This is a genomic window from Halorubrum pallidum (assembly GCF_055380345.1).
Genome location: NZ_AP043945.1, coordinates 2,276,594 through 2,331,575, shown reverse-complemented (window position 1 = coordinate 2,331,575; position 54,982 = coordinate 2,276,594). Strand labels below are relative to the sequence as shown.

The following is a 54,982-nucleotide window of genomic DNA, read 5'->3' as shown; positions in this document are numbered from 1 at the left end:
GTGACGAGTGTGCGCGACCCCTGCCGCGCATCTCCTCGTCCCCGGGACGGCGTTTTTAAGCCCGGCGCACGCCGACGGTCGGTATGCTCGTCGTCGTCTCTGACACGCACGCACGCGAGGAGTCGAAGCTCCGCGGCCGGACGCTCGAGGCGGTCCGCGAGGCCGACGTGGTGATCCACGGCGGCGACTTCTACCGCGAGCCCGTCCTCGACGCATTCGAATCGGCGGCGCGGACGCTTCGCGCGGTGTACGGGAATAACGACGGAGCGGCGATCCGCGACAAGCTCCCCGAGACGCGTACCGTCGAGTACGCCGGGGTCCGGTTCGCGGTCACCCACCGCCACCGCAGCGGCGACACCGGGCTCGTCATGCTCGGCCGCGGCCGCGACGCCCACGCCGTGATCTGCGGCCACAGTCACCGCCCGCGGTTCGACGACTCGGGCGGACTGCCGCTGTTGAATCCGGGGAGCCACGCGCAGCCGCGGGGGAACCGCCCGGCGCACGCGGAACTGGATCCGATCGAAGAGACGGACGGCGACGCTCGCCTCTCCGGGCGACTGGTCACGCCCGACGGCGAGGTGTTCGAGCGGTTCACGCTCTGACGGCCGGAAGGCGGCGACCGCGCCGTCAGGCCGCCGTCTCGGTCGGTAACGCACACAAGCGACCCCTGAACTGGAAACCGCCGGATACCACGGTCCCAGCGCGCCCCGGCGGACCGGATCCGCGTGAACACGAGAGAACGCCGCCGGCAGGCAGGGGAAGAGATACCGACAGCGAAGCGCACCGTCGGAGTCGGATCGGGGGAACGGACGACACTGATCGCCGAGCGTCCATCGGATCCGGGGTGGGGGGAGGGCCGAAGCGGGGGGTCGCGTCTCCGAGTTGGACCGCCGGTAGCTTATACGTGGTTTAAGGACAAACGACCCTTTTAGCATTCGCGTTGTCACGTGCCCTGCGGAGCGGATTCGGTCTCCGAATCGACGCATTCGCGTCGCCCGAAACGCCTAACCCCGTGCCGACGGATTCGAGGGTATGTTACCGGTCGAACCGCTGTTCGTCATCATCCTCGTCGGCCTGTTAGGGCTCTTCTTCTTCGGATTCCTCCTCGTCCGGCGCACCGTGACGGGACTCCGAGAGGGGTACGAGGACGGCCAGAACTGATGGTCGTCGTCACTGTCGCCACGCTCGCCGTCGCCGCCGCCGCCAGCCTCTTCATGGCGTGGTCGATCGGCGCGGGCTCGTCCGGCTCGACCCCGTTCGCCCCCGCCGTCGGCGCGAACGCCATCTCCGTGATGCGCGCGGGGCTCGTCGTCGGCGTCCTCGGGCTGCTCGGTGCGGTACTTCAGGGGGCGAACGTGACCGAGGCTGTCGGGACGGAACTGATCGGCGGCGTCACGCTCACGGCCGGCGCGGCCATCGTCGCGCTCGTCACCGCCGCCGTCCTCGTCGCGATCGGCGTGTTCGCGGGATACCCGATCGCGACCGCGTTCACCGTGACGGGCGCGGTCGTCGGCGTCGGGCTCGCGATGGGCGGCGACCCCGCGTGGCCGAAGTACGCGGAGATCCTCACGCTGTGGGTGCTCACGCCCTTCGTCGGCGGCGGCGTCGCGTACGGGGTCGCCCGCACGCTGATCGGCGACGCGCTTCCGGAGCGTCTGCTCACCGCGGGGCTCGCGGGCGTCGTCGGCGCGATCGTCGCCAACGTCGGCTTCGCAGTCCTCGGTCCCGAGGGAGAGCAGGCGTCGATCGCGTCGGCACTCGGACCTGGCCTCGGCGTCGGCGCGGGGGTCGGGATCGGGACGGTCACGCTCGCAGTGGCCGCGCTCGTCGCGCTCGCGGTGTACGCGGACCTCGGGCGCGACCGCGAGGGCGCACAGCGTCGCTTCCTACTGGCGATGGGCGGGCTCGTGGCGTTCTCTGCCGGCGGGTCGCAGGTCGGGCTCGCGATCGGGCCGCTCGTGCCGATCTTCAGCGACGTCGGTGTGCCGCTGTGGGCGCTCCTCGTCGGCGGCGGCGCGGGGCTGCTCGCGGGGTCGTGGACCGGCGCGCCGCGGATGATCAAGGCGCTCGCACAGGACTACGCGTCGATGGGGCCGCGTCGCTCGATCTCGGCGCTCATCCCGTCGTTCGCGATCGCACAGATCGCCGTCGCGTTCGGGATCCCCGTCTCGTTCAACGAGATCATCGTCTCGGCGATCGTCGGTGCCGGTTACGCGGCCGGCGACGCCGGCGTGAGCCGGGCGAAGATGGGGTACACGGTGTTCGCGTGGATCGCGTCGCTCGTCGGGTCGCTCGTGTTGGGGTTCGGCGTGTACTCCGCGGTGCAGTTCGTCCTGTAGGCGGACGTACGCCGCGACTGGGAAGTTAATGGTGTCCGTGGGTATCGACCTCTTGTACTCCCTTTGCCGCATCCGACAGAACGCTTATTCGAGCGGTCCGCGAAGAGAGGGTATGGCGAGTGCGACGCGCGACGCACCCAACGGGGAAGGCGTCGAGTTCATTCACGAAGATGACGGCTCGATCACCGCGAGAGACATCGAGACCGGTGTCGCCTCTTTCGGCGAGACGAAGGCGGAAGCGCTCCGAATGCTTGCTGAGGCGATCGAACTTCACGAAGGCGGCGGCGAGCCCGTCACCGACGAGGATCTCGAAGAGTGGGGCCTCGAAGAGGCGGAGCCCGGTGACAAGGAGCTTCCCGAATTCATGCGGTGAATGGTCCGGACGAACTTCTCCGGGCGCGAGATTGCGTCTGTCCTCCACGATTTCGGATACAAGCGTGTCGGTCGTGTCGGTAGTCACCTGAAAATGCGGTATGAATCACCAGACACGGACGAAGGCCGAATTGTGACTGTTCCGATGGCGTCAGAAGACGAAATCCCGACCGGAACACTGCAGTCGATTGCCGACCAGTGCGAAGCCGACGACTTCCACGCGTGGTGTGAGTGGATCGACGAGCATCGGTGACTGTCGACTAGATAGTGACTCGCTTGATTCCGAGTGAGGCCTGCCGAACTCCCGTCTGACCGCACCTCACGCCTCCCCAGCCTCGTCGGTCGCCCTCCGCTTCGCTCTGGACGACCGACTCCCTCGCGGGCTCCTCGCGCCCTCCGGGCGCTCGGAGGCGCGCCGACCGCAACAGCGACCGCGACGTTACTCGTCGCCCGGGTACGCCGGCAGCCGCGCGGAGCGCGCGCTCCCGTCGACGAACGGGAGGTCACTCCGAGCCGCCGCGACCTCGTCGCCGTCGACGCGCACGGTGGCACCGTCGAGGGCGGCGTCGAAGTCGACGAACGCTAACGCGATCGGATCGCCGGAGCCGGGACCGGCCGCGGCGCGCGTCACCTCGCCGACCGCCTCGTCGCCGGAGAAGACCGCCGCGCCGGGAGTCGGCAGGAGATCGTCGTACCCCGACGGGTTCGCGTCGCCGTCGATCTCGGCGACCGCGTCGGCGAGTCCGTCGAGCGTGAGGCCGACGAGGCGGCGGCTCGGCCTCCCCTGATTCTCGACGCGAGAGACGACCTCTTGGCCGACGTAACAGCCCTTCTCGAAGTCGAGCGCGTTCCGGAGGCCGAGCACGTTCGGGACGACGCCCGCTAGCTCGTACTCGAAGAGGGGGGTTCCGGCCTCCGCGGAGAGCGCGTCCCACGTCCGATAGCCGAACGGAGCGGCGTTGAGCCCGCGGGTGAGCAGGGTGTTGAACACCTCTTCTGCGTCGTCGGCCGCGCAGATGACCTCGTACCCCTCCTCACCGAGCGGCGAGTCGGTCGCGATCACGGTAACACCGGCGTCGACCATCGAGCCGCGGACGAAAGAGAGCGGCTCCTCGGGCGCGCCCGGCCCGCCGAGCACCGACGCGATCTTCTCCGTCGACTTGGGGCCGTGGACGCCGAACACGCCGAACTCCTCGGAGACGTCCTCGATCTCGACATCTTGGATGAACACCTTCTCTGACCAGTCCGTCGCGACCGACTCCGTTCGCTCCGGCGGGAGGAAGACGAGCAGCCGCTCGTTCGCGTTGTAGACGTACATGTCCGTCTCGATGCCGCCCTGCGGGTCGAGGAGGAGCGCATACACTCCCCGCCCGTCTTCGTCGGGGACGCGGTTCGAGACCGCGTTGTCGACGAACTCGACGCGGTCGGCACCGGTGACGGCGAGCACGCCGTACCCCATCTCGATCGCGCCGACGACCTTGCGGACCGCCTTGCCGACGCGCTCGGGCTTCCCGTAGTGGTCGACCACCTGCCGGCCGCCGCGGTCGCGGTACGTCGCGCCGTGGGCGCCGTGAGTTCCGGAGACGAGCGTCATACCAGTCCGGAGTCGTGGGAGCGCCAAAAGGCCGCCGTCTCGGGAGAGACCGGCCGTGACGGGACGAACGGGGGAGGGACAAAGCGGTCCGACGACGCGACCTACAGACCAAGGCGGTCGCGGAGTTGATCAACGATCGACGCGGTCTCGTCGGCGGCCGGCGCGTCGGGGTCGGGGACGACGCGGTCGTGCGGGTACACCCGCACCCGCTCCGCGCTCTCGACCGTGATGAGCGAGTCGGCTTTCAGTGACGAGAGCGCCTCCTCGACGGCGTCGATGTCGGCGTCGACGGCTGCGCGAAGTTCCAACACCGTCATCCCCTCGTCGCCGCGGTCGACGAGCGCGTCGAGCAGCGCAACCTCGACGTCCGGCCGGTCGCGGTATTCCGGCTTTGCGGCCATGCGCGTCGATTGGATAGGATGCGGTTTACGTCTACCGGCGAGGCCACGGTCGAACGTGCCGGCCGGCAAGCGACCACCGCTCGCGTCGGTCGGAGAGCGGTCGACCGGAGAAGGGCCTACCGGACGAGCCGGGAGCAGGTGCCACAGAGGTTCTCCTCTTTCACGTCGACCTCGCGGACCGTGGGCGAGAACGACATCACGCACTTGCTGTTGTCGCAGTGTTCCAGCCCGAGGGTGTGGCCGATCTCGTGGACGACTTCCTTGCGCACGCGGTCGGCGAACACGTCGATCGCGGGCTTGGTCGAGACGCCCCCGTCGGAGGAGGTACGCAGTCGATGGGTGGATATCACGGAGCCGCTGCCGTTGAGGTACGCCAGCCCGAACACGTAGTTCCGGCGGCGGTAGTACAGGTCCTGTGCCGTGATACCGATGTTCTTCTCGCCGCCGCCGACGCGACCGACTGTCTCGATGAGGTCTTCGGCGCGGTACTGGTCGCGTCCCGCGTCGTAGGCGGTCTCGGGGATCGGCTGGTCGTCGTGGACCGTGACGTCACAGTCGTACACCAATCGGAGCGCAGCGGAGGCCTCCCGTTTCACGCGCGGGGTGACCTCCCCGACAGGAACGATGTCCACGAGCATGGAACCGCTTTTGACCGCCGCGGTCATAAAACTCGCGCCGTGGTATCACCCTCACGTCGTGCGCTCGTCGAACCGCTCTCCCGCTACGAGGGCCTGCTCGAGGTCGGCGTCGGCGACCGGCCGGGACTCGCGCGCGCGCTCGCCGAGCGCGGCCGCGATGTGCTCGCTATCGACGTCGACGTCGGAGACCGCGTCCGCGCGGCCGCAGGCGAATCGCACGACGGAACGCTGCGCGCCGTGCGGGCCGACGTGCTCGCGCTATCGGGTGAACGTGATGAGAGCGACGATAGCAATGAGAGCAACAATAGCAATGAGAGTGATGAGCGAAGTCGATCGGAAGCCGCCTTCCCGCGATCGGAGCCGCTTCCGGACGCCGTCGACGCGGTGTACGCGTGTAACCTTCCCGCCGAACTCCAGCGCCCGACAGTCGCGCTCGCCGAGCGTCTCGACGCCGCCTGCTTGTTCACGACGCTCGGCTTCGAGGAGCCGACTGTCAGGGTCCGTCGCCGATCGATCGGCGGGACCACGTTGTACGTCGCGCGTGAGGAGACAGGTGTCGACAACGGTGAGACGTGCCGTCGATAGCGGCCGCACCGACAGCGGCCGCTCCGATAACGGCCGCACCGACCGCGAACCCGGAACGTTCTTTCCCGCCGCCGTCGGCTACGGGTGTATGCAGGTCGACGCAGTCGTGCTCGACATCGACGGTGTGTTGGTCGACGTCGCGGACTCGTATCGCCGGGCGATAATCGAGTCCGTCGATCGGGTGTACGGAACGACGATCGACCGCGACGCGGTCCAGTCGTTCAAGAACGCGGGCGGGTTCAACAACGACTGGGAACTGACGGACGCGGCCGCGCTGTACGTGTTGGCTCGACGCGATGGACTCGACATGAGCGTCGAGGCGTTCACCGATCTGATCGCCGACGGCGGCGGCGGACTCGACGCGGCGAAAGCCGTCGTGAGCGATCTCCCGGACGTCGCGCAGGCGCGAGTCACTGACCGGTTGGACTCAGAGCGACTCCGCGAGACGTTTCAGGCGCTGTACCTCGGCGAGGAGCTGTACCGCGAGCTGGAGGGTGGCGAACCCCCGCTTTCGGCACCGGGCTACATCCACGACGAGCCGACGCTCGTCGACCCGGCGACCATAGAGGATCTGACCGCTCGGTTCGACGTGGGCGTGGTGACCGGACGACCCGCCGCCGAAGCGGAGATCGCCCTGTCGCGCGTCGACCTCGACGTGCCCGAGGCACACCGGTTCACGATGGACGACTGGGAGGAGGGGAAGCCGCACCCGCGGGCGCTCGTCGAACTGGCGGCGCGGTTCGACGCCGAGCGTGTCGCATTCGCCGGCGATACCCTCGACGACGTGCGGACCGCGCGCAACGCCGACGCCGACGACGAGTCGCGAGTGTACTACGGCATCGGCGTGCTCACCGGCGGTTTGACCGGCGAGTCGGGACGGGAGACGTTCGCCGAGAACGGCGCTGACGCGGTCATCGACGACGTGAACGAACTGGTGGAATTACTGGAGTAGCACCGATCGATCCCACCCACTGCACTCCGAAGCCGTTCCACAACGACTCACTCGACTGAGCGCCACAAAACATGGGCCCTGCAGGATTTGAACCAGCGATCATTCCGTTATGAGCGGAACGCTTTGAGCCAGACTAAGCTAAGGGCCCGTACTCCGGAGTAAACGAGACCGACTCTTTAGCGTACCGAATCGGAACAACCGATGGCCAAGATACATCAACCTCGACGTGTTCAGCGACTGCTCAGAAATCAGAGCACAGAGAGGCGCCGAAGCCAGGACTCGAACCTGGGACCGCCTCGTTAACAGCGAGGCGCTCTACCAACTGAGCTACTTCGGCTCAATCTCCGATACTCGATTCGTTTTGATAGGGCTTTCGTTTCCACCCGACTCGGGGGAGGCGGGTTGACACACGGCGGATTTTTCCGGCGGGGAAATAGACGCGGACGGCGACTGACGGCTGTGCTGCTCCGGATTTGCGAAAACGCGCTCCGACCGTGACCGACACGTTTTCGGCCGGACCGCGAGATGTCGATCTATGAGCGACACCGAGGCGACCGACCTCGACGCGGTGCTGGCCCGCGTCCGCGAGCGGGTCGTCCCCGAGCGCGACGAGCGAGAGCGGCTTCGTGCGGTCGCCGCCGACCTCACCGCGCGAGCCCGCGAGGCGATCGCCGACCTGCCCGTCGACGCCGACGTGGTGCAGGTGGGGTCGACCGCTCGCGGGACGTGGGTCTCCGGCGACCGCGACATCGACCTGTTCGTCCGGTTCGACGCCGACCTCGGCCGCGAGCAGTTGGAGGAGTACGGGCTCGCCGTCGGCCACGCGGTGCTCCCGAACGGACACGAGGAGTACGCGGAACACCCCTACGTGAAAGGGACCCACGAGGGGTTCGACGTCGATCTGGTCCCGTGTCACGACGTGGCGAGCGCCGGCGACCTGGTCTCGGCCGTCGACCGAACGCCGTTTCACGACGCCTACCTCTCCGCCCGGCTGGACGACGACCTCGCCGACGACGTAGTGCTCGCGAAGGCGTTTCTGAAGGGGATCGGCGCGTACGGCAGCGACCTCCGCACCGAGGGGTTCTCCGGGTACCTCACCGAACTGCTCGTGTTGGAACTCGGGGGGTTCGTCCCGCTCGTCGAGTCCGCCCGGAGCTGGCACCCGCCGATGGAGTTCGACCCGGAGAGTCACGCCGAGCGAACGTTCGACGACCCCCTCGTGGTCGTCGACCCGACCGATCCGACGCGGAACGTCGCGGCGGTCCTCTCGCCGGCGAACCTCGCGCGGCTCCAGCACTACGCCCGCGCGCTGCTCGCGGCACCGCGGACGGAGCTGTTCGAGACGGAGGTTCCCGAGCCGCTCGACGCGGCGGGCGTCCGCGACCACGTGCACCGCCGGGAGACGACGCCGGTGGCGGTCACGTTCGACGCCCCCGATCTGGTCGACGATCAGCTGTGGCCGCAGCTCCGTCGGTCCCTCGACGGGATCGTGCGGGGACTCGACGCACACGGATTCGACGTGCTTCGGGCGCAGGCGATGGTGAGCGACGACGCCGACACAGCACCTCACGGACCCTCGCCACACGACATCTCCGAGAACGGGTCCGAGAGTGAGGACGCGAGCGCGAGCGGATGGAACGACCCGACCCGCCGCGCGGCACTGTACGCCGAACTGGAGGTGGCCGAACGCCCCGCGATCGAGCGCCACGAGGGGCCGCCCGTCGCCGTCAAAAACCACGCAGAGAGCTTTTACGAGTCGTACGCTGACGACGTCGACACGGACACCTACGGGCCGTTCATCGACGGGCACCGGTACGTCGTCGAGCGCGAGCGGACGTTCACGACGGTTCGCGACTACCTCGAAAGCGACGCCGCCACGGACGTCGCGCTCGGGGCGCAGGTGGACCGCGCCTTCGATGAGCGCGACGTATTGGTCGGTGACGCCGTCGCGACGCTCGCAGACGAATTCGGCGGCTCACTTCGGGAGTTCTACGAGCCCCACCCGTGACGCGGGGTCGAGACGGGCCCGCCTACTCGGCGATCCGATCGGAGACGAGGTAGACGAGCGCGACGAGCGCGACGAGGACGGCACCGACGACCGATGCCAGCGCCGCGATGCGCGGGAACACGAGCCAGAACGCGACGTAAAACGAGAACGCGAATGCGAGCAGTCCGACGATCGCGACGCCGCGGGTCGGGTTCTGGACGGCCGCGACGAAGACGCGCTGCGGAAGCGAGAGGTCGGCGAACGCGACGGCGTCGTCCTCAATACCCCCGCCGTCTGCGTGTCGGTCGCCCTCGCCGCCCGCCGCGGTGTCGCCCTCGGTTCCGGTCCGCGGGCCGGAGTCAGCGTCGTCGGTCACGACACCGGGTACGGAACGGAGCGGCCTGTACCTGTCGTTCGCTCGCGTCCGGGTTGGACCGCGGCGCGACCGGACCTGTGTCGAACCGAACTCAGGCGAGACCGTCGGCGAGCGCTCCGACGAACAGCGTTCCGGCGAGAAACGCGACCAGCGCGGCGGCGAGATTCGCGGCCGCGAACCGGGCTGCGCGGCGATCCTCCCCGTCGGCGACGGTCGAGACGGTCTCGACGGCGAACGAGGAGAACGTGGTGAACGCCCCGCAGAATCCGACGGCGACGAGGAGCGTCTCCGCGGATCCGATCGGCGCGGCGAGGGTTCCGCCGAGAGCGAGGCTCCCGAGAGCGTTGACGGCGGTGATAGATCGTCTCCCCTCGACCCGGAGTCCGACCGCGTGACGGGCCGCGGCCCCGAACGCGCCGCCGACTCCGACGAGGATGACTGCCGAAACCCCTCCGGTCACGGCCACGAGTGCCCTCCGGTCACAGTTGGCCTCCCGACCATCCTCACAGTCGACCTCCGATCACTAGCCCGACGGCCGCCGCCGCAAACCCGACCGCGTAGCTCGCTGCGACGTACCCGCTGCCGGCGAGGGTGCCGAGCGCCACCGCGTCGCCGACGAACGTGCTGTACGTCGTGAACGACGAGAGCGCGCCGGTCCCGACGAACAGTTGGATACGCGTCGTCGTCGCGCGCCCCACGAGAACGCCGAGCGCGAGCGAGCCGACGAGATTCACCGCGAGCGTCCCGAGGCCGGTCGTGTCCCCCGCGACCACGTCGACGCCGTACCGGGCGGCCGCGCCGACGAACCCGCCGACGGCGACGAGGAGGTACCCGAACCGCGTCCGTTCCATACGAGTGAGTTACTGCCGGTCATCTTTGCTCTTCGGGCTCGTGACCGCCGGCGTCCCCCTCGCTTCCGCCCACCCGCTCACCGCCCCTCACGTCGTCGGTCGCGGCCCTCGTCCGACTCGCACGGGGACTGCCGCCGCCGTGTGGGGTCCGCCGCTCGCGGACGCGGACGGTGTGTGCCGTTTCGGTCGCGTCGTCGACGACGAGCGCCTCGCCGGTTCCCGTCGGGAGCCGCGAGGCGAGCGATCCGGCGAGATACGTCGCCTCCGCCTCCGCGAGCCGGGCCACGTCGCCCTCGGCGGTCAGCCTGTGGGCGACGAGGAGATCCGACTGCGAGACCGCCACGCTCGGCAGCGCGCCGGGGCGCTGCGTCGCGCAGACGAGCGAGACGCCGGGTGCGCGACCGCGAGTGAGGAGCGTCCGCAGCGCCGGCTCGGCGACGCCACCGAAGAAGGCGTGCGCCTCGTCGACGAGCAGCCACGGGAGCCGGTCGAGCGCGCCGTCGACCCGGGCGTCGTAGAGCCCGCGAGCGACCGCACGGACGACCGCCGCCGCGGCCCGCTCCGGAACCCCGGAGAGATCGAGGACGGTCGGTGTTCCGTCGGCAGCGAAGCTCTCGATCGCAGGCGCGTCGGCATCGAAGACTCCCCACGACCGGGCGAGCCGGAGGTGGTTATCGGCGGCGCGGCGCGCGGCCTCCGGTGCGTTCGACGCCTCGATCCGTTCGCGAACGTCTCCGAGAGACGGCGACGCGGCTCCCGTCCGAGAGGCGGGCGACGGTTCGCTCGTCTGGCTTCCGGACGCTGTCGAGCCCGCGTCGGCGACGGCCCGCCAGAGCAGGCTCCCCGCGCCGCCCGTGGGGTCGAGTCCGACTAGGTCCGGCCACGCACTCGCCGGGATCGCTGCGGGACGGACGGTTGGAGCGGCGACGCGGCCGCCGGCGGCGCGGAGGCCGCCGAACACCCCCATGGGATCGACGACGACCGGTGCGACGCCGTCGACACTCGCGAGTCCCTCGGCGATGACACCAAGCGTGTACGACTTTCCGGTGCCGCGCTTCCCGAAGATCACGGCCGCGTGCGGGCCGTCCGCGTCGACGCCGACGGCGGCCCCGGTGCTCCCGTCGCGGGCGAGGAACGACCCGAGCCGAACGGTCGGCGTGGACGTCTCGACGTCGCCGGCCGTCGTCTCGCGAGGTGGAGACGCCGCCGCGTCGTCGCGTCCGATCACGTGCATACCCCCGCTGGTCGCGGTATCGCACAAAAACATCGGGGAGCGAGACGCGACCGCGACGACCGCCGCCGAATCGATCCGACTCCTTATCAGTGATACCGCGGCCAGCGGGGGTATGTTCGATTCGAAACGGGACGGACGCACCGCTAACCGCCGATCCTTCCACACGGACCGCCGCGCGATAGAGGGGCTTCCGGTCAGACTGGTGATCGCGCTCGTCGTCGGCGTCGCGAGCCTCAGCGTGATGATGGGGATGATCGGCGACATCGACGGACTGGCCGCGACGGAACTCGACGCCAAGCCGCAACCGGAAGTGACGACGCCGGGCGACCAGTCGCTCGCGGTCACGGTGCTCGATCCCGACGGCGCGAGCGTCGCCGACGCGACGGTGATCGTCCGGAGCGGCTCGGCGCGAATCGACGGAGTCGCCACCGGGAAGACGAACGCGGACGGTGTCGCGCGCGTCGACATCGACCCGGAACTCGGACCGAACCAGCCGGACGGAACGCTCACGATCGAAGTCAAACCGCCGGCGGAGGGCGATTACGTCGACGAGCGCGAGAACACGGACGTGCTGGTCATCGCCGAGTGAGCGGACCGGTCGCGGTCACGCTCGACCGCTCCCGGGCAGTTCCGATCGGCCGCGAACCGAGAGCGCTCCTCAGAGCCGGTCGTCCCAGTCGATCCACTCCTGCTCCCACCCGTGGGGAGCGAAGTGCCCCTGTTTCGCCCACTCAGCGTCCTCCCTGCGCGTCCGGTTCCGCTCGACGCCCCCCTGTTCGCCGTCGACGAGCATCGGATCGATCCGGACCGGGCCGGCGGTCTCGACGGTACGGAACCCCGGCGGGGCGGCGTCGTCCTCATCCGCCGGTCGGTCGGGCGTCTGCTCGGGAGCGGCGTCCGGATCGGGGTCGGCGTCGTGAGCCGTCCCGGCGTCGCGGTCGCCGTCCGGGTAGGCCTCGATCGCGGCGACGGTCTGAACCGCCGTGCCGCGCGGGTAGACGATCCGCCCGTCCGCGGCGAGCTGATCGCGGAGCGCGCGCGGCGGCTCGACGACGGCCGTTTCGAGGAGAATCCGGTCGTAGGGCGCGTACTCCGGGAGTCCGTTGACGCCGTCTCGGCGGTCGACGAGCACCGCGCCGTAGCCGGCCGCAGAGAGGTTCGACCGTGCGGTCCAGACGGCCTCGCGGTCGATGTCTACCGCATGCACGCGGCGCGCTCCGGCTATCTCGGCAAGCATCGCGACGGAGTACCCTGCGCCGGCACCGACCACGAGCACCTCGTCGCCCTCGTCGACATCCAACGCCGTGACCAGCCGAACGACGGTCTCGATCGAGAGGGACCCAGTCGGTTCGTCGCCGGTGTGACCGCTCTCGCTCGCTCGTGCAGTGTCGTCGACGAACGGCTCTCGGGAGACGCGCTGGAGCGCCGTCAGTACGGATGCGTCCAGCGGCTCGCCGAGCTGGTGTTCGATCCCCTCGATCGCGTCGGCGCGGATCGACGCCTCGTCCATGCGCCCGCTCGGTGCCCGGTCCTCTAAAACTGCTCGCTCGTTACCGCATCGGGACGAACCGGACGCCGCCGTGGTCCTCGGGCTCGATTCCGTCGTCGCGGACCGTGAGACGGACGAGCCGCTGACCGCCTCGGTCGGTCCCGACCGGCGCGACGACGCGACCGCCCGTCTGAACCCGGTCGACGATCGACTCTGGGACGCCGTCATCGGGCGCACACGTCACCGACGCGGCCGCGAACGGAGGTTCCTCCCGAAACGCCTCTCGGGCGTCTCCCGCGTAGACGGTGACGTCGTATCCGAGCCGATCGAGCCTGTCGCGAGCGGCCTCGGCCAGCTCGGGAACGTACTCGGCCGTGAAGACGTTTCTCGGGCCGACGACCCCGGCGAGGACGGCGGCGTGATACCCGCAGCCGGTCCCCACCTCGAAGACGCGGTCACCCCGTTCGAGATCGAGCAGGTCGGTCATGATCGCGACCATGTGGGGCGCGCTGATCGTCTGGTCGTGGCCGATCGGTAGCGGGCGGTCCTCGTACGCGTGCGCTCGCCGATCGTCGGGAACGAACGCGTGGCGTGGGACCGCCTCGATCGCAGAGAGAACGGTGTCGCTCACGTCGAGCCGCCGTCGGATGTCGGCGACTAAGTCCCGGCGAGCCTGCGCGTACTCGGGATCGTCCATGTATTTGTATCAGTCATCATCGTCGTCGCCATCGTCGCCGTCGTCGTCGTCATCGTCGCCGTCGTCATCGTCGCCGTCGCCGTCGTCGTTATCGTCATCGTCGTCGTCGCGAGCACCCTGCCCGTTGCCCACGTCATCGTAACCGGGGACATCGACCGTACCCTCAATTGCGTTCTCTTCGAGTTCGATGTCGATATCTGCCCCGCCGGCACCACGAATGTCGACGATGAGGTCGCCTCGGATCGTGGTGTCTTCGATCTCAATCTCGATCTCCGAGTTTCCGGCTCCGCGGATTTCAACGCGTACGCTACCTGTGACAATCACATCCGATAAGTCGATTGACACGTCCGTCTCGCGACCCTGAACGGTGATGTCTATACAAGAGATAGTCTCGTCTTCTCGCTCAATTTCAGTCTCCGTGAGACACGCCCCACCGTTCGTCTCGCAGGTGACTGTTGTTGAACGCGTGAGTTCGATCGACTCGTCGCGGTCGGTCGTGACCGCGCGGATCGAGAGTTCGACGTCGTCGGTCGCGCCCGAGGCGCACGACAGCTGGGCGTCGATGTCGGTCGATTCGCCCGGCTGGAGCGTCCACTGATCGATCCGGAGATCAGTGCGAGCGATTCCGAGCGAGCCGGCGTCGACGACGCCGACCTGTTCGAGCGTCAGCGCCTCCGAGAATCGGTTCGTCACGGTGAAAAGAGCCACCGCGTCGCCCGATGTGCCGGTCGGATCTCGCGGATCGATCCCGAGGAGGGCGTTGTCGTCGTCCGCAGTCCCGACGCTGAACTGTCGGTCGCCGGTAACCGTGGAGAACGCCCCCGTTCCTTGGACGCCGGCGGCAGCGGCACCCCCGGTGAGGAGGACGCCGAGGACGGCGCGGCGGCTCACGAGACCGCTCGAATCGCCGCGGCTGCGCTGTCGTTTCCGTCCCATGTCTCGTGTTTGGCGAACGGCCCCGCTCGAACTGGACCGGCTTCGCTCCGCGTTCGAGCGAACGCACGCGTCACTTCGTGTCTGAACTAGGAGACGTGGGCATATAGTATTGCGGTGCCTGAACGCGCGTCACGGCGGCTCTTCTCTCCCTCCGAGCCGGTAGCGGCGGTTCTGAATCACTTGGGCGATCGAGGAGACGAGAAACACCGCGAGGATCATCGCGGCCCACCCGATCTCCGGGACGGTCTCCGTCGGGACGAACCCGACCCACACGCCGGCGAGGACGAGGGCGGACAGAAGCGAGACGCCAAGGTAGTAGGCCCCCCACGAGATCGACCCCTCGGGGACGACGTCGAGGTAGACGTCGAGCGCCGCGGCCCCGTCGGTGAGTTCGATCTGGTTCCCGTCGTACTCGATCATGCCGGCGTCGGCAAGCCTGTCGAGGTGCGTCTGCTGGAGGGAGGTGTACACCCGCTTGCGCTCGGCCGAGGTGAGTTCCGCCACCGACTTGTCCTGCTCGCGGGCGGCCACCCGCTCTGCCAGATCCGAGAGCGTCAGCGGCTCGTCGGACTGCTTGCAAAAGTGGATCACGTACCGCCGGCGGTGGTTGCTCAACAGGTCGTAGAGTTCGTCTTTCTCCGGTCGGGTGTACTCCCGCTGGTCCGTGAGCGACACGCTCACGACGCCTCCGTTCGTGGGTGCGTCCAACGCGACGGCGACGCTCGAACCCGTAGAAGGACGCTGCTCCCACACATTTCACACAAAGGATTCGTTTCAGTCCGTATATACTATTCGGGTATCGGAGCGGAGAGCGAGGGACGGAGAGAGAGAGAGAGGAGAGAGGAACGGAGAGAGAGGAGAGAGGAACGGAGAGAGAGGAGAGAGGAACGGAGAGAGAGGAGAGAGGAACGGAGAGAGAGGAGAGAGGAACGGAGAGAGAGGAGAGAGGAACGAGGGTGAGGAACGGGCGAACGCGCGCGCTACCGCTCCAGGCCGAGCGCGCTCGCGACCGCGTCGGTGTCTTCGACGGTGAGCGCCGCGGCCTCGTCGCGGTGGGTTCGAAACGTCTCGATGTGGCCGTTGATCGTCTCGGCGTCCGCGCCCTCGTCGGCCGCTCTCGCGGCCGCGAGCGCCGCCTCCGTGGCGTCGGCCTGCAGATCCGTCTCCGTGGCGGCCGTCTCACAGAGCGCGGCGGCGGTGTCCTCGGTGAGTTCGTGGGCGACGTCGGCGGCCTCCGAGAACCCTTCGGTCGCGCTCTCGTAGTCCGCGAGCGCGCTCTCGATGGACTCGATTGCGGGGGAGTACGACTCCTCGTTGAACGCGGTGACCCCCTCGTCGCGGGCCGTCGTGGCGTCGTTGCGGGCGACGATCGCGTCGTCGTACGTTCGGACGATTTCCCGACGTTGGTCGTCGCCTTCGGTACCGTCGCTTCCGTCTCCGCCGCCGGTGACGCTGTCGAGACAGCCGGAGAGCGAGAAGAGTCCGAGGCACGCGGTCGCGGAGAGAACTCCTCGTCGATGTGTCATACGTTCACGGTACTCGGAGATCGTATATGTCTGTTTCCCACAACTACCGTCGAACCGATCGATCTTCTGGATCGACCGGACTTCGGATCAGATACGTCTGCTATCGCGAGGAGGATGTCACTCTTCTGCCGTACTGTCGCTCCCGACGCGTAGCGTCTCGACGAGTTGGACGGTGTCGTGCTCGCCTCCGTTGAACACGTCGTCGGTCCCCGGTGAGGCGGCCTCCGCGATCGCCGTCCGGATCGTGTCGTTCGTGAGGTTGATCACGAGTCCGATCTGTTCGGTGCCGCCCACCGGAACCGTCGTCGTATTATCGATCGTCTGGTTGCCGATGTTGCTCGCGTCCGGGTTTCCGTCTGTCGAGATCTTGCCGCCGTCACCACCGTCGCTGAGGAACTCGTAGGCCTGTATGAGGTCTTCGGGCGTCACCGGGCCGTTGTTGACATCCTCGCCATACTCTTCGAAGCGAATACCGACCTCCGCGTCTTCTGTCCCTTCGTTGCGTACCTGTAGGAAGTCGGGGAACTCGTAGGTTTCCGCGAGGTTCTCTACGGCGGTTTCGACCGCAAGGCCGTCGTTGTTTTCGTTGTTCGCCCACGCGGCCGGGAGTTCTTCGGGCGCAAGGTCGGCAAGGCTACTTTCATCGGTGAAGAGATCGTCGCCGCCACCATAGAACTTGTCGCCCGATGGGTTGGGCTGGTACTCGTTCCCATCGCCACGGAAACTCGCACCCGCCTCCACGACGAGGTTGTCCTCTGCGACGACCCGAAAGTCGGCCGATGACGCCGTCGAACTCGCGAACGCCGCCGACGAGAACACCGCCCCGCTCCCGGTCGCCAACGCGCCGAGACCGATCACCATACTGCGTCGTTTGATCATGTGGCTTCCACTTACTCGATACCTACACCGGTATCCACTTAGTATTGGGTTACTTGAAACGACCGAACGCCCGGCTTGAACGGGTCTGTAAAACCGAGGGTCGATTCAAGCGACGCTTGAATATGCACGATAACCGCGCTATACCGCCCGATCGGAGTGGAATCCGTTCGAAACATGACTATTCATGTCGTACGTTACCACGCATCTTCAATTCCCGTGTGTGGGACAAATATCAGAATCCGATCACTCCTCGTCGATGGCGACGATCTCCAGTCTGACGTTCGCGCCGTCGGGGATCGCGTCGAGGTCGCCGGGGTCGTCGTCGGCGATCAGGTTCGCGACCAGTCCGAACGACACCGCGTCGCCGGGGTCGAACGTCTCGTCGAGGGCCGCGAGCAGCGTCGTCCGTCCCTGGTCATCGGTCTCGGTCGGTTCGTCGCCGGAGACGACGCGGAGGGTCTCGGCGGCCGCCGCGCTCGTTCCGCCGGAGTCGGCGTCGTCATCGGCCGCGGCGAACGCGAAGGCGATCCGGTCGTAGGGGGTCTCGCCTTCGTTCGCGATCACGACGAGATCCTCGAACCGGGAGATCGACCGCCGGTTCAGCTTCTCGATCACGATCGCCTCGACGCGGCCGTCGCCGTCGGTTTGTACGTACTCCTCGCCCGCGCGCCCGGGACGGAGGGCGAGTTCCGAGGAGACGACGACGCGGAGGTCGGCCTCCGCCGCGGCGCTGCCGGAGAAGACGGACGCGGAGCTGACGACGGCGCTGCCGAGCGCCGCGGAGGCGAGGCCGATCGCGGTCTGTCGTCGGGTGATCATGCGATGTGCAGCGAGGTGCGCGCTGTGCCCTCGATACGTCACCCGAAGGCTTTGTATTGGTGGGCTTTCCGTCGCGTCCGCGGGGTGGGCACTTCGACACCGGCTGCGCCGGTCGATTCAAGGAGTGCGATACCGGGTTCACGCCGCGCTTGCGGCCGTTCAAGCGAGCCAATACAAAGTGGGTAGAGGGGCAAGGTGTAGATATGGCAAACAGACGCAGCGTTCTGATCGGACTCGGCGGACTGGTCGCGGGCGGCGGCGCGATCTTGAGCACGGGGGCGTTCGACACGGTGGAGGCTCAGCGGACGGTCTCCGTTCAGACCGCGGGCGACGCGGATGGCTTCCTCGGGTTAGAGGCAGCAGATCGAACCGACGACACAGATTCATCACCGGCCAACGCCTCGACGGGCGCAAACCAGAACGAGTACGTTGAGCAGACAGACGGGACGATTCAGATCAATCTCGACGGTGGGAATGACGGCGACGCCGACGACGGCGGGACGGGTCTGAATCAGGACGCGATTACGACATTCCGCAACTTGGTCACGATAACCAATAACGGAACACAGGACATAGGCTCTCTGACGCTGAGTATTTCGCCGGATACCGACGATAGCGTTCCTAGTGGCACATTCCAGTTTACCATCGACGACGGTTCGACTGAGGCCACCATCGACAACGGGAACGAGGCTCTCGGCAGCAACAGCGGTAACGGCGACGTCACGAGCACCCTCAGTCCCGGGACCTCGATCGACTTCGGGATGGTTATCGATCTGATCAACGGGGGGGTCGACGGGGACCTTCCAACCACGGACTACACTCTCACGATCACTGCAAATAGCCAATAGGAAGCCCGTACGCAGCGTTCAGCTGATCCTATCTGGTGGATGAACATCTGATTAGAGAGACGCAGCGGTGAGTTCGCGAGCCGACTCGTTCTGTTATTCGATTCGTTCTGTTATTCGTGTAGATTGTAGATCGTACACGTGCACGAGCAGACTCTCACTTCTATTCTTGCTCAACGCTCTCGCAGAACGGATCGGTCGGCATAGAGTTCACCATCGACGATGTCGACCTCGACCAACCGATTTCGAAAACGCCCATCTCGACGCCTCTCTCGCCGGTTGTGACGGTTTCACACACCACGAAATACACACAAAGTATTTATAAGAACCACTGTATGGTCGTAATGCCCCTATCCCCGAACGCGACAGGAGCGAGTAATCCGACACACGTCGTCCGTCTCGACGCGGATGGCGAATCGAGACGGAGTGTCGAGGACAAAACTGCTGGCGTACTCGGAATGCAGACAACAACGCAAACAATGACAAACGACAATAATACACGCTCGAAGGCCAACGCGGTCTTCTTCAGTGTCCTCATGGTACTCTCCATGGTGGCCGCCGGATTTGCTGTTGCACCTGCAGCAGCAACTCCTACCGGCGTCTCTGGAGTTAGTGCCGATGATGTGACAATCGATCCGAGTAGTACTGTCGACCAAGATGTTACCTATGAAGTAACATTCGACAACAGTAGTCCCACTGAAAACGCAACTGTCGACGCACCGAGTGAGGTAACGTCGATTCTTGACGATGCCTCCACAAGCATTAACGCTAATGGTGGTGCCAGCAGCCTTACTGTGGATGAGACGACAATTTCCAGTGGTACGATCACCGTGGATATCAGCGGTGCTGACACCGCATCCGGGTCGTACACTGCAAACTTCACGACTACCATCACTCACGACACGAGTGGCCTAGGCGCTTCTGATGCAGCAAGCAATCTGCAGTACACGATCAATGCTACCGGTAACACGGGATCCAGTGACACGGTTAGCTTCGATCTGCTCGCCCCTGACGAGCGTACGGCTGGTGCAGACGAGGTCTTCTACGGAAACACAGTCTATCAGGGTGAAGAAGGTCTGACCTTCTACAACGACGACGGTACGACCGTCTCGCCTGGTGCACTCCAGAAGACGGCCGGTGACGCGTCCGGTACGTCGCTCACCGTCCCGATTCCTGAAGATGCACCGACCGGCACCTACGCCGAGAATGCTGACGCGACTGACTCCAGCAACTACCGTGTTGTTGTTCAGCAGCCGCGCATCAGCACCGCAGAAGTTCAGTACAACGGGAACGACATCGACCAGATCGCAACGGCCAACGCGGACGAGCTGACGGCTAACGCGACCTGGAACTTCCCGGAAGCTGAAAACGTCGAGATCACCGTGGAAGATGCCAGCGGAACTGACATCACCAACACGGTTGTTGGCGACGCTATCCTCAACGCTGACGACGGCGTCGATAGTGCCGACCTCGACCTCTCCGGTGAGGACGCAGGCGAGTACACCGTGATCTTCGAGGGCGAGGGCGACCTCGACCACGACAGTGTTGTTCAGGAGTACACCATCGAGACGACGAACCAGGACTCGCTCTCGATTGACACGTCATCCGACTCTGCCGTTCAGGGTGACAATGTCGACTACACCGTGAGCGGTGGTCTCGACGCTGAGACCCACGTTGTCGCCATCGCCGAGGACGACCTCCGTGACGGCGCGAACATCACCAACGTCGTTCGCACTCTCCGGAACGTCGGAGACACCCAGCGTGTTGGCCTGTGGGCAAACGGTGACGACTTCAACGGAGAAGAAATCACTGCGAGCAACGTCCAGTCCAAGTTCTTGGGTAACCTCGAAGACGATTCCTACCGCTCGAGCAACGTCGAGTACGCGTTCGCCGTTGTCGAGATCGACGGTACGACCGCAGTTGGCTCCGTCGAGACGCAGTACGTCGATGACTCGACGATCGACGTTGAGCTGTACGGTGACTCGTCCCCGGCAAACCTGTCGACGATGGAGCCTTCTGAAGACGACGTCAGCATTGACGTTGAAGAAGGTGACGTCAGTCTCGACAGCCCCAGCGGAACGTACGTTGTTGGTCAAGAAGTTGACGTGAACGGTTCCGCGGCAAGCGCCGAGGACGTTGGTATCTACGTTCAGGACAACAACAACTGGGAGCCCGTCAACGTTGACGGCGACCAGTTCATCTCGGTTGACTCGGACGACACGTTCGAAGAAACTGATGTCGTCCTGTCGGATGCCGACAAAGACGGCGCTGACGCCGATGACTTCCCCGGAAGTACGACGCTCTCGTTCGCCGGGCGGTACGACATCGGTGTGATTGACCAGAGTGACGCGCAGTCTGTTGCGAACAACGACGGCACAATCTCCTCGTCGGACTTCAGCAGTGCCTCGAGTAACCGCTACTCGATCACCGTGACTGAGGGAGATCTGGGCGGCAGCTTCTCCACGGTCAACGGTCAGATAGCTGAAGAAGACGGTACCATCGATGTCGAAGGTACCGCTGAAGGCCAAGACAGCGTTGTTGTCGCCTTCGTCGACAACCGTGGTCAGACGATTGCTCGAACTGTCTCGGTCGACGGTGACGGGACCTTCGAGCGCGAAGACATCAGCATTGGCAACCTCAACCAGGGTACTGTCTCCGGACACATCTTCTCGCTCGGTCGCGACGGTGTGGTTGGCGACGGTACGCTCCCCAGCAACGATGACGCAAGCAGTGCCGATGATCTGCAGACGTACATTGCAGACAACATCGGCTCTGGCAGCGGTGACCAGATCCGCAGCCGGATCCTCTCGAACACTGTCGACGCTGACGGCAGCGACGATCTTGCGGTCTCCGAGACGTTCCGCCTGAACGATGCGACGCTCTCTGTCAGCAACGTCTACGCCGAAGGCGCTGAAGCCTCGGGCGTTAACCCGGTTGCGACCGGTGAGACTGTCGTCATCGAAGGATCGACCAACCGCCAGGCTGACGACAACTCGATCACGCTCGACATGCTGACCCAGGAAGACAACTCTGTTGCCTCTACGTCTACCGACGACTGGGGTAACAACGGTCAGTGGAGCGCCACGATCGACACGTCCGACCTTGAGACTGGTACGTACATCATCGAAGCCGACGACGGCGACAGTACGGACCGCGTTGAGGTCGAAATCGTCGAAGAGCGCGACACCAGCGATGGTGACGACGGCTCTGACGACGGCGAGGACGGTTCCTCCGACGGTGAGGACGGTTCCTCCGACGGTGAGGACGGTTCCTCCGACGGTGAGGACGGTTCCTCCGACGGTGAGGACGGTTCCTCCGACGGTGAGGACGGTGGCTCCGACGGCGGCTCCACGGACGACGGCACGCCCGGCTTCGGCGCGCTCGTCGCCCTCGTCGCCCTCATCGCGGCCGCGCTCCTCGCGACCCGTCGCGACAACTAACGACCACTAACCACCGAACGGACGCCCGTTCGGCCCACGCGGTTTGCGGTTCCATTTTTCGAACGCGCTCGCATTGACCAGCGACGACGCCGCGGCTCGCCGAAGGTTTATTTGTGATACAGATGTATCACAGCATATGAGCACCGACACAGACACCGGTGCGGACCGGATGGAGAAGATCAACGTTCGCGTACCAGAGAGCCTGCTCCAGCGCATCGACGAGGAGTGGGAGCGTCGCGGATACTCCAGTCGATCGGAGGCCATCCGCGATGCGCTTCGTGACTGGACGAACCCCTCCGCGACGCTTTCAGCGGAGACGCTCGACGACCTCGAACGGAGCCGAACGCAGGCGAAGGAGGGTGAGACGGTGTCGGCGGACGAAGCCCGCGAGCGGTTGGGCTTGGATGAGTAAACTACCCTACCCTACTCCCTCGGCGCTGTGCGCCTCGGTCCTTGAGGATAGGGCTTTGATGTGGACTCCCGGCAATCAGTCGCCAGCAATAGGCTGGTAACTCTCGCCGTTCAACATCCCACCATTCACACGCACGTCTACTGGTGCGTCTCCGCCCCCCGACGTGGGCGAGGAACGGAGGCTGTGTTGTCGCTTTCGAGCGTACCGCACGCCAATGTTCTTCGCAGCGTTATAATCTGCGTTCACTTCGTACCCACACTTCTGGCACTCAAACCGTTCTCCCTGACGGTTCGCTTCGTGCGTGAACCCACAATCCGCCCGAGAACACCGTTGAGACGTGTGGTTCGGCTCAACCTCTTCCACGGAGACACCCTGCTCTGGTGCCTTGTAGGAGACGTACTCGTAGAGGCGTCGGAACGCCCAAATGTGGTGCCACTTCGCGTATGGAAGTCGCTCACGGATGTCTGTTAGATCCTCAAACACGATCACGTCGCAGTCGTGTTCGACGGCTTCCGAAACGATCTCATTGGCAACCGTGTGGATGTATTGTTTTCGCCACGCTTCTTCACGCTTGCCGAGGCGAAGAAGCGCGTTGTGTGCGGCCTGCGTGCCGCGTTGTTGCATCTCACCACGCCGCTTCTCGAACTCGCGGCACCAGTGATCGTATTCGTCCCCTTGCCAGAACGTGCCGGTCGAAGCTACTGCGAGGCTGTTAACGCCGAGGTCGATGCCGAGGACTGTTTGGTGCCCGGTATCTGCCGAAACCTCGGACTCGTCGCCATCGTACTTCCGGGTTGTAATGTGAAAGTAGAACTCGTCGGTCGCCTTGTCGTATTGGAGTGTACTCGCCCGGAACTCGTACTCGTCCGAAAGAACGTACTGTTCGTAGGGTGTCGGGCTGTCCGTCGGGAGTTCAAACTCACACTCAACACGCCCGTTGACGGTTGAAAGCGAGACTTCGTTCCGGTAGAACGTCGCACTCCGCTTATCATAGAGCATACTCCACGACGTGAACTCCGGCTGGCTCACACGCTTACCTTGTTTCCACCGTTCGACACACCCTTTCGTCGCTTGGACGGCACGTCGGATGGCTTCTTGGACGAGGTTCGCAGTGAGATCAGTTTCCTCTCGCAGTTCCTCATAGAGCGCATCCCGTGCGGTCGTGTTCGCCGTAACGCAGTTGGTGTAGGAGCGATCGTCCCAACAGAACTCGGCGGCACGGTTCGCACAGTGAAGGAACTGGCGAGCTGACTCGTGGAGGTCGTCGCGTCGCTCATCGGGAACGACGAGCTTGACCGGCGCGGTTCGACGCACCTCCATACTTCAGATGAAGAGCTATCGGTTCTTAATTATGTGGGAATCCGGTGGCCACAGTATGCCGGTTGTGTCGTACCATGTCGGTTTCCTCTCCGACCTACTCGCTCGCTTCGCTCACTCCTTGAGGTCGGAGGCTCCACCTTGTATAATGCTGAGGTTGAGTACACCGAGCAGGCTCTCGACCACTTGGACGATCTCGATCCACAGGTCGCAGATCGCGTGTTGAACAAAGTCGAAGAAGCGACCGAGTGGACCGACCACCGACTCGAGTCGCTCTCTGGGTACCCGTACTACAAGCTCCGGGCTGGCGACTACCGTGCGATCATCGCGTGGGACCGCAACGCGGACCGGCTTCGCGTCGAGGATGTCGGCCACCGACGAAACGTGTACGACCGCCACCTCCCGCCATAGAACTCACCGGTCGCCATCTTCGTGCTCCGTTGATCGCGTTCGGTCCCGTTTATCCGGCACGTACAAGCCACTGGTGACTCGAACGTCTGGGTGGACGCCGACGACACCTCCCGTACTACCACCGACGAGCACGACGCGTGACCTCTGTGACCGACACATACAAGCCGCTGTGTAAGGAATTCTTACGCATAGCATGGCCGCCGACGATCCCGAAGTCACCACGGTAACCTCGAAAGGACAGATCACGATCCCGAGCAAGCTCCGGGACCAGTTCGGCCTCGAACAGGGCACGAAGCTCATGGTCGTTCCGACGGAGTACGGCCTCGTCTTGAAGAAAGTCGACCTCCCCTCCGTCGAGGAGTTTCAACGACGCGTCGACGCCCGGGCCGACACGGGTGCGCTCTCTCTCGACGAGGTCACCCGACTCGTCCACGAGGCGCGAGGCGCTGAGGAATGAGAGCTGTCTTGGATACGAACGTACTCATCTCCGGTGTCATCGCGACCGGCGTCCCACACGAACTCCTCGTCATGGGATTCGACCGCGAGTACCAGATCGTCGTTTCCGTGGAGACGCTCACGGAGTTCCGCGAGACCCTACTCAAGTATCCGGATCGGTTCCACATGACGGAAACGGAGGTACAACGAGAAGTCGAAACGGTCCGGTATTTTGCCGAGTTCGTCGATCCGACCGTGGATATCACGGCGGTCGAAGCAGACCCCGACGACGACAAGTTCCTCGAAGCGGCCGTCGCCGGTGACGTCGAGTACCTCGTTTCCGGTGACGGACATCTACTCGATCTCGACGTGTTTCGCGGGATCGAGATCGTCGAACCGAGAACCTTCTACGAGCGACTCGACGAGGAGTAGCATCTCGCTGTGGGCGGCCACTAGTTCGGTCTACGCAGTTCGCAGTTCCATGTTTCGAACGCGCTCACACCGACCAGCGACGGCGCTGTGAGTCGATCCCGTGGCCCCACCTCGCCGACGATATGCCGTGATCGATGACGATCGCATCGACCCGACACGGTACCCCACATCGCCGAGCCGGCCACGGCGATGGTCCGCGCTCTGGCGTGTGATCTTCACGACAGCTAATCTACAGAGAGAGGCGCCAGAACTGCCGATCACGGACACCCGGGACAGAAAGTATTTACCCGCCACGACGGTAGGGTGAATCACGTTCATGCACACACGTCTCGCCCTCGTCGCGGCAGTTCTCCTCGTCGGTCTCGCGGGGGTCGCCGCGCCGTTCGCCGCTCCCGCAGCGGCGCAGTCTGGCCCCGCCGTCGGCTTCGGCGACGGCCAGACGACGGTCGCACAGGGCGACGTCGCGACGGTCGACCTCCAGTTGCGCAACACCGATCAGGCCACCCTCCGAATTCGCTCGTCCGACCAGCGGTACCGGGCCACGCTCCGCGTGCGCGACGGCGACGACGACGGCACCGTCCGCGTCCGCGTCAACACCTTCCGCGGCGCCGACGGCGACGCCGCCGACCGCTTCACCGCCGAGGGCGACGCGGACACCGCCCGACTCCTCGCCGAGTCGAGCGGCACCGACGCGTCGACGTTCGACACCGGTCGCTACAACCTGATCGTCTCGACCGCTGAGACGAGCGTCGCGTCCGTTCTCAGGGTCGACGCGCCCGACGCCGGCGACAGCGACACCAGCGTCGTCGGCCCGGACGCGACGCCGCAGCCCGACAACCAGACCGGAGCGGAGGCGGATCCGGAAACGGATGCGGAGGAGACCGCCCGCGAGGACGGGAACGCCGCGACGGATGAGACCGCCGCGGCCGACGCGGCTGACACGGCCGCGTCGCCTGCCGTCTCTGCCGCCCGCGGCGACCGCGTCCGAACGCGGTTCTCGGTCGGCGGCCTCGGCGGCGTCCTCGAATCACCCGCCCCGGCGCGCAACCTCGTGTACCCCGCGGACAGCGCTCCGGGCGCGCAGACGACGCACACGATGCAGACGACGCCGACCGACTCTCTGTCGATGCGGTCGCTGACGATCGACTACGGCGTCGACGACAGCACGCCTCCCGCGAGCGTCCACCAGTTCTCCCGAAGCGACATCGAAGCGATCGGCGTCGACGAGACGGGCGACGGCTACGTCGACCGCTCCGTCGGGATCGCGATCCAGAACGTCCGGACGAGCACCGACGGTCGCGTGACGCTCACCTTCGACCGATCGATCACAGTCTCTGAGAACCACACGTTCCTGCTGGCGTCCGCGACGCAGAACCCCGACGTGACGGGTGCCGAGGACGTCTCGGTCACGCTCCACGGCGACCAGACGACCCACCGCGACCGGGGGACCGTGCTGTACGGTCCGGCCGGACAGGGGACGCTCGGGTACGGCGTGGATCTCCGTCCGACGGCGGCCGACGGCGACGCGCCGACCGCGCCGCTCGCGGCGGTCGAGACGACCTACGACCCCGACGACGGCGGCCTCGTCGCGACTGCCGACACGGACGCATTCGAAACGGGTGAGTACGCGATGACGCTCGCGGTCGGCGAGGCCGCACCCGAGCCCGTCCCGCGAGTGTCGCTACGGGAACGGTTCGCCGTCGTCGAGCCGTCCGTCGAGTTCACGGACTCGTCCGTCGGCGACGATCCGCTCCTGTCCGTGACCGCCGACACCAACCTCGCACCGGGCGGTTCGGTCATCGTCCGCGTCGAGGCCGAAGAGCCGAACGGCGGCATCAGTCAGGTTCTCAACTGCGTGGCGACTGTCGACGCCGACGGTACGATCACTTGTGCGTTCGATCTCCAGAATCCGGCGTCCGACTTCGACATCGAAGTCACCGCCCAGCGCGACGACGCCGTGATCGGCGGACCGGTCGAATATAACTGACGGCATCGCGACTGCGTCGTCACGCCGTTCGATTCCCCTCATCGTCTCGCCCTTCGTCTGAACTCTCACAGTAGCCGCCGAGCGTACTCTCTTCTGTACCGCACTCTCGAATGACGCTTTCGAGCCGGCGTCTGCTTGTTCGTCGACGAGAATCCACCGCGCGACCGGTGAGGCACGCGACCGGGTAGTTCACACCCGAACGCCCAAGAGGTACACCGAACCGACGACGACGATCCCCCCGAGCGTCTCCCGCGTACCGACGCCGAACGGAATCGGGAGGAATCCGTCGTCCCCGTCGGAGTCGTCGTCGCTCTCGTCGGTGTCTGGTGTCGAATCGTCCGTCGCGTCACCGTTCTCAGCGTCTCCGTCGCTCGGCTCGCTGTCGTCCGTCTCTGGGTTTTCTATCGTCGCCGTGGCGTCGCTATCGCTGTCCCCATCACCCTCGTCTCGGTCCTCACTCGCAGTCGACTCGTCCACGCGCGGCGTGATCGACTCCGTGTACTGTTTTCCGCCGTCGTAGGTCACGATCAGGTTTGCGACCGTCTGTCCCGGAGCGGCGGCAAGCGTCCGATTGAACGTGACGTTCTCTGCGGGGTCGGTCGTCTCGTGTACGCGCTCGATGTCGAGCCGCTCGCCGGAGTCGGTGTTGATCGTTTCGAGGGTGACGCGTGTCACATCGGCGCCCGTGATAGTGCCGGCGACGTGGGTGGTCTCTGCTGTGGCGTTCGTCTCATTCGCCGCGATCGCTACCTGCGGGTTCGGGTCGTGCTCAATCGAGAACTCCTGTTCGGCGGTGTTTCCGGCCGTATCCTCCGCGACGAACCGGAACTCGTTCGGCTCGTCGGTGTGATATAATTTCACTCGGGTGTCCACGCTCACGTTGAGCCGCTCCGTGTCGGGCTCCGGATTCGTCTCACTCAACAACACCTGTGATCCGTTGGTATCAACGCGCTCGATCGCGACCCGATCAAGCTTCGTCTCGTCGCTCACGGACGCACGGATGCGCGCCGAGTCACTGTAGGTCACGTTCGGTGCGTCGAGATCGATTGTGGGTGTGGTCTCGTCGTCGACGACGAGTGTGAACTCGTCCGTGTTCGACTTGCCGGCCGCGTCGACGTACTCCATCGTGATCTCGTTCTCGCCGACGCCGAGCCGGAGGTCCTGCGAGAACTCCTCGCCCGGATCGTCGATGCGATACAGATCTCGATCCGTTTCGTTGCTCTCGTCATCGACATCGTACGTGAACGTCCGTTCGATCGTGACTCGGTCGACGGTCGAGACCGTGTGGAGGCTGCCGGCGATCGTCACCTTCCCGGTCGGGACCGTGGTCTCGTCGGGGGGGCCGCCCTTCACCGTCGTGGTGAACGGCGACGCGTACTTCACTCGGGGTGCGCCCGTCCGTTTGGTCACCGTCGCCTCGAACGTCGAGACGCGGTCCCCGTCCGCGATGACTTCCACGGTGTTGTCGTTGAGACCTAGTTCGAGCGGCACAGCCCGCGAGAACGAGCGGTTCTCGGGCCGGTATGAGTGTCGTATCTCTCCGTCGACTCGGATCTCGACGAGGTCGATCGTCGCGTTCGATTCGGCCGTGACGTTCGCCGTCGGATCTGACTGGACGATACGATCGCCGCCGTCGGAGACCTGCTCTCCGTCGATGGCGACGTCGATCGATATCGTCGATTCCTCTTGGGCCGCCGCCGGGGCGACGATCGGGCCGGCACTCGCGAGCAGCAGCGAGACGACAAGGCATCCGACAACGACGCCGGTGAGACGACCCTGGAACCGGGATTCACCACCGGCATCACGGAGGACACGACGAAGCCAGACGAGGCCGACGATGACATCGTGGAGCTGCTCCGTCGGAGACGGTGGCACGCGGAAACCGCGGCGCAGCCGTGAGAGCGTGTTCGAGTTCATGTGGACGCTAGATGGGAGTCCCGATCGACGCTCGATCGGAACTCGAGATGCGTGTGACCTCGTTGCCGTATCGACACTTGACTGTAGTGGGCCAGCTATCACGAGAGATACTCGCGCTGTCTATGGTTTCGACTCGCACACGCAGCGCGTAGCGAAGCCGTTAAAAGCGATCCGCGGGTAGAACGACTAACTCGCTGGTGCGGACACAGCGGGCACTCGCCGCCGGCCGCGTCGACGGCTCGCCGCCGACGCGCCGGGACGAGACGACATGTGGCCGCCTCGCGGCTGAATCGCAACCGTCCGCGGACACACCAATGGCACGAAGTTTCTACTCGCACATCAAGGAGGCATGGCGGTCCCCCAAGGAGGGGAAGCTCGCGGAACTGCAGTGGCAGCGCAAACAGGAGTGGCGCGACGAGGGTGCCATCGAGCGTATCGAGCGCCCCACGCGACTCGATAAGGCCCGTGAACTCGGCTACAAGGCCAAGCAGGGCGTCATCGTCGCCCGCGTGAGCGTCCGCAAGGGCGGCTCGCGCAAACAGCGGTTCAAGGCCGGCCGGCGCTCGAAGCGGCAGGGCGTCAACCGCCTCTCGCGGCGAAAATCGATCCAGCGCATCGCCGAGGAGCGCGCCTCGCGGAAGTACCGCAACCTCCGCGTACTCAATTCCTACTGGGTCGGTGAGGACGGCTCCCAGAAGTGGCACGAAGTCATCCTCGTGGATCCCGCACACCCCGCGATCGAGAACGACGACGACCTGAGCTGGATCACGTCCGACGACCACAAGGGTCGGGCCTTCCGCGGGCTCACCTCCGCCGGCACCAAGGGCCGCGGGCAGCGCACGCGCGGGAAGGGCACGGAGAAGACCCGCCCGAGCGTCTCCGGCAACGACCGCCAGGGCAAGTAGCGCGGGTTCGATCTCGACGCGTCTGCAGTATCGATACGTCTTCGATTTTCGATCTGTCCCGCCGCTTTCACCCCTCGAACTGCTCGAACTCGTCCATCGTCATGTCGGCGTAGTTGACGAGCCAGTCCTCGGCGGGCGAGTCGGGACGGACGTACACGTACACGTAGTCGCCGTCGAGCACCGTGCTCACGCCGAGCTGTTCGTCTTTGATGACGCGTTTGTTGGTGTCGATGGCGACGTCGACGAGCCCCTCCAGATCGTCGACGAGGATCGTCGCCTCGTACTCCCGCTCCGAGGGGAACGTGCCGCGCGTGATCCACTCGGAGAACTCCTGTTCTTGTTGATGGATCTCGAGGATCTCGCCTTCGTCCGGCGAGAGGCCGATCAGGTCGCGACGACGGGCGATCAGCAGTCCGCCGGTTCCGACGAGTCCGACGACGAACACGAGCACCGAACCGGCGGCTTCGAGGCCGCTGGGCTCGACCACGCGCTCGATCGTGTCCGTTTGTTGGCTGCTTTCGTCGATCGTCTCGGTTTCGAGGACGCGGAGCGTCTGCTGGGTGACCGTGATCGGCATCGCGCTCTCGTAGGTGGCGCTCACGGACTGCCCGGACAGCGTGCCCTCGACGCTCGACGTGGCGACGACGCGGATCTCGATGGTGCCGGCAGCGCCGAGCTGCCGTTCGATCGTGTCGATGTTCGCGAAGACCTCGTCGATGTCGACGGTCGCGTCGACGGTGTGGTTCTCGTCCGCCGTGACGCCCTCGTCGCTCCCGCTCGCGAGCGGCTCGGCGTACTGCCAGAGGACGTCTTCGCCCTCGACGCCGCGGTACACGAGGCGAACGTCGGTCGTCACGTCGACCGATCCCTCGTCCGCCGTGTGTGCGTACGCGTACGTCACGTCGAGCTCCTCCGCGAGGTTCACGTAGTACACCGGCCGGTTTCGCACTCGTTCGCCCTCCTCGAACACCAGCGAGTCGTTGATGACGACAGAACTGTGGTCGAACGCGGTCGATTCGGACCACTGGCCGACGGTCACCGAGTCCCGTTCGACCTCGGGACTCGCGTGAACTTGGTAGCTCCACCAGCCGCCCACGGCTGCCAGCACGACCGCCGCGATCAACAGCACCGAGAGCCACTGTTCGAGGAACGCTCGGACGCGTATCGATCGGTCGACGTCGCTCACGAACGACCTCCACGAGTGTCAATCCCCTGTGACGGCGGCACTCTCCGCACCGACGGCCACCGCGGATGATTCCGACCGGTCATTCGGTGTGCACTCCAGTCGGTCATTCGGTGTGCACTCCGGTCGAGTCGATGGCGACGACCTCGTCGAAAAGCGGTTTGAGCGTGTTCAGATCCTGCGGGTTCCCGGCCATCGGATCGATGTGGAAATGCGAGACCGCCCCGCCGCCGTGGAGCGTGTTGAGAAGCACGTGGAGGAAGCGGAACGTGCTCTTCACGTCGCGGTAGTTCAACACGACGTTCAGCGAGTCGAAGCAGACGGCGATCGGTCGGCCCTCGTCCGCCCAGTCGTCTATCGTTCCGGACACGACGATCCCCAGGCGGGTGATGTCGTTGGGGTTCGTGATCTGGACGCTGTCAACGACGTCGTCGACCGACGCCGGCACCGACTGCGTGTATCCGATGGCGATCAGTTTCAGGTGGTCCGTGCCTGCCGCTATCTCCGCTAACCGATCGGGATCGAGCTTCTGATACCGGACGAGGAGTACCCGCGGTGTCACGTCCTCCCGACTAGGTCGGAGAAGGGTGTGACAGGCGTGTTCCGTGCGGTCGTCTCGCGTCTCGGACTGAACGAGCACGCTCATCCCGGGATCGAGGTCAGCGGGAAGCCCCTCATCGAGCCCGGCGTCTACGTCCCACCCGTGCGTGACTGGATCCTCGGAACTCGCTGTCGACGGTGAGCCCGCCTCGGAGACGGGACCACCACCCCCGCCCGTCGAGGTAGCAGGCGACGCTCCGTCGACGTCTGCGCCGCGGTCCCAGACTCGCTCACCCCGATCGGCGTTTCGGTCGTCGCTTCGGTTGTCCGTCCGGGTGCCAGCCTCGATCGGATCGGCGGGCCCGCGTGCGCCAGCGCCGCCGGCCGTGTAGCCATCGACCGTGTTTCCCTCGGCTGCGTCGTCGCTCCCGTCACTCGCGCCGCCAGCGGTCGCGGTGGCGTCCGTCCGGTTCGTGGCCTCCACACTGGTATCCGACTCAGACGCCTCCGGCTCCCCGCTGTCGTCACCGACGGCCGTCGACCACTCCCACTCGTCTGCTCCGGTCGCCGAGTCGCCCTCGTCGGCGACGGCCGACGCGACACCGTCGATCGAATCGGGACTCGCGATCGGATCGGAGGGCGGTTCGTCCTCCGACCCGGTCGCCGGCTCGGAATCGCGGTCGGCATCGTCCGATGACGCCGCCTCGGCGGTCCCCTCCAGCCGCGATCGGAGCGACTTGAACCGCGAGGGTCGCTTCGACTCCGATCCGGCGTCGGTGGAATCGACGCGGGCCGTGGCATCGGAGTCGACGGAGTCCGCCGACGGTGGCGTGGCGTCGCCCGACGAGTCCGGATCGTTCGATCTCGGGTCGCTCATCGACGACAGTGACGCGTACGCGCGGCGTGTCCCGTTCCTCTCTGTTCGACGGAACCCGCCGCCGACCGCTCCGTGCCGATCCGTCGATCTGTCCGTCGCTGCGACTGCTGCATTTCCTGTACGGTGGTCATTTCAGAGTAAAAAACTATCGCACAGCGTCGTCGCCGTCGTCCGCGACCCAACGATTAAGCTATTGGACACCCAACTGTGCGGCTGTGTCAGACTCTTGGAAACCCGACGAGTCCGATTCGGTCGACGTCGACACGTTCCAAGAGTGGCTTCACTACACGGCGGAGTCCCGCGATCTCGACGAGGGGGAACTGTTGGACCGACTCGTCTCCGCCTACTGGGTGCTCGATGAGATGAGCGATGTCGTTCCGGACGCGCCGGCGGGCGACGTCGACTCCGGATCTGGCGCGAGACCGGACAGCGACCGCCTGACCGAGTGGCGCTCGTCACCGTCGGACCGTCGTCCCCCCGTCGACGGTCCCGGGCGCGTGAGGACCGAGGACCAGTCGAGCGGTGAACGCGCGGGCGACGACGCGGTGGATCCCGGCGACGAATCCGATGACGTCGGTAACGCACCGGACGAGACGACCGCGCCGAACGAGACGAACGCGTCGGACGAGACGGATCCGACGGACGCCTCCACCGACGACGCCGTCACGGCCGAGATCCAAGCGCTTCGTGACTCGATTCACACACAGCTCGATCTTGCCACAACCGTCACGGAACTCCGGCGGCAGGTGTCGGACCTGTCTCTCGATGTCGAACAGCAGCGGTCGAGACAGGACGGCTTCACCGATCGCATCACCGACGATATCACGCGCCTCAACCAGCGGATCGAGCGAATCGACGCGCAGGTCGACGGTGATACCGACGCGCTCGATGAACGCGTCGACGCCCTCGAACGGAGCCTCGACGATCTCGAATCGACGTACGGCGAGTTCGAGGCGTGGGTAGACGGCGAGTTCGACGAAATCGAAGTCCTGTTCGAACGGCTGATCGAGACCGCAGACGGGCTCGACGACCGCCTCGATGACGCCGAGCGGTCGGCCGACGCCGTCGAGGAGATCGCGACCGCGCGCCGCGACCTCGGCGAGCTGCGACGAGACGCGATCGACCTCGGGATCGACGGGGGGACCTGCGAAAGCTGCGGGACGTCCGTCGATCTCTCGATGCTCACGGATCCCGCGTGTCCCGCCTGTGACCGCTCGTTTTCCGACATCACGCCGGACCGATGGTGGAACCCCCTCTCGAACCCGACGCTCCACACGGCCCCCGACTCGCGGAACGCGATGTCCGCGGACGAGGCGACACACCCCCGGGACATCGTCGACGGAAACTGAGCGACTTCACCGCGGCCGAGGTGTCGCGACCGGCGTCCCGCGCCTCGACCGATCACCAATTTCCTCGGATCAGTGCCTCTTTCGATGCTCCGAGCGAGTCACATCAGTTCGAGAGACCGCACCCCTGCGACGATGACCGTCGCGTTGTACACGGAGACGAGCGAGAACAACGACGACGGGAGTCCGTATCCCGCGAGTCGGACGAGCGGGGCGAGGTGTCCGTCTCGGCGCCGCATCGAGACGGCGATAGCGGCGATCTCCGTGATCGCGGTGATCGCGACGACGATGACGAGGGAACTGACGATCAACCCGGTCGCGACACCGACGCGGCTCAACATCGCGTCGACCGCGGGGTTCGCCTCGTACACCCCCGGAACGAACCGAAGACCGATCCCCGTCGTGAGCGCGTCGGCCGACTTCGTCGCTGTCAACAGCGCGACCCCGGAGAGACAGAGCGCGCTGCGCCCGAACTGACTCCGTCCCGTCGGACGGCTTGACTTGCGGGTCCGCGTCGCGGCCCGCGAACCGGCCAGACGGCCGGTCTCCGGACGCGGCCGACGCCTCTCGGGCCGCACGCGGCGATGGACGGCGTCGCCATTATCCGGTCGCCGATCGGTCGTCCGCCGAGACATGTCACCCGCCACATTTAATTTCAAATAACATAAGTGTGTGTGGTGTGAACAGGTGGGTACTCGCTCGAAGTCTGCGAAAAGTAACCTACTTGAGTGCGCACGGGCAATCCTCTCTCGCAGTCCCGTGGTGTAGTGGCCAATCATAATGGCCTTTGGAGGGAATCCGTCCGCGTCCGCGGTTGAGACCCGAGCGTGGTCCGTGTTCGGAGACGCTCGGCGGATACCCGAAGTCAGCCATTGACGGCGGTTCGAATCCGCCCGGGACTATCTTCTCACGAACGTCCGTGAGTCACGGCTTCGAGTGCGTTCGGCGGCGACCGCCGCCATGTATGTCATTTTCACAGAGTACAAGGAGAATGCCCCCAGGGCTCGATCCCGGAGTTGAATCCGACAACCCATAACACAAACCATTAACTCAACATATCTCTAATCAATAGACAGCGATGGAGTACAGTCACCGCTACCCTGCATACCCGACACAAGAGGTAGCGGCTGAACTGGACTACCACATCGACGTTCATCGCCAAGCGTACAACTACACCCTGTACGAGTACGAAAACGTGGACGCCGACGACATCGGCTCTGCGTACAACCACCACTCCCGGCTTTCCGACTGGAAAGACAACTATCCCGTCTTCTCAGAGGTCCACTCGAAAGCTCTGCAACGAACCGTCACTCGGTTCTACCAGAATCTCACTGGACTCTCCGAGCAGAAGCAAAACGGACGCAAGGTCGGGAAGCTCAACTGGAAGTCACCGCGGGAGTTCCAGAGTATGACGTATTCGCAGTCTGGCTTCGAACTCAAAAATACGAGTGGTCGACGTGCGACGCTCTGGCTCTCCAAAATCGGAGATATCAAACTTCGCTACCACCGCGAGATTCCCGACGAAGCAGCCATCAAAGAGGTCACCGTTAAGAAAGAGACGACCGGAGACTGGTTCGTCTCGTTCGGGCTTGAAACAGACGATGCTGATCTCCCCGAGAAACCCGACGTGGACTCACTCGACACGAGCAATAGCGTCGGGATTGACCTCGGCATCCTCAACTACATCCACACCAGCGATGGGAAGGCTGTGGATTGGCTCGACCTCGAAGACGAATACGAACGACTCCAGCACGAGCAACGCAAGCTATCTCGCAAGGAGATCGGGTCAAGCAACTACGAGAAACAACGCCGGGAAGTGGCAAAGATCAAGCGCCACATTCGTCGGAGAGTGCTGGACTACCAGCATAAACTCACGACGTGGCTCGTCCGCGAGTACGACGCAGTATTCGTCGAGGACTTGGACGTGAAGGGGATGCTCGAACAGCCACACAACACTCGCAACAAACAGGATGCGGCGTGGCGTCAGTTTATTACACTTCTCGAATACAAAGCGGAGTTGTACGGCTGTCACGTCGTTCAGGTGGAAGCAGCAGGAACGACGAAGGAATGCGCGTCATGTGGTGTCGAGACGGTGAAACCCATCTGGATCAGGGAACACTCGTGTCCAAGCTGTGGGTTCGAGTGTGATCGTGACGCGAACGCGGCGATGAATGTCTTGCAGAGAGGATTTTCGGAGTTAGGGCTGGGATGGCCCGAATCAACGCCTGTGGAGACTGCGCTCCCTACGGACACCACTCGCGTGTCTGCAAAGCGCGTCATCGAAACAGGAAGCCTCGGAGCTTGACCCCGAGGCTATTCACCATGCAGTTCGTGGTGCCGCTATGGATCCGAACCAGTACCGGGAGACGGTCGCTACGAACCGACGAAAACACGGCTTCGAGGCGATCGACGACGGGGCGGACGAATTCGATCCGGTGTGGGTGACGCGAGACGACGACGCGTCCGTGGGGGATGTCGCCGTACTGGCGACGCTCGTTGACGACTCCGACCCCGACCCGAGGACGGTCACCGCACGCGCGGACGAGTTCCGGGACGTGCTCGTCGGCCGTATCGACGATCGGCCGGGATCGACGACGCCGCTCGGCTACGTCGTGTTTCCGGTGGCTGATCCCGATCCGTCCCTCGTCGACGCCGCGCGGTCGTACACCGTCGCTCGCCGACGGACGAACGTCTTTCCGCTGGTGTACGACTGCGAGAGCGAGCGGCTCCACCGCCACGAGATCCCCCGGCTCAAGGGGCGCGGGATCTACCGTCGGCAAGCGGAGGACGCGGATCGGCTCTTCGACGTGTGAGTCGGGAGCGGTACCGCTGCGGTGATGCGACTGCCGTCAGCGAAGGTGGGTCGGTGAAAACAGTGGAAACGCCGCGGTCTCAGATCAGCCGTTCTGCGATCCGGGCCGCACCTTCGGCGGCGGCCGTCGCGGGATCGTCGGGGGAGACGACCTCGATATCGCGGTCGAGCGCGTCCGAGAGCCGCGCTTCGAACTCCTCCGTGAGACCGGGAATGCACGCCATGCCGCCGGTGACGGCGATGGGACGGCCGAGCGCGAGCTGGTACGGCTTCATGTGGTCGTTCGCGAGCCCCGGGAGGAACTCGTTGGCGACCGCGTCGACCGCGTCGTCGATGTAGCGGTCGACCGGGTCGCGAACGCCGCGGTCGACGGTGAACTCGTGGCTCCCGCCGCCGGGCTGTTGGACCACGTCGGTGAACGGCTCGAAGTCGCCCACGTCGGCGTGCTCCTCTTTGTACTCGCGGGCGGTCGTCCGGTCGATGTGGACCCGCCCTTGGCTCTCCTCTTCGACGGCGGCGACGATCCAGCGGTCGACCTCGTTACCGGTCACCGAGCCGGTCGAAAACGGCGAAAGCTGCTCGCCGCGGCGGTAGGCGCACGCCTCCAGCGTCGTCGACCCCATGTTGACCGAGAGGAACACCTCGTCGATCGCGTCGAGCCCGTCGCCGTAGGCGGGAATCGACCCGCACAGCGACTCGGGGAAGCTCCGCGCTTCGATCTGACCGATCGACGACCCCTCGATCACCGAGGTGAGGTTCTCGACGCCCTCCTCATTGTCGATGGTCGGCACCGCGTAGACGACGGCGCTCTCTTCGGGCACGTCGTGGGCGTCCACGACCGCCTCGAAGAACCGCTCGGCGTCCGCAACGCTCTCTTCGTCTTCAGGGAGGCCCGACCGGAGCATAAAGCGCACCGTGTCCGGGTACTCGACCGCCGCCTCTTCGCCGAACAGCACCTTCTCTTCGCCGGTGATGGCGTCCTCGTAGGTCGCCAGACAGGTGAGTATCGAGTGGCGCTCGCGACCCCCCCGTCCGTCGGGGATGTCGAGCACCGTCCGGGTGCTGCCGAGTTTCACGCCCACCGCTGCCGGTTCGTCCGATTCGTTGATATCCGTGGATTCGTCGTCGCTCATGGTTCACTCGCACACGAAGCGATCCGGACGATGGAGACGAGGCTGATCCGGTGGTCTGCGGGGGTAAAGGGCCGGTCGTATCGCGGGGCGTCGAACCCCTCCAGTCGACGCGTCAGCGCGTCGACCGCGTCGGGTTCGATCCAACCGAGTTCGGCGTAGTACGACAGCGCGTCGCGGCTCCGCAGGTGACCGCCGACGTCGACGAGGTAGCCGATCCACTCGCCGAGTTCGTGTTCCGCCTCCGGTGAGGCCGGAACCGCCCGCAGGTACGGGCGGCCTTCGGCGTCGTCGGGTCGAGTCCCGTCGCCGTCGGCGGACAGTCGCTGTCCTCGCTGACGCTGGAGCAGTTCGGTGAACGCGGCCGAGCGGGCGGCCTGTTCCGCTCGGTTCCGGTTCGGATGACGAAGCGACCGCTCCCGAGCCGCCTCGTCTGCGTCGACTCGCGGTGTGTCCGCGATCCGACGCAGCTCCCGTACGTCGTATCTCCGTGGATTCAGACTCATAGTCCGTCCGTCGTTCGCGTCCGTACTCCTGACCTCACGACGACGATATATGATAGTTCCTCCGCAGTTATCTGATATGAGAAACGACGCCTGCGGCGGGTGTCACTCCTCGTCGGCCCACGGAAGGGGCTCCGTACACCAGTGACAGAAGTCAAGGTCGGCGTCGGTCTCTTTGCCGCAGTGCGGACACTCCACGTCCGTCGGCCCCTCATCCGACCCGGTGACGGCGGCGACGGGCGATCGCGACTCACGAGCGCCGTCGCTCTCGGATTCGTCGCCGTCGTCCGCGCTCGCAGCGCGGCGGCGGATCGCCTCAGCGGTGGCGTCGGCCCGGTCGCGTGCGGCGGCGTCCGCGCGGCCGACGACGTACGCGTCGATCGCCGACAGCCCGTACAAGAGCACGATCGAGACGGCGATGTCCGTCGGGAGCGACGCGGCGGCCTCGGCGGCCTCGGCCGGCGCGCCGATCGAGCCCTCCATGCTCACGTCGTAGAACGCGAACAGCGCCACCCCGCCGGCGACGATCGTCAGGTGCCACAGCAGCGCCCGCCCCCACCGCCGCAAGACGAGGTGGCCGAGCCCCGGAAACAGCATCGCCAGCGCGGCGGCGAGGAGGGGACGCAACTGGTTTCGCATACGCCACCGGTTCGAGTGGAACGTATTTACCGCCTGCGGTGTCCGACGACTCGGGGTCCCGTCGCATCGTCGCGGATAACAACCGTTAATCGACGGCACCGCCTCCGAGCGGGCATGAGCAGGCAGCGGGCGACCGCGTTCGTCCCCGGACACGTCACGGCCTTCTTCAGCGCTCACCCCGGCGACCGACCCGCGGCCGCCGGGTCGCGCGGCGCGGGCGTGACGCTGACCGACGGGGTCACCGTCGGCGTGTCGGCGGCCGACGGCGACGACGGAACTCGGGTCCTCGACGGCGACTCCGGCGCGATCGGCGCTGTCGAGGACGTCCTCGACGCGCTCGGCGTTCCCGCGGTCGACGTCTCGGTCGAGACCGACCTGCCGATCGGCGCCGGGTTCGGCGTGTCCGGTGCGGCCGCCTCGGGAGCCGCCCTCGCGGCCAACCGGGCGTTCGACTGCGGCCGATCGGAGAACGAACTGGTTCGCATCGCCCACGAGGCGGAGGTGGACCGGGGCACCGGGCTCGGCGACGTGGTCGCGCAGGCGCGCGGCGGCGTCCCGATCCGACTCGAACCGGGCGCGCCGGGAGTCGGCGCGCTCGACGGGATCCCCGCGGACGCCCGGATCGAGTACGTCACCTTCGGCGAGCTGTCGACCGAAGCGGTGTTGGGCGGCGACACGACCGCGCTCTCCGCCGCCGGCGAGGCGGCGCTCGACCGGCTCCGCGCCGACCCGCGACTCCCGAACATGATGGCCGCGGCCCGCGAGTTCGCTCGCTCGGCCGACCTCCTCGTCCCCGAGGTCGAGACCGCGATCGACGCGGTCGAGGCGGCGGGCGGCGAGGCCGCGATGGCGATGCTCGGCCGGACCGTCTTCGCGCTCGGAACCGGCCTGTCCGACGCCGGCTACGACCCCGACGCGTGTCGGGTTCACCCGGCCGGCGCGCGGCTCGTCTCCGACGCTGCTGTCGACGACGGCGGTGAAACCGCGGTTCACCGGTGAGGCTGCGGTTCACCGGACGAACCCCCGACGCGCCCCGTCGGCTCACTCGTCGAGCTTCGACGACCGAGCCACCATCTCCGAGACCGACTCGCTTCGGTCGTCGGCTACGTCCAGGGTCACCGTGCGGGCTTCGAACGTCTCCGTGATCGCGCCGGGACCGTCGACCGTGTAGTGGTCCTCGCCGTCGGTGACGACGAGCGAGTTCTCGATCGGGACCGAGTTGGTCGCCGGTCTGACCAGCTTCTGTTTGACTCGAATCACTCGACCGCGCCGCGTCTGGTAGTCGTCGCGGGAGTTCGCGGATCGGACCTCCATCTCGGCGGTCAGCTCTCGGCCCCGTCGTCTGTGGAGCGTCGCAGCCAGGACCGCGTGTCTGAACCGGTCGTAGGTCGCGGGGAGGTCGTCCGGATCGTGCACGTACACCTCCTCCGCGAGCGGCCAGTAGTTACCCAGGAACGACCCCACCAGAAGCGGCGACAGCCGGTCTTCGGTGAAGCCGATCGCCTGCTGATCGGACGCGTTCCCAACGATGACTTCGAGCGGCGAGAACAGTCCGTGGCGTCGGTCGACGCAGACCAGTATGGGTCCGGCGTGTTCCCAGACTCGAGCGACGTCGCCGATCCCCTGTAGCGCCGCCTCGGGGACGGATTCGGTCCCGTCGTCGTTCACCAACACGAGCGTGAAGACGCCCCGGTCGACCGCCGCTTCGAGGTCTTCTGCGAGGTCGGGAAGCAGCGACGCGGGGACCGACACGTTCACCTCGTTGTCGGCGCTTCGGATGAGCCGAGCGATCCGCTTTCGCACCGTCGAGTTCGATTTTATCACCTCGTACCGGCGGTCCACGTCCGGGTCGGGCTCGTGGATCGCTTCGAGCTGCTCTTCGAGCGACGACAACCGGTCGGAGAGCTGCTCGACGACCGTCGACGGATCCACCGCCCGTGCGGTCGTCGGCGTCTCGTGATCGCGCATCTCGACGAGGCCCCGCTCCTCGAAGTGGCTGAAGACGTTGTAGACGTATCGCTTGGAAACGCCGGCGCTCTGTGCGATATCGCTGGCTTTCGCTTCCCCGTGCGCGAGCAGGGCGGTGTACGTATCGACCTCCTTGTCCGAGAACCCGAACGACTTCAGTTGCTCGCGGAGGGAGGCGTCGTCCGTCGACATATCGGTTCGATGGGAGGCGGACGGTGGTATCGTTGTCGGTGATCTCACTCCTCGGTCTCGTACGGCTCACCGACGACGGACGGAATTCGCGTCTTTCCGTAGGCCGTGAGCACGACGAGCACCGCGACGTACGGGAGCAGGTTGACCAGCCGCGCCGGCACGTCGACACCGACCGTCTGGAACTGGACGTTCAGCATGTCGAGCGCACCGAAAAGCAACGCGGCCGCGGCCGCACCGACCGGGTTGTAGTTTCCGAACAGGTACGCGACGATCGCGATCCACCCCCGCCCGTCGACCATGGTCGAGCCGGTCCCGACGAAGTTCCCCGCGTGTGCGAGCAGCACGGCACCGCCCAGACCCGCCATCGCACCGGAGAAGATCACCGTCGCGTAGCGGACTCGGTTGACGTTGACGCCGGCGGTATCGAGCGCTTCGGGGTTCTCTCCCGCCGCCTGTACCCAGTAGCCGTATCGGGTGCGATACAGGACCACCCAGGCCGCGGAGACGAGGAGGGCCGCGAGGAAGACCAACGGCGACAGACCGAACGCGATTCTGTCGACGCTTTCGAGCCCGGGGCTCGATCGGCTGCCCCAGATCAGCGCGGCGGCGAACGGGGCGAAGCCGAGTCCGATGAACCACACGGCCAGCCCGGCGACGATCTGGTCGGCCTTGTACCGGATCAACAGCACGGCGAATACCGTCGTGAGCGCTACCGCGACGACGACGCCGGTGACGACGGCGGCCCACACGTGCGCCTGGGTCGGGGACGTGCCCCCGAGCGCGAACATCGTTCCCGCCGTGGTGAACGCGCCGACGATCATGAACCCTTCGAGCCCGATGTTGAACACGCCGCTTTTTTCGGCGTACAATCCTCCGACGGCGGCGAGAGCGATCGGCGTCGCCATCTCCAACGTCCGAGTAACAAACCCGGGCGTGATGAGCCGGGCGAGGTCGACGCCGAATCCCACGGAGAGGATCGCGCCGAGTCCCGCGAGGACCAGAAGCGAGACGCCACCGACCCGGAGTCGGTCGGCCGTCAGAGCGTCTGTAAGGCTCATTCAGCGTCACCTCCGAGACCAGTACGGAGGGCTATCATCCGGAACAGCTCCGGCACCGCCACGAAGAGGACGACGAGACCGACGATCCCGTCGATCAGCTGGACGGGAACGTCGCTGTTGATCTGCACGTACGAGCCCGCGGATTCGAGCCCGCCGAACAGCAGTCCCGCCGGAAGCACTCCGAGCGGGTTGTTCGCCGCGAGCAGGCTCACGGCGATCGCGTCGAACCCGTAGTTGCCGATACCGGAGGGGTCGGTGTAGTATCCCTGTATCATTATCACGAACAGCGCACCGGTCAGTCCGGCGATCATCCCGGACAGCGCCATCGTCGAGATGACCATCCGCTTCGCGTCGACGCCGGAGTACGTCGCGGCCGTGTCCTGGTAGCCGCTCGTGACCATGTCGTACCCGAACTGCGTTCGCGTCATGATCACGGTGACGACGGCGATCACTCCGAGCATGAGGAGGATCCCGACGATAGACAGGTTCGGGTCGCCGAAGACGAACCGCGGTAGCTCCACGCTCTCCGGGAGTCGCCTTGTCCGAGTGGCAGTGGCCTCGGGATCGCCGAACGGCCCGGCCACGAGGTAGCCGACGAAGCCGGTGGCGATGAAGTTCAACATGATCGTCGTGATGATCTCGTTGGCGTCGCCGTACGCCTTCATCATGCCGGGGAGCGCGCCGTACAGTCCCCCGGCGACGACGCCGGCGAGCGTTCCGAACACGATCAGGACGATTCCGCCGACCGTGCCCTCGGGCACGAACCCGCCAAGCCAGATGATTGCGACGGCTGTCGAGAAACCGCCGACGACGAACTGTCCCTGAACGCCGATGTTGAAGACTCCAGCGCGGAACGCGACCGCGACGGCGACGCCGGTCAAGACGAAAAGCGTCGTCCCCCGGAGGGTGCGAGCGATCGCCCGCTCGTTTCCGAAGGCACCGACCACCAGCTGACCGGCGAACCGGATCGGGTCGTAGCCGGCGAGCGCGGCGATCACGAGGCCGATGACGAGAGCCAGCGCCGTCGACGCGGCCGCGACCCCGAGCCGTTCGAGGACCGACGCATCGAGCAGACGGGCGGCGACCGCGTCGAGCGCTCCGGTCGCGTCGCTCCCAGACTCGCTCACGACGTGACACCTCCGTCGGCGTCGCCCGCTCCGTCTGACTCCTCCGCCAGCGTCTGTCCGGCCATCAGGAGGCCCAGGTCGGACTCGGTGACCGACTCGGGATCGACAGTGTCGATGAACTCGCCCTCGTACATCACCGCGATGCGATCGGAGAGCTTCTGGATCTCTTCGAGCTTCGAGGAGACCATCAGTATCCCGACCCCCTCGTCGCGGAGTTCCATCAGCCGACTGTGAATGAATTCGATCGATCCGATGTCGACGCCGCGCGTCGGGTGCGAGGCGACGAGCACGTCCGGATCGTGACCGATCTCCCGACCGACGATGAACTTCTGTTGGTTTCCGCCGGAGAGCGACTCCGCGTCGGCTTCCGGGTTCGGCGGCTGAACGTCGTACTCCTCTATCACGTCCGCGGCGTGGTCGTCGACCGCCTCCCAGTCGATGAAGCCGCCCTTCGCGTACGGCTCGATCGTCTGGTTCCCGAGGAGAGCGTTCCGCTGGAGCGTGTACTCCTGGACGAGCCCCTCCGTCTGCCGGTCCTCGGGAATGTACGCGATCCCGTCTTCGATCCGGTCGCGGCGGCTCCGGTCGGTGATGTCCGTGCCGTCGAGCCGCACGATCCCGTCTGACGGCGTCCGGAGCCCCGTGATCCCCTCGATCAGTTCGCTCTGTCCGTTCCCCTGGACGCCCGCGATCCCGAGGATCTCTCCCTCGCGGACGGTGAGGTCGACGCCGTCGACCTGCTCGCGGCCGCGGTCCCCGCGCATCCGAAGCGCCTCGACTTCGAGGACGGGATCGCCGGTGCCCGGCTCTCGGTCCAGCCGGTCGAAGAGGACCTCTCGGCCGACCATCATGCGCGCGAGGTCCTGCTCTGTCGTCTCGTCGGCGGGGACGGTCCCGACGGCCGCTCCGTCGCGGAGCACCGTGATGTCGTCGGCGATCGCGAGCGCCTCGTCGAGCTTGTGCGAGATGAATATCAGTGACCGGCCGTCGGCCCGGAGGTCGTTCATGACCTCCATCAGTCCGTCGACCTCCTGGGGAGTGAGCACCGCGGTCGGCTCGTCGAGCACGAGGATCTCCGCGCCGCGGTAGAGGCTCTTGACGATCTCGACCCGCTGTTGGGCCCCGAGGTCGAGATCCTCGATCGGCGTGTCGAGATGCCGGTCGATGTCGAATCCGTACCGCTCGCAGATGTCCGCGATGTCGGCTCTGGCGCTCGCTTCGTCGACCGTTCCGCCGGCCGTCGGCTCGTGGCCGAGCACGATGTTCTGGAGGACCGTCATCGGCTTCACGAGCTGGAAGTGCTGGTGAATCATCCCGATCCCGGCGTCCATGGCGTCGCGCGGCGAGTCGAACGTCCGCTCCTCGCCGTCGACGTGAATCGTTCCGCTGTTCTGGTCGTAGAGCCCGTATAGGACGCTCATCAGCGTGGTCTTTCCAGACCCGTTCTCGCCGAGGAGGGCGTGGATCGACCCGCTCTCAAGCGTGAAGTCGACGTCGTCGTTGGCGACCACGTCGCCGAACCGCTTCGTGATGCCGTCGAGGCGGACCGCAGGTGCGTTACGCGTCATCGTGTTCTCATGATGGATGATAAATTGGGACGGAACTGCGGGGAGCCGTTCAGCAGCTGGTCGGGCCGCAGGTCAGCTCAATCTCGTCGTTCTCGAAGCCCTCCTTCGCGTCTTGGATGTTCTGGGTCAGCACGTCGGGCAGTTCACCCTCGAACGCCTGTCCCACGACGAAGTCGATACTCCCCTGCTCGACGGAGAGGTTCTGCTCGCCGACGTACTCGGAGAAGTTGCCGTTGACGACCGCCTCGGAGACGGTGTAGGTCGCCTCGTTGAGCGCCTTGATCGCCGATCCGAGGATGACGTCTTGGTACTGCTCTTCGGTCACCGACTGGTCCACGTCGACGCCAAGCGCGAAGCGGCCCGCCTCCTGGGCCGCCGAGAAGACGCCGCCGCCCGCCGCGGACGCGGCGTGCCAGACGATGTCGGCCCCGTCGTCGATCTGGGACGCGGCCACGTCGTTAGTCGCGCCCGTGTCGGAGAAGCTCCCGCCGTAGCCGGTGAGGACCTCGATGCTGTCGTCGACCCACTCGACGCCCTCAATGTACGACTGCTCGAACGCGTTGATCAGCGGGATGTCCTCGCCGCCGACGAAGCCGACCGTCGACCCGTCGGGGTCGGTCGAGCTACCCTCGTACTCGAACTCCTGCTGAGTCATCACGCCCGCGGCGACGCCCGCGAGGAACGACATCTCGTTGTTCATCTCGATCCACCCGGAGACGTTGTCGGCCCCCTCGACGACGTTGTTGATGAGCATCCAGTTCTGATCCGGATACTCCTCGGCGTTCGTCGTCAGCGGGTCGGTGTGGTTGTCACCGACGCAGATGATGAGGTCGTAGCCGCTCTCGGCCACGTCGGCCTGTACCGACTCGTACTGGGCCTCCTCGGTCTCCTCGACGGTCGTGTACTCGAGGTCGAACTCCTCGGACGCCTCCTCGAGCCCCTGAACCGCGTTGTCGTTGAACGCGTTGTCGTCGAACCCGGCGGGACTCGAGATGATCGCGACCTCCGTAGTCGAGTCGCCCGATCCCCCATCGCCGCCGTCGCTTCCGTCGCCTCCGTCGCCACTGAGACAGCCGGCGAGGAGCGTTGCCGTTGCGAGCGTGCCACCGGATGCGAGAATCGTCCGCCGGGAGATATCCGCTGACCCGCCGGTTTCGGCCTGTCTATCTGTCATGGATGTATCTGGACATTCCTCAGCCACACATTATAAACTTATTTGTGATCGAGTTCTTTCTTTGCAGATCTGTGCTCACAACCGGACGAATGTGGATGAAGTCGTTCATCACACATTCACTTTGACCGTTCCCCAGATCGGAACGTCCGCGGTCGTCGAAGGGAGCGCCATCGAGATCGGTCGGAACCGGTCCCGGGCGTCGACGAACGCCGACGAACAAAGCTTTACCGCGTCGCCCGCCTAGCTCCGGCAAATGGTACTCGACGACCTCGGAAGCTCCCTGCGGGGCAGCCTCGACAAGCTCCAGGGGAAACGCCGGCTCGAAGAGAGCGACGTCGAGGAGATCGTCAAGGAGATCCAGCGGTCGCTCCTCTCGGCCGACGTCGACGTCTCCCTCGTGATGGAGCTGTCCGACTCGATCAAGGCTCGCGCGCTCGACGAGGAGCCGCCGGGCGGCACCACCGCGAAGGACCACGTCCTCAAGATCGTCTACGAGGAGATGGTCGAGCTGGTGGGCGACTCCACCGATCTCCCCCTCGAAAACCAGACCATCTTACTCGCTGGCCTGCAGGGTTCCGGGAAGACCACGTCCGCCGCCAAGATGGCGTGGTGGTTCTCGAAGAAGGGGCTTCGCCCCGCGGTCATCCAGACCGACACCTTCCGGCCGGGCGCGTACGACCAGGCCAAACAGATGTGCGAGCGCGCCGAGGTCGACTTCTACGGCGACCCCGACGCGGACGATCCCGTCGAAATCGCGCGGACGGGACTCGCGGAGACCGAAGACGCCGACGTGCACATCGTGGACACGGCCGGGCGGCACGCGCTCGAAGACGACCTCATCGAGGAGATCGAGGAGATCGACAGCGTCGTCGACCCCGACCGCTCTCTGCTCGTGTTGGACGCCGCGATCGGACAGGGTGCCAAAGAACAGGCCCGCCAGTTCGAGGAGTCGATCGGTATCGAGGGCGTGATGATCACCAAACTCGACGGGACGGCCAAGGGCGGCGGCGCGCTCACCGCTGTCAACGAGACCGACTCCTCCATCGCCTTCCTCGGGACCGGCGAGACGGTCCAAGACATCGAGCGGTTCGAGCCCTCCGGGTTCATCTCGCGGCTGCTCGGCATGGGGGATCTCAAGCAGCTCTCCGAGCGCGTCGAGCGCGCGATGCAGGAGGCCACGGAGGAGGACGACGACTGGGACCCCGAGGACATGCTCCAGGGCGAGTTCACCCTGAAGGACATGAAAAAGCAGATGGACGCGATGAACCGGATGGGGCCGCTCGATCAGGTGATGGACATGATCCCCGGCATGGGCGGCGGGATGATGGACCAGCTTCCCGACGACGCGATGGACGTGACCCAAGACCGGATGCGGCGGTTCGAGCGCATCATGGACTCGATGACGGAAACGGAGCTGGAGAACCCCCGCGTCGTCGGCCAGTCGCGCGTCGAGCGGATCGCTCGCGGCTCCGGCACCGACGAGGAAACGGTCCAACAGCTGCTCGAACAGCACTCGATGATGGAGGAGACGATCGGTCAGTTCCAGGGGATGGGCGAGGGCGACATGCAGCGCATGATGAAGAAGATGGGCGGCGAGGGCGGCGGCCTCGGCGACATGATGGGCGGCGGTAAGGGGCCCTTCTAGGCGGTCGCCGACCCGTCGCCTTTCACGCGACGGGCGTCACAGCGACACGTCCGTCTCGATGTCCTCCGTCGCCTCTTCGAGCCCGTCCTCGCGGGCGTCGGCGGCGTGTGACCCCTCGATCTCGGCGTCGGTGAGGAGGTCGCGGAACTCGTCGCGGAACCGGTCGTTCGCGCGCGTGGAGGTCAGATCGACGCGCGCGACGCGGGCGTACTTCGCGACGGCGTCGGGGTCGGCGTCGAGCGCGTCCGCGCACTCGGCGATGGAAGTCCCCGCCGCAGTGAGCCGCTTCAGCTCCTCGTACGCGAACGCGTCCCCGTCGACCTCGCGGTCGCGTTCGCAGACGAGGTGGAGGTCGAGACGGGCGTCTCGAGAGGTCTCGGGATCGATCCGGTCGTCTCCGCCGTCGGCGTCTCCCGTCTCCTCACCTCGTTCGAGTCGAGTCGCGATCGCCGCGTCGTCCGACTCCTCGAAGCGAGCGCGCGCGATCCGCGCGTAGGTCGCGTCGTCGAGGTCGGTCGAGAAGCCGTACCGATCGCGCATCGCCGCGACCAGTTCGCGGACGCGCTCGTCGACCGCCGCCGCGTCGCGGTCGGTGAGCGTCCCGCGCGCGGCCGTCTGCCGCTCGGTGACGGTCTCCCCGCCCGTCGTCTCGACGAAGATGTCGCGGAGGTCAGCGGTCTTCTCGTCCATGGGCGAGAGACAACGCGCTCGCGGCAGATAAGCCTCGCGTCCACGCGCGTCGGTCCGGGGTGGGACTCGCGCCTCCTGTACCGCCCGTCAACCAGTATATTCAAGTTGGTTTACGAGCGTGTCACGGCCATGGCAACCAGCACGGAGTCCGTCGACCTCGTCGGCGACGAGGCCGCGACGAACCTCGCGCGGGCGGCGCTGTTCGCCGCGCTCGTCGGCGCGTTCGCGTACGTCACGTTCCCGAATCCCGTCTCGCCGGTTTCGGTGACCCTGCAGGTGCTCGGCGTGTTCCTCGCCGGGATATACCTCGGTCCGGTGTGGGGTGCGGCGTCGCTCGTCTTCTACCTCGCGGCCGGGGCGCTCGGCGCGCCCGTGTTCCAAGGCGGCTCCGCCGGCGTCGGTCAGCTGGTCGGACAATCCGCGGGCTACCTCTGGTCGTACCCGCTCGCCGCGGCGGTCGTGGGCGCGGTCGTCCACCGCGGCGTCGAACTCCGCGACCTCGACGCGGTCGGCCTCCCCACCCTCGTCGGCGCGATGGTCGCCGGCACCGCCGTCATCTACGCGCTCGGCGTCGCGGGGCTCGCGCTCGTGCTCTCTCTGGCCCCGATCGAGGCGGTGACGGTCGGCGCGGCCGCGTTCCTCCCCGCGGAGGCGCTCAAGATCGCCGCCGCGATCGGGATCGTCAGGTCCGACGCGGTCGCGGCCGCGTGATCGACGTCGACGCCGTCACCTGCCGGTACGGCGGGGGTCGAGGGCGAGACGACGCCGTCGGTGACCGCTCCGGCGTCGTCGCCGTCGACGACGTCTCCCTGCGGATAGCCGACGGCGAGTCCCTCGTCGTCGCGGGCGCGAACGGCTCCGGCAAGACGACGCTCGTCCGGACGTTCAACGGGCTCGTCGAGCCGGACGCAGGGACGGTCGCGGTCAACGGGACCCCGGTCGACGCGGACCTCGTCGCGGCTCGGACCGCTGTCGGGATGGTGTTTCAGGAACCCCGCGACCAGCTGGTCGCGTCGACGGTCGGGGCGGACGTGGCGTTCGGGCCGGAGAACCTCGGTCGGGCGCACGACGAGATCGACTGTCGGGTCACGGACGCGCTCGCGGCCGTGAACATGACCGGTCGCGAGTCCGACCGGATCGACGCGCTCTCGGGGGGCGAGCGCGAGCGCGTCGCCATCGCGGGCGCGCTCGCGATGGAACCCGATCACCTCGTCTTAGACGAGCCGTTCACCGGGCTCGACGAACCGGCTCGTCGGTCGGTCCTCGACCGGCTCCGGGCGCTCGACGCGGGGGGGACGAGCGTGATCGTCGTCACCCACGATCTCCGCGACGTGCTCGGCCTCGCCGACCGCGTGATCGGACTCGCCGACGGGCGGGTCACAGTCGACGGTCCGCCCGACGAGGCGCTCGCTGACCTTCCCGGCCTCGGGGTTCGGGTGCCGCAGCCGGGAGGCGCGCGCGGAGAGGTCGACCGCGGCCGCGACGAGACCGGCGGGCCATGACCCTCGCGTACGCTCCCGACGACACCGCGTTCCACCGGCTCGACCCGCGCACGAAGCTGTGCTTTCAGGTCTGTTTCGCGGCGGCCGCGTACGCGTACACCACGCCGCGCGGGCTCGCGGTCCTCACGCTTCTCGGCGGGGGGTCGCTGTGGCTGGCCGGCGGCGGCCTCCGCGACCTCTGGAGCTACCGCGCGGCGTTCCCGGTGCTCGCGGTCGCCCCCGTCGTCGCCGGCGTGACGATCGGGTCGCCGTGGGTCCGACCGGAGCGCGCGGCCGACACGGCGCTCGCGAGCTACCGGGTGCTCCTGATCCTCGTCGTCGCCGCCGGCTACGTCCGATCGACACCGGTCCGGGAGTCGCGCGCGGCGGTCCAGCGCGCGGTGCCCGGCCGTCTCGGCCAATTCCTCGGTGCCGGCGTCGCGCTCGTGTTCCGCTTTCTGCCGCTGCTCCGGCGGGACCTAATGGCGGCGCGCGAGGCGGTCCGCGCGCGGGTTGGGGCCGAGCGCGCGGTGACCGACCGGATGCGGATCGTCGCGACGGCCGGTATCGGGCGGGCATTCGGGCGGGCCGACCGGCTGGGAACCGCGCTGACCGCGCGGTGTTTCGCGTGGAACCCGACGCTCCCGCGGCTCGCGTTCGGCCGGATCGACGGTCCGGTGCTGGCCGCGAGCGCGGTTCTGCTGGCGGCGACGATCTGGCGGGTCGTGTGACACCGGAGCGGACTCGCCGCCGCCCGCCGATCGCGTTGCGCCCCGGCGACGCGACAAGCTTTAACCCCGCTCGATCCGGGTGATCGATCATGATACCGCTGCAGGCGGCCACCCGCGAGACCTTCTGGACGATCGGTCCCGTGGGGAAGGCGGCGTTCTACTGGCTCGCCGCGGTCGCGGTTCTCGTCTTCTCGTACGGCGTCTACGCCCGGTTCGCGGCGTACGCGCGCGGGAGCGCGGACCCGCGAAACCGCCTGTCTGCCCTCCCGTCGCGAACGCTCGCGGCGACGACGGCGGTGCTCTCGAACGAGAACCAGTTCGATCGGGACCCGTACGCCGGCGTGATGCACGCGTTCGTGCTGTGGGGATTCCTCGTCCTGTTGGTGGCGACGACGGTCCTCGGCTTCGACATCGACGTGTACCGACCGCTCGCAGGCGAGTCGTTCTGGGTCGGTGAGTTCTATTTAGTCTACCAGTTCGCGGTCGACGCGTTCGGCCTGCTGTTCGTCGTCGGCGTCGCCATGGCGATGGCCCGTCGGTACCGCGAGCGCGACGGGCGGCTGTGGGGCAAACACACCTCGATGGAGGACGACGCGTTCGTCTGGGTCCTGCTCCTTCTCGGCGTCGGCGGGTTCGTCCTCGAAGCGCTCGGCATCGCGGGACAGCCGCTGCGAGCCGACGAGACGGTGAGCTTCGTCGGAATGGCACTCGCGACCCTCTTCGAGTCGGCGGGGCTGACGCCCGCCGGCGCGGAGGCGCTCTACGGCGTCGCTTGGTGGAGCCACTCGCTGCTGGCGTTCGCGTTCGTCGCGTGGATCCCCTACGCGAAGCCCTTCCACATGATCTCCTCGTTCGCGAACGTCGTCGCACGCGACGAGAAGGCCGGCGCGCGCCTCCCGAACGTCCCCGCCGACCTCGAACACACCAACGCCGAGTCGGTCGGCGATTTCACGTGGAAGGAACTGCTCGACGGCGACGCCTGCACCAAGTGCGGACGGTGTACCGACGCCTGCCCCGCCGACACGGTGGGTCGGCCGCTCGACCCCCGCGACGTGATCTTGGATCTGAAGGCGTACCGCGAGTCGGTGACCGACGATCCGGTGGCCGGACGCGGAGATCGGACGGCGACTGACGGCGGCACCGTCCCCATCGTCGCCGACGAGGGCGGCGTGATCGCCGCCGAGTCGATGGAGTCGTGCATGTCGTGTCTGGCGTGCATGGACGCCTGTCCGGTGGACATCGAACACCTCACCTCCTTCACCCGGATGAACCGACAGCTCGTCGACGAGGGCTCCGTCGATCCGAACGTTCAGAGCGTCTTTCGAGACGTGATGCGGACGGGCAACACCTTCGGCGAGCCGCAGGCCGAGCGCGGCGACTGGACCGACGACCTCGACGACGTCGCGGTGCCCGACGCCCGCGAGGAGGCGGTGGAGTACCTCTGGTACGTCGGCGACTACCCGAGCTTCGACGACCGGAACGAGCGGGTTGCCCGCGCGCTCGCCCGACTCTTCGACGAGGCCGACGTCTCGTTCGGCATCCTCTTCGACGACGAGAAGACCGACGGCAACGACGTCCGCCGGATCGGCGAGGAGTTCCTCTACCTCGAACTCGCGGGCCATCACGTCGAGACGTTCGCCGACTGCGAGTTCGACTCGATCGTCTGTACGGACCCGCACTCGTACAACACGATGAAAAACGAGTATCCCGAGGTCGACTTCGCCGAGTTCGCCGACGACCCGATGATGCCGTTCGACCGCGAGGCACCGTGGAATCCGGAGAGAGAAATCGACGTGTTCCACTGGACGCAGGTGGTCGAGAAGCTGGTCGAGGCGGGGCGGCTCGGTCTCTCCGGCGACGAGCTGGAGTACACCGTCACCTACCACGACCCCTGTCACCTCGGGCGGTACAACGACGAGTACGAGGCTCCCCGCGAGCTGATCCGGGCGACCGGCGCCGACCTCCACGAGATGCCGCGCTCGCGCGCGGACTCGTTCTGCTGTGGCGGCGGCGGGGGCGGGCTGTGGACCGAACACGACGAGGACGTGAAGCCGAGCGAGGAGCGGCTCCGCGAGGCGGTCGAGGACACCGACGCCGGCAACGCGATCGAGACGTTCGTCGTCGCCTGTCCGATGTGTACGACGATGTTCGAGGACGGCCGGAAGACCGGCGGTTTCGAGGATGACGTTGAGATCGTCGACGTCGCGGAGCTGCTGATCGAGGCGGTGGAGGCGGGTTCGTAGCGGTCGGGACCCGCTCTTGTCCGGCCGTCGACGCTACACGCGCCGCGACCGCGCGTCCGTCGCGTCGTCGGTGCGCCGCAACAGCGCGCGTCCGGGGGCGCGGTCGCGGACCGGGGCGTCGCCGAGGTAGTCGACGAGCGCGTCGCGAAGCAGGGCGACGTCCTCGTCGTCGAGCGCCGCGCCCCGTTCTATCGACTCGATCGGACGGTGGTACGGCCTGTCGTCGTCGGCGGCGGTGGCAGTCGCGGCGTCAACCAGCGCGGCGTGGGCCACCCACGCCTCCTCCCGGGAAGTCGTCGGCGGCGGCGGCCCGTCGGTCGTGGGAGGGGTCATTCGTCCGGCTTCTCCCGGTATGGGGACTTAAAACCACGTCTCGGTTCGCAGTCGCCGCCGACGCCGCGGCGCCCGACGGCGCCGCCGCCCGTCCCTGCCAACCGCGGTTCGAGTTGATATATAGTTCTATATATTGTATATATCGGAACATTGCTGTACCGGGCCGTACGAATCTCCCAGTAACCCTCATAGCATACTACTTAACCGAAACTCGTCCATCCTCAGGTGATGGCTTCAAGCCACGACGCGGACACAACGGGAATCACGCGGCGGAAATCGCTCGCGGCGATCGCAGGTGCCGGGGCGCTCGGGCTCGCGGGCTGTACCCAGAGCTCCGACGGCGGGGACGACTCCGACGGCGGGGACGGTTCCCTGTCAGGCTCGATCAACATCGCTGGTTCGAGTACGGTGTTCCCGCTGATGAGCGCGGTCATGGAGGACTTCGCCGAGCAGCACCCGGGCGTCGACCCCGACATCAGCTCGACGGGGTCCGGCGGCGGGTTCTCGAACTTCTTCTGTACGGGCGACACCGACTTCAACAACGCGAGCCGCCCGATCCAGCCGGAAGAGGAGGAGCTGTGCGCGGACAACGGCGTCGAGTACATCGAACTCATCGCGGCGACCGACGCGCTCACCGTCGTCGTCAACCCCGAGGCCGACTGGATCGACTCGCTCACGACCGAGGAACTCGCGCAGATATGGCAGTCCGACCCCGCCCAGACGTGGGACGAGGTCCGCGACGAGTTCCCGAACGAAGAGATCGACCGGTTCGGCGCCGCCGACACCTCCGGCACGTACGACTACTTCATCGAGGCGATCCTCGGCGAGGACGGCCACACCAGCGATTACCAGGCGACCGAGCAGGACAACACCATCGCGCAGGGCGTTGCCGGCAGCGAGTACGCGATCGGCTACTTCGGCTTCGCGTACTACTTCCAGAACCCCGACCAGCTGAAGGCGCTTGGGATCGACTCCGGCGACGGCCCGGTCGAACCGAGCCTCGAAACGGCGTCTTCGGGCGAGTACACCCCGCTGTCTCGGCCGCTGTTCACGTACCCGTCGATCGAGTCGCTGGGCGAGGAACACATCGCGGAGTTTGCCCGGTACTTCGTCGAGCAGACGACAAACGAGGACCTCGTCGCCGGCGACGTCGGCTACGTGCCCGCCACCGAGGAGACGCAAGAAGAGCAGATGCAGAAGCTCGAAGATGCGATCGAGCAGGCCCAAGGGTAGATCCTCCGGAATGAACCGGTGTATTGATTTACGACAGCGTTCGATACCTCACCGTTCGTGACTGACAGCACAGAGAGTCCCGACCTGTCCCGGCGGGGCGGGCTCACACGACTGAAGGAGGGAACATACGGCGGCCTGTTCGCGGCGTGCGCGGCGATCACCCTGCTCACGACGGCCGCGATCTTCGTCACGCTCCTGTCGGACGCGGTGGTGTTCTTCCGCTCGATCCCGATAACCGAGTTCCTCACTGGCACCAACTGGAGCCCGAACCCGGCCGGCGGCGGGCAAGCGTTCGGTATCATCCCGCTGTTGATCGGTACGCTCACCGTGACGATCACGGCGGCGCTCATCTCGATCCCGATAGGGACGCTCACCGCCATCTATCTCAGCGAGTACGCGACGCCGAATGCCCGGTCGATCCTGAAACCGCTCTTGGAGATCCTCGCCGGCATCCCGACGGTCGTGTACGGGTACTTCGCGCTCGTGTACATCACCCCGGCGCTGAAGGCGACCCTGTTCCCGGAGATGAGCACGTTCAACGCGCTGTCGGCGTCGATCATGGTCGGAATCATGACGATACCGATGGTGTCGTCGATCTCCGAGGACGCGATGAGCGCGGTGCCGGACGAGCTCCGGCAGGCCGGCTACGGGCTCGGCGCAACCAAGTTCGAGGTGTCGACCGGGATCGTCGTCCCGGCGTCGATCTCCGGGATCGCCTCCTCGTACATCCTCG

At 66.2% G+C, this 54,982-nt stretch carries 56 protein-coding genes, 3 tRNA genes and 1 pseudogene (1 of these 60 only partly in view); 29 read left to right on the top strand and 31 right to left on the bottom strand.

Features of this window, described 5'->3' with window-relative positions:
* Positions 1-83: 83 nt before the first annotated feature.
* The 5 genes and pseudogenes from ACZ45C_RS13550 to ACZ45C_RS13530 all read left to right on the top strand — a co-directional run bounded on the left by ACZ45C_RS13550 (position 84) and on the right by ACZ45C_RS13530 (position 2,964).
* On the top strand, positions 84-602 hold the full coding sequence (locus tag ACZ45C_RS13550; protein ID WP_460561064.1) for a metallophosphoesterase: 519 nt from the start codon (positions 84-86) through the stop codon (positions 600-602).
* Between the two features lie 415 nt (positions 603-1,017).
* Positions 1,018-1,161: pseudogene (locus ACZ45C_RS13545) on the top strand (DUF7859 family protein); the annotation flags it as partial.
* Positions 1,161-2,339 (top strand): inorganic phosphate transporter, encoded by a 1,179-nt coding sequence (locus ACZ45C_RS13540; protein WP_460561066.1) that lies wholly within the window; start codon positions 1,161-1,163, stop codon positions 2,337-2,339. The pseudogene ACZ45C_RS13545 and the gene ACZ45C_RS13540, both read left to right, overlap by 1 nt.
* A gap of 112 nt (positions 2,340-2,451) precedes the next feature.
* The gene (locus ACZ45C_RS13535) at positions 2,452-2,712 is read left to right on the top strand and encodes a type II toxin-antitoxin system HicB family antitoxin (protein WP_460561068.1); all 261 of its coding nucleotides are present in this window, start codon (positions 2,452-2,454) and stop codon (positions 2,710-2,712) included.
* Positions 2,713-2,964, top strand: a complete 252-nt coding sequence (locus ACZ45C_RS13530) for a type II toxin-antitoxin system HicA family toxin (RefSeq protein WP_460561070.1) — start codon at positions 2,713-2,715, stop codon at positions 2,962-2,964.
* Positions 2,965-3,150: 186 nt separating this feature from the next.
* Here the strand turns inward: ACZ45C_RS13530 and ygfZ are convergent, their stop codons facing one another.
* From ygfZ to ACZ45C_RS13515, 3 genes are all read right to left on the bottom strand, one after another.
* Positions 3,151-4,305: a CAF17-like 4Fe-4S cluster assembly/insertion protein YgfZ gene (ygfZ, locus tag ACZ45C_RS13525; protein WP_460561072.1), complete on the bottom strand. Its 1,155-nt coding sequence runs from the start codon at positions 4,303-4,305 to the stop codon at positions 3,151-3,153.
* A 101-nt stretch (positions 4,306-4,406) separates the two neighbouring features.
* Positions 4,407-4,706 (bottom strand): DUF6432 family protein, encoded by a 300-nt coding sequence (locus ACZ45C_RS13520; protein WP_460561074.1) that lies wholly within the window; start codon positions 4,704-4,706, stop codon positions 4,407-4,409.
* Positions 4,707-4,822: 116 nt separating this feature from the next.
* On the bottom strand, positions 4,823-5,344 hold the full coding sequence (locus ACZ45C_RS13515) for an archaemetzincin family Zn-dependent metalloprotease (protein ID WP_460561076.1): 522 nt from the start codon (positions 5,342-5,344) through the stop codon (positions 4,823-4,825).
* A gap of 39 nt (positions 5,345-5,383) precedes the next feature.
* Between ACZ45C_RS13515 and ACZ45C_RS13510 the strand changes: the two genes are divergently transcribed.
* Complete coding sequence (locus ACZ45C_RS13510) at positions 5,384-5,929, top strand: UPF0146 family protein (RefSeq protein ID WP_460561078.1); 546 nt, start codon at positions 5,384-5,386, stop codon at positions 5,927-5,929.
* An 88-nt stretch (positions 5,930-6,017) separates the two neighbouring features.
* Positions 6,018-6,881 (top strand): TIGR01548 family HAD-type hydrolase, encoded by an 864-nt coding sequence (locus ACZ45C_RS13505; RefSeq protein ID WP_460561080.1) that lies wholly within the window; start codon positions 6,018-6,020, stop codon positions 6,879-6,881.
* 72 nt (positions 6,882-6,953) lie between these two features.
* Here ACZ45C_RS13505 and ACZ45C_RS13500 read toward each other — a convergent pair.
* Together ACZ45C_RS13500 and ACZ45C_RS13495 are read right to left on the bottom strand one after the other, a co-directional pair.
* A tRNA-Ile gene (locus ACZ45C_RS13500) sits at positions 6,954-7,029 on the bottom strand.
* Positions 7,030-7,145: 116 nt separating this feature from the next.
* Positions 7,146-7,218, bottom strand: a tRNA-Asn gene (locus ACZ45C_RS13495).
* Between the two features lie 198 nt (positions 7,219-7,416).
* Here ACZ45C_RS13495 and cca point away from each other — a divergent pair.
* Positions 7,417-8,889 (top strand): CCA tRNA nucleotidyltransferase, encoded by a 1,473-nt coding sequence (cca, locus tag ACZ45C_RS13490; RefSeq protein ID WP_460561082.1) that lies wholly within the window; start codon positions 7,417-7,419, stop codon positions 8,887-8,889.
* Positions 8,890-8,911: 22 nt separating this feature from the next.
* Here the strand turns inward: cca and ACZ45C_RS13485 are convergent, their stop codons facing one another.
* From ACZ45C_RS13485 to ACZ45C_RS13470, 4 genes are all read right to left on the bottom strand, one after another.
* Positions 8,912-9,151, bottom strand: a complete 240-nt coding sequence (locus ACZ45C_RS13485; RefSeq protein ID WP_460561323.1) for a hypothetical protein — start codon at positions 9,149-9,151, stop codon at positions 8,912-8,914.
* Positions 9,152-9,335: 184 nt separating this feature from the next.
* Positions 9,336-9,704, bottom strand: a complete 369-nt coding sequence (locus tag ACZ45C_RS13480; RefSeq protein ID WP_460561084.1) for a CrcB family protein — start codon at positions 9,702-9,704, stop codon at positions 9,336-9,338.
* A 43-nt stretch (positions 9,705-9,747) separates the two neighbouring features.
* Positions 9,748-10,095, bottom strand: coding sequence for a fluoride efflux transporter FluC (locus ACZ45C_RS13475; RefSeq protein ID WP_460561086.1), 348 nt, complete (start codon positions 10,093-10,095; stop codon positions 9,748-9,750).
* Between the two features lie 19 nt (positions 10,096-10,114).
* Complete coding sequence (locus ACZ45C_RS13470; RefSeq protein WP_460561088.1) at positions 10,115-11,329, bottom strand: ATP-binding protein; 1,215 nt, start codon at positions 11,327-11,329, stop codon at positions 10,115-10,117.
* A 112-nt stretch (positions 11,330-11,441) separates the two neighbouring features.
* Between ACZ45C_RS13470 and ACZ45C_RS13465 the strand changes: the two genes are divergently transcribed.
* Positions 11,442-11,918: a DUF7382 domain-containing protein gene (locus tag ACZ45C_RS13465; RefSeq protein WP_460561090.1), complete on the top strand. Its 477-nt coding sequence runs from the start codon at positions 11,442-11,444 to the stop codon at positions 11,916-11,918.
* Positions 11,919-11,987: 69 nt separating this feature from the next.
* On the opposite strand, the gene ACZ45C_RS13460 is transcribed toward ACZ45C_RS13465, so the two are convergent.
* The 7 genes from ACZ45C_RS13460 to ACZ45C_RS13430 form a co-directional block, all read right to left on the bottom strand.
* Positions 11,988-12,839, bottom strand: a complete 852-nt coding sequence (locus ACZ45C_RS13460) for a protein-L-isoaspartate O-methyltransferase family protein (RefSeq protein ID WP_460561092.1) — start codon at positions 12,837-12,839, stop codon at positions 11,988-11,990.
* Between the two features lie 40 nt (positions 12,840-12,879).
* Positions 12,880-13,515 (bottom strand): protein-L-isoaspartate(D-aspartate) O-methyltransferase, encoded by a 636-nt coding sequence (locus ACZ45C_RS13455; protein ID WP_460561094.1) that lies wholly within the window; start codon positions 13,513-13,515, stop codon positions 12,880-12,882.
* 9 nt (positions 13,516-13,524) lie between these two features.
* Positions 13,525-14,451: a hypothetical protein gene (locus tag ACZ45C_RS13450; protein ID WP_460561096.1), complete on the bottom strand. Its 927-nt coding sequence runs from the start codon at positions 14,449-14,451 to the stop codon at positions 13,525-13,527.
* 129 nt (positions 14,452-14,580) lie between these two features.
* Positions 14,581-15,126: a DUF7344 domain-containing protein gene (locus ACZ45C_RS13445; RefSeq protein WP_460561325.1), complete on the bottom strand. Its 546-nt coding sequence runs from the start codon at positions 15,124-15,126 to the stop codon at positions 14,581-14,583.
* Between the two features lie 305 nt (positions 15,127-15,431).
* On the bottom strand, positions 15,432-15,977 hold the full coding sequence (locus ACZ45C_RS13440) for a hypothetical protein (protein WP_460561098.1): 546 nt from the start codon (positions 15,975-15,977) through the stop codon (positions 15,432-15,434).
* Between the two features lie 117 nt (positions 15,978-16,094).
* Entirely contained in the window at positions 16,095-16,856 is a 762-nt protein-coding gene (locus ACZ45C_RS13435) for a hypothetical protein (protein ID WP_460561100.1), read from the bottom strand.
* A 243-nt stretch (positions 16,857-17,099) separates the two neighbouring features.
* A complete protein-coding gene (locus ACZ45C_RS13430) occupies positions 17,100-17,675 on the bottom strand; it encodes a hypothetical protein (protein WP_460561102.1) in 576 nt (191 codons plus the stop codon).
* A 203-nt stretch (positions 17,676-17,878) separates the two neighbouring features.
* Here ACZ45C_RS13430 and ACZ45C_RS13425 point away from each other — a divergent pair, with 203 nt between their 5' ends.
* The 3 genes from ACZ45C_RS13425 (at position 17,879) to ACZ45C_RS13415 (ending at position 22,372) form a co-directional block, all read left to right on the top strand.
* Positions 17,879-18,523 carry a hypothetical protein gene (locus ACZ45C_RS13425; protein ID WP_256402989.1) on the top strand — a complete coding sequence of 215 codons (645 nt, stop codon included), beginning with the start codon at positions 17,879-17,881 and terminating at the stop codon, positions 18,521-18,523.
* A 476-nt stretch (positions 18,524-18,999) separates the two neighbouring features.
* Positions 19,000-21,960, top strand: coding sequence for an HVO_2072 family ArtA-dependent S-layer glycoprotein (csg, locus tag ACZ45C_RS13420; RefSeq protein ID WP_464374328.1), 2,961 nt, complete (start codon positions 19,000-19,002; stop codon positions 21,958-21,960).
* A 136-nt stretch (positions 21,961-22,096) separates the two neighbouring features.
* A complete protein-coding gene (locus ACZ45C_RS13415; protein ID WP_460561106.1) occupies positions 22,097-22,372 on the top strand; it encodes a ribbon-helix-helix domain-containing protein in 276 nt (91 codons plus the stop codon).
* Between the two features lie 75 nt (positions 22,373-22,447).
* On the opposite strand, the gene ACZ45C_RS13410 is transcribed toward ACZ45C_RS13415, so the two are convergent.
* Positions 22,448-23,692, bottom strand: coding sequence for an RNA-guided endonuclease InsQ/TnpB family protein (locus tag ACZ45C_RS13410; RefSeq protein ID WP_460561108.1), 1,245 nt, complete (start codon positions 23,690-23,692; stop codon positions 22,448-22,450).
* A 138-nt stretch (positions 23,693-23,830) separates the two neighbouring features.
* Between ACZ45C_RS13410 and ACZ45C_RS13405 the strand changes: the two genes are divergently transcribed.
* The 4 genes from ACZ45C_RS13405 to ACZ45C_RS13390 all read left to right on the top strand — a co-directional run bounded on the left by ACZ45C_RS13405 (position 23,831) and on the right by ACZ45C_RS13390 (position 26,954).
* Entirely contained in the window at positions 23,831-24,100 is a 270-nt protein-coding gene (locus ACZ45C_RS13405) for a type II toxin-antitoxin system RelE family toxin (RefSeq protein WP_460561110.1), read from the top strand.
* Positions 24,101-24,293: 193 nt separating this feature from the next.
* Positions 24,294-24,557 (top strand): AbrB/MazE/SpoVT family DNA-binding domain-containing protein, encoded by a 264-nt coding sequence (locus ACZ45C_RS13400; protein ID WP_460561112.1) that lies wholly within the window; start codon positions 24,294-24,296, stop codon positions 24,555-24,557.
* A complete protein-coding gene (locus ACZ45C_RS13395) occupies positions 24,554-24,967 on the top strand; it encodes a putative toxin-antitoxin system toxin component, PIN family (protein ID WP_460561114.1) in 414 nt (137 codons plus the stop codon). The genes ACZ45C_RS13400 and ACZ45C_RS13395 overlap by 4 nt, the downstream gene beginning before the upstream one ends.
* A 316-nt stretch (positions 24,968-25,283) precedes the next feature.
* Positions 25,284-26,954 (top strand): DUF7827 domain-containing protein, encoded by a 1,671-nt coding sequence (locus tag ACZ45C_RS13390; RefSeq protein WP_460561116.1) that lies wholly within the window; start codon positions 25,284-25,286, stop codon positions 26,952-26,954.
* A 189-nt stretch (positions 26,955-27,143) separates the two neighbouring features.
* Here ACZ45C_RS13390 and ACZ45C_RS13385 read toward each other — a convergent pair whose 3' ends face one another.
* The gene (locus ACZ45C_RS13385; RefSeq protein ID WP_460561118.1) at positions 27,144-28,829 is read right to left on the bottom strand and encodes a hypothetical protein; all 1,686 of its coding nucleotides are present in this window, start codon (positions 28,827-28,829) and stop codon (positions 27,144-27,146) included.
* A gap of 356 nt (positions 28,830-29,185) precedes the next feature.
* Here ACZ45C_RS13385 and ACZ45C_RS13380 point away from each other — a divergent pair, with 356 nt between their 5' ends.
* Positions 29,186-29,776: a 50S ribosomal protein L15e gene (locus ACZ45C_RS13380; protein ID WP_460561120.1), complete on the top strand. Its 591-nt coding sequence runs from the start codon at positions 29,186-29,188 to the stop codon at positions 29,774-29,776.
* Between the two features lie 67 nt (positions 29,777-29,843).
* Here ACZ45C_RS13380 and ACZ45C_RS13375 read toward each other — a convergent pair whose 3' ends face one another.
* Together ACZ45C_RS13375 and ACZ45C_RS13370 are read right to left on the bottom strand one after the other, a co-directional pair.
* The gene (locus ACZ45C_RS13375) at positions 29,844-30,962 is read right to left on the bottom strand and encodes a DUF5305 domain-containing protein (protein WP_460561122.1); all 1,119 of its coding nucleotides are present in this window, start codon (positions 30,960-30,962) and stop codon (positions 29,844-29,846) included.
* A 103-nt stretch (positions 30,963-31,065) separates the two neighbouring features.
* Positions 31,066-32,376: a DUF7504 family protein gene (locus tag ACZ45C_RS13370; RefSeq protein ID WP_460561124.1), complete on the bottom strand. Its 1,311-nt coding sequence runs from the start codon at positions 32,374-32,376 to the stop codon at positions 31,066-31,068.
* Positions 32,377-32,591: 215 nt separating this feature from the next.
* Here ACZ45C_RS13370 and ACZ45C_RS13365 point away from each other — a divergent pair, with 215 nt between their 5' ends.
* On the top strand, positions 32,592-33,725 hold the full coding sequence (locus ACZ45C_RS13365; protein ID WP_460561126.1) for a zinc ribbon domain-containing protein: 1,134 nt from the start codon (positions 32,592-32,594) through the stop codon (positions 33,723-33,725).
* 98 nt (positions 33,726-33,823) lie between these two features.
* Here ACZ45C_RS13365 and ACZ45C_RS13360 read toward each other — a convergent pair whose 3' ends face one another.
* Positions 33,824-34,156, bottom strand: coding sequence for a hypothetical protein (locus tag ACZ45C_RS13360; RefSeq protein WP_460561128.1), 333 nt, complete (start codon positions 34,154-34,156; stop codon positions 33,824-33,826).
* A 319-nt stretch (positions 34,157-34,475) separates the two neighbouring features.
* Between ACZ45C_RS13360 and ACZ45C_RS13355 the strand changes: the two genes are divergently transcribed.
* From ACZ45C_RS13355 to ACZ45C_RS13345, 3 genes are all read left to right on the top strand, one after another.
* A tRNA-Gln gene (locus ACZ45C_RS13355) sits at positions 34,476-34,624 on the top strand.
* Between the two features lie 176 nt (positions 34,625-34,800).
* Positions 34,801-36,027: an RNA-guided endonuclease InsQ/TnpB family protein gene (locus ACZ45C_RS13350; protein WP_460561129.1), complete on the top strand. Its 1,227-nt coding sequence runs from the start codon at positions 34,801-34,803 to the stop codon at positions 36,025-36,027.
* A 37-nt stretch (positions 36,028-36,064) separates the two neighbouring features.
* Positions 36,065-36,535, top strand: coding sequence for a hypothetical protein (locus ACZ45C_RS13345; RefSeq protein ID WP_460561131.1), 471 nt, complete (start codon positions 36,065-36,067; stop codon positions 36,533-36,535).
* A 79-nt stretch (positions 36,536-36,614) separates the two neighbouring features.
* On the opposite strand, the gene ACZ45C_RS13340 is transcribed toward ACZ45C_RS13345, so the two are convergent.
* From ACZ45C_RS13340 to ACZ45C_RS13330, 3 genes are all read right to left on the bottom strand, one after another.
* Positions 36,615-37,667, bottom strand: coding sequence for a hypothetical protein (locus ACZ45C_RS13340; protein ID WP_460561133.1), 1,053 nt, complete (start codon positions 37,665-37,667; stop codon positions 36,615-36,617).
* A complete protein-coding gene (locus ACZ45C_RS13335; RefSeq protein WP_460561135.1) occupies positions 37,664-38,170 on the bottom strand; it encodes a FlaD/FlaE family flagellar protein in 507 nt (168 codons plus the stop codon). The genes ACZ45C_RS13340 and ACZ45C_RS13335 overlap by 4 nt, the downstream gene beginning before the upstream one ends.
* Positions 38,171-38,272: 102 nt before the next feature.
* Positions 38,273-38,806, bottom strand: coding sequence for a DUF6677 family protein (locus ACZ45C_RS13330; RefSeq protein WP_460561137.1), 534 nt, complete (start codon positions 38,804-38,806; stop codon positions 38,273-38,275).
* Between the two features lie 114 nt (positions 38,807-38,920).
* Here ACZ45C_RS13330 and ACZ45C_RS13325 point away from each other — a divergent pair, with 114 nt between their 5' ends.
* Complete coding sequence (locus tag ACZ45C_RS13325; protein WP_460561139.1) at positions 38,921-39,805, top strand: pantoate kinase; 885 nt, start codon at positions 38,921-38,923, stop codon at positions 39,803-39,805.
* Positions 39,806-39,847: 42 nt separating this feature from the next.
* Here ACZ45C_RS13325 and ACZ45C_RS13320 read toward each other — a convergent pair whose 3' ends face one another.
* From ACZ45C_RS13320 to ACZ45C_RS13300, 5 genes are read right to left on the bottom strand one after another with little or no spacing between them, the layout of a single operon-like run.
* Positions 39,848-40,966 carry a TrmB family transcriptional regulator gene (locus tag ACZ45C_RS13320; protein WP_460561141.1) on the bottom strand — a complete coding sequence of 373 codons (1,119 nt, stop codon included), beginning with the start codon at positions 40,964-40,966 and terminating at the stop codon, positions 39,848-39,850.
* Between the two features lie 44 nt (positions 40,967-41,010).
* Positions 41,011-42,024, bottom strand: a complete 1,014-nt coding sequence (locus tag ACZ45C_RS13315) for an ABC transporter permease (protein WP_460561143.1) — start codon at positions 42,022-42,024, stop codon at positions 41,011-41,013.
* The gene (locus tag ACZ45C_RS13310; RefSeq protein WP_460561145.1) at positions 42,021-43,151 is read right to left on the bottom strand and encodes an ABC transporter permease; all 1,131 of its coding nucleotides are present in this window, start codon (positions 43,149-43,151) and stop codon (positions 42,021-42,023) included. The genes ACZ45C_RS13315 and ACZ45C_RS13310 overlap by 4 nt, the downstream gene beginning before the upstream one ends.
* Positions 43,148-44,719 carry an ABC transporter ATP-binding protein gene (locus ACZ45C_RS13305; RefSeq protein ID WP_460561147.1) on the bottom strand — a complete coding sequence of 524 codons (1,572 nt, stop codon included), beginning with the start codon at positions 44,717-44,719 and terminating at the stop codon, positions 43,148-43,150. Before ACZ45C_RS13305 ends, ACZ45C_RS13310 begins: the two co-directional genes overlap by 4 nt.
* A 49-nt stretch (positions 44,720-44,768) precedes the next feature.
* Positions 44,769-45,893 carry a BMP family lipoprotein gene (locus tag ACZ45C_RS13300; RefSeq protein ID WP_460561149.1) on the bottom strand — a complete coding sequence of 375 codons (1,125 nt, stop codon included), beginning with the start codon at positions 45,891-45,893 and terminating at the stop codon, positions 44,769-44,771.
* A 253-nt stretch (positions 45,894-46,146) separates the two neighbouring features.
* Between ACZ45C_RS13300 and ACZ45C_RS13295 the strand changes: the two genes are divergently transcribed.
* Positions 46,147-47,538 carry a signal recognition particle protein Srp54 gene (locus ACZ45C_RS13295; protein WP_460561151.1) on the top strand — a complete coding sequence of 464 codons (1,392 nt, stop codon included), beginning with the start codon at positions 46,147-46,149 and terminating at the stop codon, positions 47,536-47,538.
* A gap of 36 nt (positions 47,539-47,574) precedes the next feature.
* On the opposite strand, the gene ACZ45C_RS13290 is transcribed toward ACZ45C_RS13295, so the two are convergent.
* Positions 47,575-48,228 carry a hypothetical protein gene (locus ACZ45C_RS13290; RefSeq protein WP_460561153.1) on the bottom strand — a complete coding sequence of 218 codons (654 nt, stop codon included), beginning with the start codon at positions 48,226-48,228 and terminating at the stop codon, positions 47,575-47,577.
* A gap of 129 nt (positions 48,229-48,357) precedes the next feature.
* Here ACZ45C_RS13290 and ACZ45C_RS13285 point away from each other — a divergent pair, with 129 nt between their 5' ends.
* The 4 genes from ACZ45C_RS13285 (at position 48,358) to ACZ45C_RS13270 (ending at position 52,683) form a co-directional block, all read left to right on the top strand.
* A complete protein-coding gene (locus tag ACZ45C_RS13285; RefSeq protein ID WP_460561155.1) occupies positions 48,358-48,939 on the top strand; it encodes a biotin transporter BioY in 582 nt (193 codons plus the stop codon).
* On the top strand, positions 48,936-49,730 hold the full coding sequence (locus ACZ45C_RS13280) for an energy-coupling factor ABC transporter ATP-binding protein (RefSeq protein WP_460561157.1): 795 nt from the start codon (positions 48,936-48,938) through the stop codon (positions 49,728-49,730). The genes ACZ45C_RS13285 and ACZ45C_RS13280 overlap by 4 nt, the downstream gene beginning before the upstream one ends.
* Positions 49,727-50,440: an energy-coupling factor transporter transmembrane component T family protein gene (locus ACZ45C_RS13275; protein WP_460561159.1), complete on the top strand. Its 714-nt coding sequence runs from the start codon at positions 49,727-49,729 to the stop codon at positions 50,438-50,440. Before ACZ45C_RS13280 ends, ACZ45C_RS13275 begins: the two co-directional genes overlap by 4 nt.
* Positions 50,441-50,529: 89 nt before the next feature.
* Entirely contained in the window at positions 50,530-52,683 is a 2,154-nt protein-coding gene (locus ACZ45C_RS13270; RefSeq protein WP_460561161.1) for a (Fe-S)-binding protein, read from the top strand.
* Between the two features lie 33 nt (positions 52,684-52,716).
* Here ACZ45C_RS13270 and ACZ45C_RS13265 read toward each other — a convergent pair whose 3' ends face one another.
* Positions 52,717-53,016: a DUF7853 family protein gene (locus tag ACZ45C_RS13265; RefSeq protein WP_460561163.1), complete on the bottom strand. Its 300-nt coding sequence runs from the start codon at positions 53,014-53,016 to the stop codon at positions 52,717-52,719.
* Positions 53,017-53,244: 228 nt separating this feature from the next.
* Between ACZ45C_RS13265 and ACZ45C_RS13260 the strand changes: the two genes are divergently transcribed.
* Positions 53,245-54,249 carry a PstS family phosphate ABC transporter substrate-binding protein gene (locus tag ACZ45C_RS13260; RefSeq protein ID WP_460561165.1) on the top strand — a complete coding sequence of 335 codons (1,005 nt, stop codon included), beginning with the start codon at positions 53,245-53,247 and terminating at the stop codon, positions 54,247-54,249.
* Between the two features lie 57 nt (positions 54,250-54,306).
* Positions 54,307-54,982: the 5' portion of a phosphate ABC transporter permease subunit PstC gene (gene pstC, locus ACZ45C_RS13255; protein WP_460561167.1), read on the top strand. It continues 299 nt past the right edge of the window; 676 of the gene's 975 nt are visible here — the first part of the coding sequence; the start codon lies at positions 54,307-54,309; the stop codon falls past the right edge of the window.

Coding starts and splice junctions, on each gene's coding strand:
- ACZ45C_RS13550 (WP_460561064.1), top strand. CDS start 84: ATGCTCGTCGTCGTCTCTGACACGCACGCACGCGAGGAGTCGAAGCTC.
- ACZ45C_RS13540 (WP_460561066.1), top strand. CDS start 1,161: ATGGTCGTCGTCACTGTCGCCACGCTCGCCGTCGCCGCCGCCGCCAGC.
- ACZ45C_RS13535 (WP_460561068.1), top strand. CDS start 2,452: ATGGCGAGTGCGACGCGCGACGCACCCAACGGGGAAGGCGTCGAGTTC.
- ACZ45C_RS13530 (WP_460561070.1), top strand. CDS start 2,713: ATGGTCCGGACGAACTTCTCCGGGCGCGAGATTGCGTCTGTCCTCCAC.
- ygfZ (WP_460561072.1), bottom strand. CDS start 4,305: ATGACGCTCGTCTCCGGAACTCACGGCGCCCACGGCGCGACGTACCGC.
- ACZ45C_RS13520 (WP_460561074.1), bottom strand. CDS start 4,706: ATGGCCGCAAAGCCGGAATACCGCGACCGGCCGGACGTCGAGGTTGCG.
- ACZ45C_RS13515 (WP_460561076.1), bottom strand. CDS start 5,344: ATGCTCGTGGACATCGTTCCTGTCGGGGAGGTCACCCCGCGCGTGAAA.
- ACZ45C_RS13505 (WP_460561080.1), top strand. CDS start 6,018: ATGCAGGTCGACGCAGTCGTGCTCGACATCGACGGTGTGTTGGTCGAC.
- cca (WP_460561082.1), top strand. CDS start 7,417: ATGAGCGACACCGAGGCGACCGACCTCGACGCGGTGCTGGCCCGCGTC.
- ACZ45C_RS13475 (WP_460561086.1), bottom strand. CDS start 10,095: ATGGAACGGACGCGGTTCGGGTACCTCCTCGTCGCCGTCGGCGGGTTC.
- ACZ45C_RS13470 (WP_460561088.1), bottom strand. CDS start 11,329: ATGCACGTGATCGGACGCGACGACGCGGCGGCGTCTCCACCTCGCGAG.
- ACZ45C_RS13465 (WP_460561090.1), top strand. CDS start 11,442: ATGTTCGATTCGAAACGGGACGGACGCACCGCTAACCGCCGATCCTTC.
- ACZ45C_RS13460 (WP_460561092.1), bottom strand. CDS start 12,839: ATGGACGAGGCGTCGATCCGCGCCGACGCGATCGAGGGGATCGAACAC.
- ACZ45C_RS13455 (WP_460561094.1), bottom strand. CDS start 13,515: ATGGACGATCCCGAGTACGCGCAGGCTCGCCGGGACTTAGTCGCCGAC.
- ACZ45C_RS13450 (WP_460561096.1), bottom strand. CDS start 14,451: ATGGGACGGAAACGACAGCGCAGCCGCGGCGATTCGAGCGGTCTCGTG.
- ACZ45C_RS13440 (WP_460561098.1), bottom strand. CDS start 15,977: ATGACACATCGACGAGGAGTTCTCTCCGCGACCGCGTGCCTCGGACTC.
- ACZ45C_RS13435 (WP_460561100.1), bottom strand. CDS start 16,856: ATGATCAAACGACGCAGTATGGTGATCGGTCTCGGCGCGTTGGCGACC.
- ACZ45C_RS13430 (WP_460561102.1), bottom strand. CDS start 17,675: ATGATCACCCGACGACAGACCGCGATCGGCCTCGCCTCCGCGGCGCTC.
- ACZ45C_RS13425 (WP_256402989.1), top strand. CDS start 17,879: ATGGCAAACAGACGCAGCGTTCTGATCGGACTCGGCGGACTGGTCGCG.
- csg (WP_464374328.1), top strand. CDS start 19,000: ATGACAAACGACAATAATACACGCTCGAAGGCCAACGCGGTCTTCTTC.
- ACZ45C_RS13415 (WP_460561106.1), top strand. CDS start 22,097: ATGAGCACCGACACAGACACCGGTGCGGACCGGATGGAGAAGATCAAC.
- ACZ45C_RS13410 (WP_460561108.1), bottom strand. CDS start 23,692: ATGGAGGTGCGTCGAACCGCGCCGGTCAAGCTCGTCGTTCCCGATGAG.
- ACZ45C_RS13400 (WP_460561112.1), top strand. CDS start 24,294: ATGGCCGCCGACGATCCCGAAGTCACCACGGTAACCTCGAAAGGACAG.
- ACZ45C_RS13395 (WP_460561114.1), top strand. CDS start 24,554: ATGAGAGCTGTCTTGGATACGAACGTACTCATCTCCGGTGTCATCGCG.
- ACZ45C_RS13390 (WP_460561116.1), top strand. CDS start 25,284: ATGCACACACGTCTCGCCCTCGTCGCGGCAGTTCTCCTCGTCGGTCTC.
- ACZ45C_RS13380 (WP_460561120.1), top strand. CDS start 29,186: ATGGCACGAAGTTTCTACTCGCACATCAAGGAGGCATGGCGGTCCCCC.
- ACZ45C_RS13370 (WP_460561124.1), bottom strand. CDS start 32,376: ATGAGCGACCCGAGATCGAACGATCCGGACTCGTCGGGCGACGCCACG.
- ACZ45C_RS13350 (WP_460561129.1), top strand. CDS start 34,801: ATGGAGTACAGTCACCGCTACCCTGCATACCCGACACAAGAGGTAGCG.
- ACZ45C_RS13345 (WP_460561131.1), top strand. CDS start 36,065: ATGGATCCGAACCAGTACCGGGAGACGGTCGCTACGAACCGACGAAAA.
- ACZ45C_RS13340 (WP_460561133.1), bottom strand. CDS start 37,667: ATGAGCGACGACGAATCCACGGATATCAACGAATCGGACGAACCGGCA.
- ACZ45C_RS13335 (WP_460561135.1), bottom strand. CDS start 38,170: ATGAGTCTGAATCCACGGAGATACGACGTACGGGAGCTGCGTCGGATC.
- ACZ45C_RS13330 (WP_460561137.1), bottom strand. CDS start 38,806: ATGCGAAACCAGTTGCGTCCCCTCCTCGCCGCCGCGCTGGCGATGCTG.
- ACZ45C_RS13325 (WP_460561139.1), top strand. CDS start 38,921: ATGAGCAGGCAGCGGGCGACCGCGTTCGTCCCCGGACACGTCACGGCC.
- ACZ45C_RS13320 (WP_460561141.1), bottom strand. CDS start 40,966: ATGTCGACGGACGACGCCTCCCTCCGCGAGCAACTGAAGTCGTTCGGG.
- ACZ45C_RS13315 (WP_460561143.1), bottom strand. CDS start 42,024: ATGAGCCTTACAGACGCTCTGACGGCCGACCGACTCCGGGTCGGTGGC.
- ACZ45C_RS13305 (WP_460561147.1), bottom strand. CDS start 44,719: ATGACGCGTAACGCACCTGCGGTCCGCCTCGACGGCATCACGAAGCGG.
- ACZ45C_RS13300 (WP_460561149.1), bottom strand. CDS start 45,893: ATGACAGATAGACAGGCCGAAACCGGCGGGTCAGCGGATATCTCCCGG.
- ACZ45C_RS13295 (WP_460561151.1), top strand. CDS start 46,147: ATGGTACTCGACGACCTCGGAAGCTCCCTGCGGGGCAGCCTCGACAAG.
- ACZ45C_RS13290 (WP_460561153.1), bottom strand. CDS start 48,228: ATGGACGAGAAGACCGCTGACCTCCGCGACATCTTCGTCGAGACGACG.
- ACZ45C_RS13285 (WP_460561155.1), top strand. CDS start 48,358: ATGGCAACCAGCACGGAGTCCGTCGACCTCGTCGGCGACGAGGCCGCG.
- ACZ45C_RS13275 (WP_460561159.1), top strand. CDS start 49,727: ATGACCCTCGCGTACGCTCCCGACGACACCGCGTTCCACCGGCTCGAC.
- ACZ45C_RS13270 (WP_460561161.1), top strand. CDS start 50,530: ATGATACCGCTGCAGGCGGCCACCCGCGAGACCTTCTGGACGATCGGT.
- ACZ45C_RS13265 (WP_460561163.1), bottom strand. CDS start 53,016: ATGACCCCTCCCACGACCGACGGGCCGCCGCCGCCGACGACTTCCCGG.
- ACZ45C_RS13260 (WP_460561165.1), top strand. CDS start 53,245: ATGGCTTCAAGCCACGACGCGGACACAACGGGAATCACGCGGCGGAAA.